The sequence below is a fragment of the Crenobacter cavernae genome, assembly GCF_003355495.1.
Classification (GTDB): Bacteria; Pseudomonadota; Gammaproteobacteria; order Burkholderiales; family Chromobacteriaceae; genus Crenobacter; species Crenobacter cavernae.
Map to the genome: position 1 here is coordinate 397,982 of NZ_CP031337.1, position 54,149 is coordinate 452,130.

At 66.8% G+C, this 54,149-nt stretch carries 57 protein-coding genes (1 of these 57 cut by a window edge); 16 read left to right on the plus strand and 41 right to left on the minus strand.

Going from position 1 to position 54,149, the window contains the following annotated elements:
- From priB to DWG20_RS01865, 8 genes are all read right to left on the minus strand, one after another.
- Positions 1-61, minus strand: the 5' portion of a protein-coding gene (priB, locus tag DWG20_RS01830; protein WP_115432152.1) for a primosomal replication protein N. The gene continues 239 nt to the left of window position 1, outside the view; only the first 61 of its 300 coding nucleotides appear in the window; it begins with the start codon at positions 59-61; its stop codon lies off the left edge, out of view.
- Between the two features lie 8 nt (positions 62-69).
- Entirely contained in the window at positions 70-453 is a 384-nt protein-coding gene (gene rpsF, locus DWG20_RS01835; RefSeq protein ID WP_115432153.1) for a 30S ribosomal protein S6, read from the minus strand.
- A 175-nt stretch (positions 454-628) separates the two neighbouring features.
- Positions 629-838, minus strand: a complete 210-nt coding sequence (locus DWG20_RS01840) for a heavy-metal-associated domain-containing protein (protein ID WP_115432154.1) — start codon at positions 836-838, stop codon at positions 629-631.
- Positions 839-926: 88 nt separating this feature from the next.
- On the minus strand, positions 927-1,232 hold the full coding sequence (locus DWG20_RS01845; RefSeq protein WP_115432155.1) for a hypothetical protein: 306 nt from the start codon (positions 1,230-1,232) through the stop codon (positions 927-929).
- Positions 1,233-1,243: 11 nt separating this feature from the next.
- A complete protein-coding gene (locus DWG20_RS01850) occupies positions 1,244-1,549 on the minus strand; it encodes a metal-sensitive transcriptional regulator (RefSeq protein WP_115432156.1) in 306 nt (101 codons plus the stop codon).
- Positions 1,550-1,594: 45 nt separating this feature from the next.
- On the minus strand, positions 1,595-3,100 hold the full coding sequence (locus DWG20_RS01855; protein ID WP_115432157.1) for a multicopper oxidase family protein: 1,506 nt from the start codon (positions 3,098-3,100) through the stop codon (positions 1,595-1,597).
- A gap of 153 nt (positions 3,101-3,253) precedes the next feature.
- A complete protein-coding gene (gene rlmB / locus DWG20_RS01860; RefSeq protein WP_181880950.1) occupies positions 3,254-4,006 on the minus strand; it encodes a 23S rRNA (guanosine(2251)-2'-O)-methyltransferase RlmB in 753 nt (250 codons plus the stop codon).
- A gap of 72 nt (positions 4,007-4,078) precedes the next feature.
- Positions 4,079-7,354 carry an EAL domain-containing protein gene (locus DWG20_RS01865; protein ID WP_245944752.1) on the minus strand — a complete coding sequence of 1,092 codons (3,276 nt, stop codon included), beginning with the start codon at positions 7,352-7,354 and terminating at the stop codon, positions 4,079-4,081.
- Between the two features lie 196 nt (positions 7,355-7,550).
- On the opposite strand from DWG20_RS01865, the gene mfd reads away from it, so the two are divergent.
- Positions 7,551-10,952 (plus strand): transcription-repair coupling factor, encoded by a 3,402-nt coding sequence (gene mfd, locus DWG20_RS01870; RefSeq protein ID WP_115432159.1) that lies wholly within the window; start codon positions 7,551-7,553, stop codon positions 10,950-10,952.
- A gap of 73 nt (positions 10,953-11,025) precedes the next feature.
- Positions 11,026-11,193, plus strand: coding sequence for a hypothetical protein (locus tag DWG20_RS16055; protein WP_181880951.1), 168 nt, complete (start codon positions 11,026-11,028; stop codon positions 11,191-11,193).
- A 65-nt stretch (positions 11,194-11,258) separates the two neighbouring features.
- On the opposite strand, the gene osmY is transcribed toward DWG20_RS16055, so the two are convergent.
- Together osmY and ppsA are read right to left on the minus strand one after the other, a co-directional pair.
- Complete coding sequence (osmY, locus tag DWG20_RS01875; protein ID WP_115432160.1) at positions 11,259-11,849, minus strand: molecular chaperone OsmY; 591 nt, start codon at positions 11,847-11,849, stop codon at positions 11,259-11,261.
- Positions 11,850-12,135: 286 nt separating this feature from the next.
- Positions 12,136-14,523 carry a phosphoenolpyruvate synthase gene (gene ppsA, locus DWG20_RS01880; protein WP_115432161.1) on the minus strand — a complete coding sequence of 796 codons (2,388 nt, stop codon included), beginning with the start codon at positions 14,521-14,523 and terminating at the stop codon, positions 12,136-12,138.
- A gap of 263 nt (positions 14,524-14,786) precedes the next feature.
- On the opposite strand from ppsA, the gene ppsR reads away from it, so the two are divergent.
- Together ppsR and trpS are read left to right on the plus strand one after the other, a co-directional pair.
- A complete protein-coding gene (ppsR, locus tag DWG20_RS01885) occupies positions 14,787-15,608 on the plus strand; it encodes a posphoenolpyruvate synthetase regulatory kinase/phosphorylase PpsR (RefSeq protein WP_115434704.1) in 822 nt (273 codons plus the stop codon).
- Positions 15,609-15,794: 186 nt separating this feature from the next.
- Positions 15,795-16,820, plus strand: a complete 1,026-nt coding sequence (gene trpS / locus DWG20_RS01890) for a tryptophan--tRNA ligase (protein ID WP_115432162.1) — start codon at positions 15,795-15,797, stop codon at positions 16,818-16,820.
- A gap of 81 nt (positions 16,821-16,901) precedes the next feature.
- Here trpS and DWG20_RS01895 read toward each other — a convergent pair whose 3' ends face one another.
- The 14 genes from DWG20_RS01895 to DWG20_RS01960 all read right to left on the minus strand — a co-directional run bounded on the left by DWG20_RS01895 (position 16,902) and on the right by DWG20_RS01960 (position 30,157).
- On the minus strand, positions 16,902-17,675 hold the full coding sequence (locus tag DWG20_RS01895) for an MBL fold metallo-hydrolase (protein ID WP_115432163.1): 774 nt from the start codon (positions 17,673-17,675) through the stop codon (positions 16,902-16,904).
- A 6-nt stretch (positions 17,676-17,681) separates the two neighbouring features.
- Positions 17,682-18,458, minus strand: a complete 777-nt coding sequence (locus DWG20_RS01900; RefSeq protein ID WP_115432164.1) for a TatD family hydrolase — start codon at positions 18,456-18,458, stop codon at positions 17,682-17,684.
- 29 nt (positions 18,459-18,487) lie between these two features.
- Positions 18,488-18,877 carry a PilZ domain-containing protein gene (locus DWG20_RS01905; RefSeq protein ID WP_115432165.1) on the minus strand — a complete coding sequence of 130 codons (390 nt, stop codon included), beginning with the start codon at positions 18,875-18,877 and terminating at the stop codon, positions 18,488-18,490.
- A gap of 10 nt (positions 18,878-18,887) precedes the next feature.
- Positions 18,888-19,889, minus strand: a complete 1,002-nt coding sequence (gene holB, locus DWG20_RS01910; RefSeq protein WP_115432166.1) for a DNA polymerase III subunit delta' — start codon at positions 19,887-19,889, stop codon at positions 18,888-18,890.
- Positions 19,889-20,518: a dTMP kinase gene (tmk, locus tag DWG20_RS01915; RefSeq protein ID WP_115432167.1), complete on the minus strand. Its 630-nt coding sequence runs from the start codon at positions 20,516-20,518 to the stop codon at positions 19,889-19,891. Before tmk ends, holB begins: the two co-directional genes overlap by 1 nt.
- The gene (gene mltG, locus DWG20_RS01920; protein ID WP_115432168.1) at positions 20,518-21,510 is read right to left on the minus strand and encodes an endolytic transglycosylase MltG; all 993 of its coding nucleotides are present in this window, start codon (positions 21,508-21,510) and stop codon (positions 20,518-20,520) included. Before mltG ends, tmk begins: the two co-directional genes overlap by 1 nt.
- A gap of 84 nt (positions 21,511-21,594) precedes the next feature.
- Positions 21,595-22,206 carry a DUF2946 family protein gene (locus DWG20_RS01925; protein WP_115432169.1) on the minus strand — a complete coding sequence of 204 codons (612 nt, stop codon included), beginning with the start codon at positions 22,204-22,206 and terminating at the stop codon, positions 21,595-21,597.
- Between the two features lie 133 nt (positions 22,207-22,339).
- Positions 22,340-22,843, minus strand: a complete 504-nt coding sequence (locus tag DWG20_RS01930; RefSeq protein ID WP_115432170.1) for a curlin-associated protein — start codon at positions 22,841-22,843, stop codon at positions 22,340-22,342.
- Positions 22,830-23,756, minus strand: a complete 927-nt coding sequence (locus DWG20_RS01935) for a CsgG/HfaB family protein (RefSeq protein WP_115432171.1) — start codon at positions 23,754-23,756, stop codon at positions 22,830-22,832. Before DWG20_RS01935 ends, DWG20_RS01930 begins: the two co-directional genes overlap by 14 nt.
- A 58-nt stretch (positions 23,757-23,814) precedes the next feature.
- Entirely contained in the window at positions 23,815-25,698 is a 1,884-nt protein-coding gene (locus DWG20_RS01940) for a beta strand repeat-containing protein (protein ID WP_115432172.1), read from the minus strand.
- 115 nt (positions 25,699-25,813) lie between these two features.
- The gene (locus tag DWG20_RS01945) at positions 25,814-26,230 is read right to left on the minus strand and encodes a curli assembly protein CsgF (RefSeq protein WP_220271996.1); all 417 of its coding nucleotides are present in this window, start codon (positions 26,228-26,230) and stop codon (positions 25,814-25,816) included.
- Between the two features lie 15 nt (positions 26,231-26,245).
- The gene (locus DWG20_RS01950; protein ID WP_115432173.1) at positions 26,246-26,680 is read right to left on the minus strand and encodes a CsgE family curli-type amyloid fiber assembly protein; all 435 of its coding nucleotides are present in this window, start codon (positions 26,678-26,680) and stop codon (positions 26,246-26,248) included.
- Between the two features lie 289 nt (positions 26,681-26,969).
- Positions 26,970-29,465, minus strand: a complete 2,496-nt coding sequence (locus DWG20_RS01955) for an ABC transporter permease (RefSeq protein ID WP_115432174.1) — start codon at positions 29,463-29,465, stop codon at positions 26,970-26,972.
- Positions 29,462-30,157 (minus strand): ABC transporter ATP-binding protein, encoded by a 696-nt coding sequence (locus DWG20_RS01960; protein ID WP_115432175.1) that lies wholly within the window; start codon positions 30,155-30,157, stop codon positions 29,462-29,464. The genes DWG20_RS01955 and DWG20_RS01960 overlap by 4 nt, the downstream gene beginning before the upstream one ends.
- On the opposite strand from DWG20_RS01960, the gene DWG20_RS01965 reads away from it, so the two are divergent.
- The gene (locus DWG20_RS01965) at positions 30,156-30,758 is read left to right on the plus strand and encodes an arylesterase (protein ID WP_181880952.1); all 603 of its coding nucleotides are present in this window, start codon (positions 30,156-30,158) and stop codon (positions 30,756-30,758) included. The two genes, DWG20_RS01960 and DWG20_RS01965, sit on opposite strands and share 2 nt — an antisense overlap.
- Positions 30,759-30,849: 91 nt before the next feature.
- Here the strand turns inward: DWG20_RS01965 and DWG20_RS01970 are convergent, their stop codons facing one another.
- The 6 genes from DWG20_RS01970 to rpsT all read right to left on the minus strand — a co-directional run bounded on the left by DWG20_RS01970 (position 30,850) and on the right by rpsT (position 36,343).
- The gene (locus tag DWG20_RS01970; protein WP_115432176.1) at positions 30,850-31,467 is read right to left on the minus strand and encodes a peroxiredoxin; all 618 of its coding nucleotides are present in this window, start codon (positions 31,465-31,467) and stop codon (positions 30,850-30,852) included.
- A gap of 267 nt (positions 31,468-31,734) precedes the next feature.
- Positions 31,735-33,549 (minus strand): aspartate--tRNA ligase, encoded by a 1,815-nt coding sequence (aspS, locus tag DWG20_RS01975; RefSeq protein WP_115432177.1) that lies wholly within the window; start codon positions 33,547-33,549, stop codon positions 31,735-31,737.
- Positions 33,550-33,559: 10 nt separating this feature from the next.
- Entirely contained in the window at positions 33,560-34,210 is a 651-nt protein-coding gene (locus tag DWG20_RS01980) for a DUF502 domain-containing protein (RefSeq protein WP_115432178.1), read from the minus strand.
- Between the two features lies 1 nt (position 34,211).
- Entirely contained in the window at positions 34,212-34,472 is a 261-nt protein-coding gene (locus DWG20_RS01985; RefSeq protein WP_115432179.1) for an FmdB family zinc ribbon protein, read from the minus strand.
- A 359-nt stretch (positions 34,473-34,831) separates the two neighbouring features.
- Positions 34,832-35,932, minus strand: a complete 1,101-nt coding sequence (locus DWG20_RS01990) for a phospholipase A (RefSeq protein WP_115432180.1) — start codon at positions 35,930-35,932, stop codon at positions 34,832-34,834.
- A 144-nt stretch (positions 35,933-36,076) separates the two neighbouring features.
- Positions 36,077-36,343, minus strand: a complete 267-nt coding sequence (gene rpsT, locus DWG20_RS01995; RefSeq protein ID WP_115432181.1) for a 30S ribosomal protein S20 — start codon at positions 36,341-36,343, stop codon at positions 36,077-36,079.
- 123 nt (positions 36,344-36,466) lie between these two features.
- On the opposite strand from rpsT, the gene murJ reads away from it, so the two are divergent.
- Together murJ and queF are read left to right on the plus strand one after the other, a co-directional pair.
- Complete coding sequence (gene murJ, locus DWG20_RS02000) at positions 36,467-38,002, plus strand: murein biosynthesis integral membrane protein MurJ (protein ID WP_115432182.1); 1,536 nt, start codon at positions 36,467-36,469, stop codon at positions 38,000-38,002.
- A gap of 65 nt (positions 38,003-38,067) precedes the next feature.
- Positions 38,068-38,904, plus strand: a complete 837-nt coding sequence (queF, locus tag DWG20_RS02005; RefSeq protein WP_115432183.1) for an NADPH-dependent 7-cyano-7-deazaguanine reductase QueF — start codon at positions 38,068-38,070, stop codon at positions 38,902-38,904.
- Between the two features lie 230 nt (positions 38,905-39,134).
- Here the strand turns inward: queF and DWG20_RS02010 are convergent, their stop codons facing one another.
- The 3 genes from DWG20_RS02010 to DWG20_RS02020 all read right to left on the minus strand — a co-directional run bounded on the left by DWG20_RS02010 (position 39,135) and on the right by DWG20_RS02020 (position 40,728).
- Positions 39,135-39,602, minus strand: coding sequence for a SixA phosphatase family protein (locus DWG20_RS02010; RefSeq protein ID WP_245944753.1), 468 nt, complete (start codon positions 39,600-39,602; stop codon positions 39,135-39,137).
- A gap of 62 nt (positions 39,603-39,664) precedes the next feature.
- Positions 39,665-40,381, minus strand: coding sequence for an LrgB family protein (locus DWG20_RS02015; protein WP_115432185.1), 717 nt, complete (start codon positions 40,379-40,381; stop codon positions 39,665-39,667).
- On the minus strand, positions 40,378-40,728 hold the full coding sequence (locus tag DWG20_RS02020) for a CidA/LrgA family protein (protein ID WP_115432186.1): 351 nt from the start codon (positions 40,726-40,728) through the stop codon (positions 40,378-40,380). The genes DWG20_RS02015 and DWG20_RS02020 overlap by 4 nt, the downstream gene beginning before the upstream one ends.
- Before the next feature lie 73 nt (positions 40,729-40,801).
- On the opposite strand from DWG20_RS02020, the gene DWG20_RS02025 reads away from it, so the two are divergent.
- Together DWG20_RS02025 and ubiA are read left to right on the plus strand one after the other, a co-directional pair.
- Positions 40,802-41,344, plus strand: a complete 543-nt coding sequence (locus DWG20_RS02025; RefSeq protein WP_245944754.1) for a chorismate--pyruvate lyase family protein — start codon at positions 40,802-40,804, stop codon at positions 41,342-41,344.
- A complete protein-coding gene (gene ubiA, locus DWG20_RS02030) occupies positions 41,341-42,219 on the plus strand; it encodes a 4-hydroxybenzoate octaprenyltransferase (protein ID WP_115432188.1) in 879 nt (292 codons plus the stop codon). Before DWG20_RS02025 ends, ubiA begins: the two co-directional genes overlap by 4 nt.
- Before the next feature lie 81 nt (positions 42,220-42,300).
- Here ubiA and DWG20_RS02035 read toward each other — a convergent pair whose 3' ends face one another.
- Genes DWG20_RS02035 through hda form a run of 5 tightly spaced genes read right to left on the minus strand, consistent with a single transcriptional unit; the run spans position 42,301 to position 45,179 of the window.
- Positions 42,301-42,726 carry a hypothetical protein gene (locus tag DWG20_RS02035; RefSeq protein WP_115432189.1) on the minus strand — a complete coding sequence of 142 codons (426 nt, stop codon included), beginning with the start codon at positions 42,724-42,726 and terminating at the stop codon, positions 42,301-42,303.
- Positions 42,723-43,652: a Nudix family hydrolase gene (locus DWG20_RS02040; protein ID WP_181880953.1), complete on the minus strand. Its 930-nt coding sequence runs from the start codon at positions 43,650-43,652 to the stop codon at positions 42,723-42,725. The genes DWG20_RS02035 and DWG20_RS02040 overlap by 4 nt, the downstream gene beginning before the upstream one ends.
- Positions 43,649-43,831, minus strand: a complete 183-nt coding sequence (locus tag DWG20_RS02045) for a hypothetical protein (protein ID WP_245944755.1) — start codon at positions 43,829-43,831, stop codon at positions 43,649-43,651. Before DWG20_RS02045 ends, DWG20_RS02040 begins: the two co-directional genes overlap by 4 nt.
- An 8-nt stretch (positions 43,832-43,839) precedes the next feature.
- The gene (locus DWG20_RS02050) at positions 43,840-44,508 is read right to left on the minus strand and encodes a histidinol-phosphatase (RefSeq protein WP_115432191.1); all 669 of its coding nucleotides are present in this window, start codon (positions 44,506-44,508) and stop codon (positions 43,840-43,842) included.
- Positions 44,505-45,179, minus strand: a complete 675-nt coding sequence (gene hda, locus DWG20_RS02055) for a DnaA regulatory inactivator Hda (protein ID WP_115432192.1) — start codon at positions 45,177-45,179, stop codon at positions 44,505-44,507. Before hda ends, DWG20_RS02050 begins: the two co-directional genes overlap by 4 nt.
- A 247-nt stretch (positions 45,180-45,426) precedes the next feature.
- Here hda and purM point away from each other — a divergent pair, with 247 nt between their 5' ends.
- The 6 genes from purM to DWG20_RS02085 all read left to right on the plus strand — a co-directional run bounded on the left by purM (position 45,427) and on the right by DWG20_RS02085 (position 50,666).
- Positions 45,427-46,464, plus strand: coding sequence for a phosphoribosylformylglycinamidine cyclo-ligase (gene purM / locus DWG20_RS02060; protein ID WP_115432193.1), 1,038 nt, complete (start codon positions 45,427-45,429; stop codon positions 46,462-46,464).
- 114 nt (positions 46,465-46,578) lie between these two features.
- A complete protein-coding gene (gene purN, locus DWG20_RS02065; RefSeq protein ID WP_115432194.1) occupies positions 46,579-47,214 on the plus strand; it encodes a phosphoribosylglycinamide formyltransferase in 636 nt (211 codons plus the stop codon).
- A gap of 8 nt (positions 47,215-47,222) precedes the next feature.
- Positions 47,223-48,296 (plus strand): DUF3108 domain-containing protein, encoded by a 1,074-nt coding sequence (locus DWG20_RS02070; protein ID WP_115432195.1) that lies wholly within the window; start codon positions 47,223-47,225, stop codon positions 48,294-48,296.
- On the plus strand, positions 48,293-49,549 hold the full coding sequence (locus DWG20_RS02075; RefSeq protein WP_115432196.1) for an RsmB/NOP family class I SAM-dependent RNA methyltransferase: 1,257 nt from the start codon (positions 48,293-48,295) through the stop codon (positions 49,547-49,549). Before DWG20_RS02070 ends, DWG20_RS02075 begins: the two co-directional genes overlap by 4 nt.
- Positions 49,550-49,655: 106 nt before the next feature.
- Positions 49,656-49,967 carry a Grx4 family monothiol glutaredoxin gene (gene grxD, locus DWG20_RS02080; RefSeq protein WP_115432197.1) on the plus strand — a complete coding sequence of 104 codons (312 nt, stop codon included), beginning with the start codon at positions 49,656-49,658 and terminating at the stop codon, positions 49,965-49,967.
- 147 nt (positions 49,968-50,114) lie between these two features.
- Entirely contained in the window at positions 50,115-50,666 is a 552-nt protein-coding gene (locus DWG20_RS02085) for a hydrolase (RefSeq protein ID WP_115432198.1), read from the plus strand.
- Positions 50,667-50,723: 57 nt separating this feature from the next.
- Here the strand turns inward: DWG20_RS02085 and DWG20_RS02090 are convergent, their stop codons facing one another.
- Genes DWG20_RS02090 through DWG20_RS02100 form a run of 3 tightly spaced genes read right to left on the minus strand, consistent with a single transcriptional unit; the run spans position 50,724 to position 53,669 of the window.
- Positions 50,724-51,413 carry an ABC transporter ATP-binding protein gene (locus DWG20_RS02090; protein ID WP_115432199.1) on the minus strand — a complete coding sequence of 230 codons (690 nt, stop codon included), beginning with the start codon at positions 51,411-51,413 and terminating at the stop codon, positions 50,724-50,726.
- Positions 51,406-52,626 carry an ABC transporter permease gene (locus tag DWG20_RS02095; RefSeq protein WP_115432200.1) on the minus strand — a complete coding sequence of 407 codons (1,221 nt, stop codon included), beginning with the start codon at positions 52,624-52,626 and terminating at the stop codon, positions 51,406-51,408. The genes DWG20_RS02090 and DWG20_RS02095 overlap by 8 nt, the downstream gene beginning before the upstream one ends.
- Positions 52,623-53,669 (minus strand): efflux RND transporter periplasmic adaptor subunit, encoded by a 1,047-nt coding sequence (locus DWG20_RS02100; protein WP_181880954.1) that lies wholly within the window; start codon positions 53,667-53,669, stop codon positions 52,623-52,625. Before DWG20_RS02100 ends, DWG20_RS02095 begins: the two co-directional genes overlap by 4 nt.
- Before the next feature lie 107 nt (positions 53,670-53,776).
- On the opposite strand from DWG20_RS02100, the gene DWG20_RS02105 reads away from it, so the two are divergent.
- Positions 53,777-54,097: a DUF2322 family protein gene (locus DWG20_RS02105; RefSeq protein ID WP_115432202.1), complete on the plus strand. Its 321-nt coding sequence runs from the start codon at positions 53,777-53,779 to the stop codon at positions 54,095-54,097.
- Positions 54,098-54,149: the final 52 nt, after the last annotated feature.

Below are 54,149 nucleotides of genomic sequence, written 5' to 3' on the forward strand. Positions count from 1 at the left end.
GGGTGTAGCGCAGTTCGGCTTCGCGCTCGACCGTGGCGGTCAGTTGCAGACGATTGAGCAAAACCTGCCTTAGGCGGCGGCTTCGGCCTCGTTACCTGCGGCGGCCGGCTGCGGGTCGAGCAGGTTCTTGGCCTTCTCGTCCTTCATCATCGGCGACGCTTCGGCCACGGCGCGGTCCAGCTTGATGGTCAGGTGGCGCAGCACGGCGTCGTTGAACTTGAAGGCGTGCTCGATTTCTTCCACGGTGTCCGGGGTGCACTCGACGTTCATCAGAACGTAGTGAGCCTTGTGCAGCTTCTGGATCGGGTAAGCCAGTTGACGGCGGCCCCAGTCTTCCAGACGGTGGATTTTGCCTTCCTGGCCGAGCACCATACCCTTGTAGCGCTCGATCATGGCCGACACTTGCTCGCTCTGGTCCGGATGGACGATGAATACGATCTCGTAATGCCGCATGGGGACTCCTTTTGGCTGTAAAGCCTTTCGCCATGCGCTGCGAAAGGCAAGGGTTGAAACCGCAGCATTCTACGCAAAAACGGCGGCGCGGGCAAACGGCGGCGCCGTTTTCCGGACGGCGCGCCGCGCGGGCTGTGGCATTCGCACCGCTGCCCGGCCGCGCCGGACGCCTTCTTCAGCCGATCACGTCGAAACCGGCGTCGCTGACCGCCTCGGCCAACGCCTCGATCGCAGGCTGCCCGGCGTCGCGCTCGACGATGACGCGGCCTTCTGCCAGGCCCACTTCGACCGAGCGCACCCCGGGCAGCGCCAGAAGCGCGGCCTTCACACTGTCGGCGCAGCCGCCACAGCTCATGCCGGCGACGTTGAGCACTACTTTTTCCATGTCGTCTCCTCAAACCCCTATCGAAAGCACGGGGCCGGACCGCGCGCGGCCGCCCCCTCGGACGAACTCGGCCAAGCTTGGCCCGAGGTCAGAATTTCTTGTCGCGGCGGATATCGTCGACGACGCCGTCGCGGATCACGATATAGGTCGTGTACGGCGTCGAGCCGCCGGCGCGCCAGGTCAGCGTGTAGCGCCGGCTGTAGATCTTGCTGCCGTCGGGGCGGCGCGTCATCGTTTCCGGGCCTTCGCTTCGGTAGTCGGGCGGGCCGGCGATGTCGACCACCTCGGCTTCCTGCATGCCGGTGAAGAGCTTGATGTACTTCTCGAACGGAATCGGCGCAGCGCCGGCCTGGGCGCTTCCCAGAGCCAACGCGACCGCGGCCAGCGCTTTCATGGCGGTCTCCTTTAACGAATCTTGCGCACCACGGCGATCAGCTCGTCGATGCGCGCCGCGGCGTCGCCGTCGACGATCGCCTGCGTGACGCAGCCCTTGACGTGGTTTTCCAGAAGCTGTAGCGCGACCGCGTCGAGCGCCGACTTGGCGGCGGCGATCTGCGTCAGCACGTCGACGCAGTAGCGATCGGACTCGATCATGCCGCCGATACCGCGCACCTGCCCCTCGATGCGCGACAGGCGCTTGAGGAGCGCGTCCTTATCGGGCTGGACGACACTCTTGTCGCTCCCTTCCGGCTCGTGGCAACACTCGCCCATGGTGCTTCCTTTCACAATGTTAGCCTGTGCCCGATTGCCGGCCCGTCAGGCGCGCACATCGATCTGACCCATCATGCCCTGGTCCTCGTGCTCGAGGATGTGGCAATGGAACATGCGCATGCCGGGCTGATCCTGCCGGAAACGCAGCTTCACCGCGTGGCTGGCCGGCAAGCTCACGACGTCGCGCCACGCGCGGTAGGGTTCGGTCTTCCAGCCGCGGCCGTCGTGGCGCGCGACGACCTGGAACTGCGTGCCGTGCAGGTGGAACGGATGGTCCATGTCGGCGCGGTTGACGACCTCCCATTCCTCGACCTCGCCGACGCGGCCGACGAAGTCGGCGCGGTTCATGTCGAAGGTCTTGCCGTTGATCGTGAACATCGCCTCAGGGTCGGCCATGTTTTCCTCGAGCACGACGCGGCGCTTCACCTTGGGCGACGGCAGCGCGGCTATGCGGCGCAGGCGTTTGGGCAAGGGCACACTGGCGACGCGCGGCCCCGGTGCGACCGTCGCGAGCGTCAACGCCTCGTTCGTCTCGGCGCTCATCATCTTGCCGCGCTGGTACGGCAGCGCGACCAGCCGTCCCGCTTTCGCAGCGCCGGTGATGACGAGCTCGGCACGTTCGCCCGGCGACAGCAGCACTTCGGCCTCGCGGCGCGGCGCCTCGATCAACCCGCCGTCGCTGCCGACGCGCCACACCTCGAACCCTGGCAAGGCGAGCCGCAGCACGCGTGCGCTGGTCGCGTTGTAGACGCGCAAGCGCACGCGCTCGTTCTCGCCCAGCGCAAGCACCGGCTTCAGCGCGCCGTTGACCAGCACATAGTCGCCCTCGCGGCCGTCCATCCAGTCGGCCTTTGTGTTGGCGGGAATCGCGGCGTTAGCGTCGAGGCGCAGGTCGGACAGCACGAGCGGAATATCGCGCAGATGCGCGAGCGGATCGTGGCGACTTTTGACCAGGAACACGCCGGCCAGGCCGCGGAACACCTGTTCGGCGGTGTGACCGTGCGGGTGCGGGTGGTACCAGTAGCTGCCGCCCGAGCCTTCGGGCAGGACGAAGCGATAGTGGCGTGTCTCGCCGGGCTGCACCGGATGCATCGGGTTGCCGTCCTGGTCGGCCGGCACCGGCATCCCGTGCCAGTGTACGGTGGTCGGCTGCGGCAGCCGGTTGGTGAACGCGATCTCTACCGTGTCGCCCTCGTACGCCTCGATCAGCGGGCCGGGCAGGCTGCCGTTGTACGCCCAGACCTCGGTCGGCTTGCCGTCCTCGGCCAACCCTTTCAAGACCGGCGCGGCGACGAGTTCGCCTGCGAAACGGCCGGATACCGCTGCACGATTCGGTAGCGGGGTCAGACTCGGCAGAGGCAAGCCCTCGGGCAGCGCGACGGCGGGCGCGGCCTGCCCCATCGCGGCGTGGTCCATGCCGGCGTGCGGGTCGGCGGCCGGACCGTGGCCCATGGACGCATGATCGATGTGCGCGAGGTCGGTGGCGGCGCGGGCAAACCACGGCATGGCGGACATCAGGAAGGCGGCGTGAAGAAAGCGGCGGCGTTGCATACGTGATCCGGTCTGGAGATTGGTTTCACTATATACCCTACAAGGGTATAAGAGAAGACCGGCGCCATTGCCGCCGGTTCCACCAAAAAAAAAACCGCCCGGTCGCGATCGACCGGGCGGTTTGCGGAACGACAAGGTTGGCCGAGGTGGCCGTCAGCCCGCCTCGCCGGCGCGCACGCGCTGACGGCGGCTCTCGGCGAGCACCATGCCGGACGACACCGACACGTTGAGGCTCTCTACCGTGCCGAACATCGGGATAGCCACCAACACGTCGCAGTGCTCGCGGGTCAGGCGGCGCATGCCCTCGCCTTCCGAGCCCATCACCCACGCCAGCGGGCCGGCCGCGTCGACGTGGAACAGGTCGGTGTCGGCTTCCATCTCGGTGCCGGCGATCCACACCCCCTGGTCCTTCAGGTCGCGCAAGGTGCGCGCGAGGTTGGTGACGGTGATGTAGGGGACGACTTCGGCGGCACCGCAGGCGACCTTCGACACGGTCGCGTTGAGGCCCGCCGAGCGGTCCTTGGGCGCGATCACCGCGTGTGCGCCCATCGCGTCGGCGACGCGCAGGCAGGCGCCGAGGTTGTGCGGGTCGGTCACGCCGTCGAGGATCAGCAAGAGCGGCGGCTCGGACAGATGCTCGAGCACGTCGTCGAGCGACACGTAGCTCTTGGACGCGTCGATCACCGCGGCGACGCCCTGGTGGCGCGCCTTGCCGGTCATCGCGTCTAGCCGCTCGGGCTCGACCATCACCAGCTTCACCGACTCGGCGTCGACCTTCTCGAGCACCGCGCGCACGCGCGCGTCTTCCCTGCCGCGCGCCAGATAGACCTCGACCAGGCTCTTGGGGTTTTGCCACAGACGCGCGTTGACCGCGTGAAAACCATGGATCAGCCGTTTGTTGCTCACGACGCGCACTCCGGGAAAAAGAAAGGCCGCCATTGTAGCGTAAGGCGAGGCCCGGCCGACGTTGGCCGAGCCTCAGGCCAGCATCAAGGGCTCGCGCCGGGCACTGCCCTGCCAGTCGCGCGCGAAGCGTTCGAAGTCTTTGGCCGGCATCGGCTTGCAGAACAGATAGCCCTGCAGCAGCGAGCAGCCCTTGCGGCTGAGGAAGCCGCTCTGCGCCTCGGTCTCGACGCCCTCGGCGACGACCTCGAAGCCGCGTTTTCTCGCCATCGCGAGGATGGCCTCGATGATGGTCAGGCTGTCGTCGTCCTCGGGCAGGCCGTCGACGAAGGAGCGGTCGATCTTCAGCGTGTCGAGCGGGAAGCGCATCAGGTAGGACAGCGACGAGTAACCGGTGCCGAAGTCGTCGATCGCGAGCTTCACGCCGAGCCCCTTCAGTTCGTAGAGGAAGGCGACCGCCTCGACCGGGTTCTTCATCAGCGTGCTCTCGGTGATCTCGAGCTCCAGCCGGTCGGCCGACAGCTCGGCCGACATCAGCGCCTCGCGCACCTGCTGCACCAGCGCCGCGTGCTCGAACTGGCGCGTCGACAGGTTGACCGCGACGCGCGGCACCCTGAGCCCGGCGCGGTCCCACGCGGTCAGCTGGCGGCACGCCGAAGCGAGCACCCAGTGGCCGATGTTGCGGATCAGCCCGGTCTCCTCGGCCAGCGGAATGAAGCGGTTCGGCGGCACCAGGCCGAGCTGCGGGTGACGCCAGCGGATCAGCACCTCGACCGCGGCGATCGCGTGCGTCTGCGCGTCGAGCAGCGGCTGGTAGTGCAGCTCGAACTCGTCGCGCTCGAGCGCCATCCTCAGGCCGTTCTCCATCAGCAGCCGCTCGAAGGTCTGGCTGTTCATGTCGGCGGCGAAGAACTGGTAGGTGTTCTTGCCGGCCTCTTTCGCGCGGTACATCGCGACGTCGGCGTTCTTCAACAGCGTCTGCGCGTCGGTGCCGTCGTTCGGGAACACGCTGATGCCGATGCTGCCGGTGACGAACACCTCGTGCGTCTGGATCATCAGCGGCTGGGACAGCGTCGCGATGATTTCCTCGGCCAACGAAGCGAGCATCGCCTGCTTGTGCTCGCCCTCGACCAAGAGCGTGAATTCGTCGCCGCCGAGCCGCGCGAGAAAGCCGCGCTTCTCGGTGACGCGGATCAGGCGCGCGGTCGTCTCGCGCAGCGTCTCGTCGCCGGCCTGGTGGCCGAACGAATCGTTGATCAGCTTAAAGCGGTCGAGGTCGATGAACATCAGCGCCGGCCCTTCGGCGCCGGCGGCGGCGCGGAAGATCGCCTCGTCGACGCGCGCGATCAGGCCGGCGCGGTTGGGCAGGCCGGTCAGCGGGTCGTGCGTCGCGAGGAACTGCAGCCGGTCTTCGGACTGCTTGCGCGCGGTGATATCGGAGAACACGCCGACGAAGTGGGTCAACAGGCCCTGCGGGTCGCGCACCGTCGAGATCGACAGCTCGGTCGGGTAGCGTTCGCCGTTTTTCTTGCGGTCGAGCATCTCGCCGTGCCAGTGGCCGATGGTCTGCAGGTCGTGCAGCATCGCGATGTCCTGCTCGCTGCCCCAGTCGCGGAACATGCGCGACACGCGGCCGAGCGCCTCGTCCTGCGTAAAGCCGGTGATGCGCGTGAAAGCCGAATTCACCGCGATGATGTTGGCGTCGGCGTCGGTGATCAGGATGCCCTCGGCCGAGTTCTCGAACACCTTGGCCGCCAGCTGCAGCTCGGCGTCGGCGGAGACGCGGTCGGACACGTCGACGACCACGCCGATCGTCGCGCGCCTTCCGCAGAACTCGAAGCGGCGGCTGTGCATCTCGACGTCGACCAGGCTGCCGTCGCGGCGGATCGCGCGGCAGCTGGCCAAGAGCTTGCCACCATAATTGCGCACGCGGCGCGGGTCGCGCCTTTTCAGCTGTTCCAGTTCGAACGGGCCGATCAGCCGCGCGATCGGCAGGTTCTCGAGTTCGCTCACCGGGTAGCCGAGCATCTCGGCCAACTTGGGGTTGGCGTACACGAGGCGCTCGTCCTGCAGGATGAAGATGCCGACCAGCGACTGCTCGACGAGCGCGCGGTACTTCTCCTCGGCCTCGCGGCGCGCCTGCTCTTCGGCCTTGGTGTCGGACACGTCGGTCGCGATGGTGCCCAGGCCGGCCAGATGCCCGTCGGCGTCGAACAGCGGAAAGCGCGTGGTCAGCATCACGCACGGCACACCGCCGACGGTGAACATTTCTTCGAATTGGCGCGGCTCGAGGCAGTTGATCACCTGCGCGTCGTGCTCGCGCACGCGGCCTGCCTCGTGCGACAGCAAGAGCTCGTCTACCGTCTTGCCGACGACCTGGTTGGGGCTGAAGCCGAAAAGCTGCGCGAACGCGCGGTTGACCATCAGGAAGCGCCCGTCGAGCGACTGCATCGTCATGATGTTCGGGCTGTGGTCGAGCAGCGACTCGAAGCGCGCGCGGAACTCCTGCAGCACCGCCTCGCTGCGCTGGAAACCCTCTACCAGCACCGCGACGATCAGCGCGGCTGCGGTGAACGCGAGGTTGAGCGCGAGCGACGTCACGTGGTGTTCGAACGCCGGCGTGGCGCTATCGACCACCAGCCTGACGTCGGGCAGCATGATCGCCAACAGGCTCAAGGCGGCGGCGCCCATCACGCCGGCGCGGAACGCGCCCCACAACACCACCGGGAACAGCAGCACCGGCATCGGCAGCGAGAAACTGTGCCCGCCGGCCTTCAGCGCCGCCCACAATGCCGCCATCAACAGTCCGAGCAGCACGAGTTCGGCGCGCAGCCGCCTCGACGGCAGCCGCGCGAGGCCGAGCGCGACGAAGACCGTCACCGCCAGGCCGGCCGAGCCCCACACCAGCACCGAACGCAGCAGCACCTCGCCCGCGTCGGCGTACGGCAGCGCGAACAGGCCGAGCAAGAGCGCGACCAGCGTCGCCGGGTACATCGCCAGCCGCGCGATCAGCCTGACCAGCGCGCGCGGCGACTCGAACCATGGCCGGCCGCGCCGGATGCGCGCCACGTGCAGTCCGGCGACGGTCGCCAAGCCGGTCAGCACGATCAGCTGGGCGTCCTCGGCCGGCCAGAACGGCAACGCCGCGAGACCCGCCGCCAGCGGCCAGAACGTCACCTGCTTGGACGGCAGGCGCAGCGCCGCCCAGGCAAGCATGCCCAGCGCCAGGAAATCGGTATGCAGGACGTTGGCCGAGGCGTAGGCCGTCCCGAGCGTGGCCGGCCAGAACACCAGCGCCGCCAGATACGCGGCCAGATAGGCGCCGGCTCCCCATGGTTTGTTTGTGTTCACCGCTTGATCGCTCCCGCTCAGTCCTTTGTACGCACCCGCGCTCAGCCGCGGGCGTCTCGCCGCCCCGCCTGTCCCGGCGGGTGCCACGTATTATTCTAAGGGCATAAATTTCTTGCGCACCGTCGTCCATGTCTTACGGTTCGCAGCCGGTATAATGCAGTGCAATTCCCGCCAAATCACCTAAAAACGAGTTCCGATGCTGGATTTGTCCCCCCGCCTGCCCGTCGCCGGCCAGCGCACCCGCTTACGGCTAGTGCCCGACGGACTCGACGCCGCCGCTCTCGCCACGCTGATCGACGGCAAGACGCCGCTCCTCGTGCTGACCGCCGACGCGCAAAGCGCGCAGCGGCTTAAGGCCGAGCTGCCCTTCTTCGCGCCCGATGCACGCGTCGCGCTCTTGCCCGACTGGGAAACGCTGCCGTACGACCACTTCTCGCCGCACGCCGACCTCGTGTCCGAGCGGCTCGCGACCTTGTGGCAAATCCGCCAAAGCGAGGTCGACGTCGTGCTGGTGCCGGTGACGACGGCGATGACGCGCATGGCGCCGGTCGAATACCTGACCGGCCGCACCTTCTTCCTGAAGCTCAAGGGAAGGCTTAACGCCGACAAGCTGCGCGAAGACCTGGTCGGCGCCGGCTACCAGCACGTGACGCAGGTGATGGTACCGGGCGAGTTCTCGATCCGCGGCGGCCTGATCGACCTGTTCCCGATGGGCTCGGCGCTGCCGTACCGGATCGACCTGTTCGACGACGAGATCGACACGCTGCGCACCTTCGACCCGGACACGCAGCGCACGCTGTACCCGGTGCCCGAGGTGAGGCTGCTGCCGGCGCGCGAGTACCCTAGCGACGAGGCCGGCGTGACGACGTTCCGCCAGCATTACCGGGAACGCATGGAGGGCGACCCGTCGAAGAGCCGCGTCTACAAGGAGGTCTCGGCCAACCTGTTCCCGGCCGGCATCGAGTACTACCTGCCGCTGTTCTTCGATTCGACCGCGACGCTGTTCGACTACGCCGGCGATAACGTGAGGCTGGTGCTGCACCGCGACGTGCTGGCCGCCGCCGAAACCTTCTGGCAGGACGTCGCCGCACGCCACAAGCAGGCGCACGCCGACTACGAGCGCCCGCCTCTGCCGCCGGCGACGCTGTTCCTGCGTCCGGACGAACTGATGGGGCTCCTGAAGCCCTACGCGCGGCTGGAGATGCCGGCCGACGACGCGCTCGAGGCCGGCGTGCTGCCGCTGCCCGAGCTCGCGGTCGAGCGGCGCGCCGACAAGCCGCTGCACAAGCTGGCGAACTTCACCGAACGCTACGCCGGGCGCGTGCTGATCTGCGCCGAGAGCCTCGGCCGACGCGAGACGCTGGCGGGCTTCCTGCGCGAAAACGGCCTCAGGCCCGCGCTCGTAGAGGGCTGGCATGACTTCCTCCAAGGCGACGCGCGCTTCGCGCTGACCGTCGCGCCGCTGTTCGCGGGCTTCGCGCTCGAAGCCCCCGCCATCGCGGTGGTCACCGAGGCCGAGCTCTACCAGCACGTCGCGCGCAGCCACACCCGCCGTGCGCGCGCGAAGGCGAGCTCCGACACCATGCTGAGGGATCTGGCCGAAGTGAAGGTCGGCGACCCGGTGGTGCACGAGGAACACGGCATCGGCCGCTACCAGGGCCTCGTCACGCTCGATCTGGGCGAAGGCGAGACCGAGCTGATGCTGCTTGAATACGCGGACGGCGCGCGCCTCTACGTGCCGGTCAGCCAGCTGCACGTGATCTCCCGCTACGCCGGCGGCAGCCCCGAACAGGCGCCCTTGCACAAGCTCGGCAACCCGGCGTGGGAGAAGGCGAAGAAACGCGCCGCCGAGAAGGCGCGCGACACCGCGGCCGAACTCTTGAACCTCTACGCTCAGCGCGCCGCGCGCGAAGGCCATGCGTTCTCCTTAAGCGAACACGACTATGAGGCGTTCGCCGAAGGCTTCGGCTTCGAGGAGACCCCCGACCAGGCGGGCGCGATCGAGGCGGTGATCGGCGACATGACCTCGGGCAAGCCGATGGACCGCCTGGTATGCGGCGACGTCGGCTTCGGCAAGACCGAGGTCGCCTTGCGCGCAGCCTTCGTCGCGGTCATGGGCGGCAAGCAGGTCGCGGTGCTGGTGCCGACCACGCTGCTCGCCGAGCAGCACTACCAGAATTTCGCTGATCGTTTCGCCGACTGGCCAGTGAAGATCGCCGAGCTGTCGCGTTTCAAGAGCGGCAAGGAGACCAAGGCGGCGCTGGAAGGATTAAGAGCAGGAACGGTCGACATCGTGATCGGCACGCACAAGCTGGTGCAGCCGGACGTCGCGTTCAAGAACCTCGGCCTCGTCATCATCGACGAGGAGCACCGCTTCGGCGTGCGCCAGAAGGAACAACTGAAGCGCCTGCGCGCGAACGTCGACGTGCTGACGCTGACTGCGACGCCGATCCCGCGCACCTTGTCGATGGCGCTCGAGGGCTTGCGCGACTTCTCGGCGATCACCACCGCGCCCTCCCGGCGCCTGGCGGTCAAGACCTTCGTCAGCCCCTTGCGCGACGGCACGACCCGCGAGGCGGTGCTCAGGGAACTGAAGCGCGGCGGCCAGGTGTTCTTCCTGCACAACGAGGTCGACACCATCGAGAACATGCGCGAAAGGCTGGCCGAACTCGTCCCCGAGGCGCGCATTGGCGTCGCGCACGGCCAGCTGCGCGAGCGGGAACTCGAACAGGTGATGCGCGACTTCGTCCAGCAGCGCTTCAACCTCTTGCTCTGCTCGACCATCATCGAGACCGGCATCGACGTGCCGAACGCCAACACGATATTGATCAACCGCGCCGACAAGTTCGGCCTCGCCCAGTTGCATCAGCTGCGCGGCCGCGTCGGCCGTTCGCACCACCAGGCCTACGCCTACCTGCTGACCAGCGACGGTGTCACGAAGGATGCGCAGAAGCGGCTCGAGGCGATCCAGCTGTCCGAGGAACTGGGCTCGGGCTTTTACCTCGCGATGCACGACCTGGAGATCCGCGGCGCCGGCGAGGTGCTCGGCGAGGGCCAGTCGGGCGAGATGCACGAGGTCGGCTTCACGCTGTTCACCGAGATGCTGAAGCAGGCGGTACGCGACCTGAAGAAGGGCAAGACGCCGGACCTCGACGCGCCGCTCGGCGTGACCACCGAGATCAACCTGCACAGCCCGGCCTTGCTGCCAGAAGCGTACTGCCCGGACGTGCACGAACGGCTGACGCTGTACAAGCGGCTCGCCACTTGCGAGAGCCCCGGCGAGATCGACTCGCTGCACGAGGAGCTGATCGACCGCTTCGGCCTGCCGCCGCAGCCGGTGAAGACGTTGATCGACAGCCACCACCTCAGGCTCGCGGCCAAGCCGCTCGGCATCCAGAAGGTCGACGCGAGCGAGGCGGCGCTGCAGTTCCTGTTCGTGAAGAACCCGCCGATCGACCCGATGAAGATCATCGGGCTGATCCAGAGCAAGAAGCAGTACAAGCTCGCCGGACAAGACAAGCTGAGGATCGAGGTCGAGATCGACGACGTCGGAGAGCGCATCGCGCGCGTGAAGGCAGTGCTGCGCGAGCTGGGCTGATCGCGCTGCATTCCTCGCTTCGCTGTGCCACCCTTTGATTACGCGCACGTAAACGCGCCGATGGAAGGGCCGCATGAAATCCGTCACCCTGTTCGTCCTCGCGCTCTTGGCCGGCGCCGTCGGCACGGGGCTCTACTCCTGCATGCAGCCGGCGGCCGACCTCGGCCCCGCGATCACGCCGGCGCCGCCCGAGGTCGCGAAGGGCGGATCGACTCTTAAGGCATCGGGCGAGGCGCGCTGACGCGCGCCCAAAAAGCTCGGCCAACCTTCCGAAGGTTGGCCGAGCTTTTTGGGAAAGCACCGCGCTTACTGCACGTGCAGGTCGTTCTTGACCGCCTTCACGTTCTTCACATTCTTGACAATCGCCTCGGCGCGCTTGGCCTGGTCCTGGTTCGCGACGAAGCCCGACAGCTGCACGCGGCCATTGTCGGTCTTGACGCTGATGGCGGTGGACTTCAGCCCCTGGTCGGCCAGGAGGCCGGCCTTCACCTTGCTGGTGATCGCCGCGTCGGACAGGTATTCGCCGGCGCTCTGCCCTTTCTTCGCCTTCAGGTGCAGGTCGTTCATCACCGCGTGCACGCCTTCTACGCGGGCGGCGACTTCGGCGGCACGCCACGCCTGTTTCTGGCTGTCGACGAAACCGGACAGCTGCACGACGTTGTCTTTGGTCTCGACCGAGATGCCGGTGCCTTTCACCGCCTTGTCGGCCACGAGCGCCGCCTTCACCTTGGCGGTGATCGCCGCGTCGTCGGCGTAGGCGCCTGCGCCTTGCACCGCCATCTCGACCTTGCTCTCCACCTGCAGCAAGGTGGGGTTCTGCGCCAGTGCCGTCCCGCTCAGCAGCAGAGTGAAAGCGACGATGCAGGGTTTGGCCTTGCGGGTGATCGGATAGCTCATGAGACGTCCTTTCTCTGTGTTTCGGGCATTGCCGCGTTGGCACGGCCAGTATCGTGCGACGCCCCCGTAAGGTTCAATTTGCGAACCTTGTCGATCTGTTAACGACTCTCTCGTCATGGACGCCGGTTCCCCGCCGCCTCTGGCGTGAACGGCGACACATTTAGCAATACTTTTCGGTCGATTTGGTCGATTTCGGCCGATCACACTGGGGAGCGGGCGAAAAAAAACCGCCCGGTTTTGCGGGCGGTTTCGTCTAGTGACAGCCAGGCTCGGCCGACCTTGTGAGTCAGCGATTGAGTTCCTTGGCCAGATAGATCCAGGTCTCGACGACGGTGTCCGGGTTCAGCGAGATCGTCTCGATGCCCTCTTCGACCAGCCACTTGGCGAAGTCCGGATGGTCGGACGGGCCCTGGCCGCAGATGCCGACGTACTTGCCCTGCGCGCGGCAGGCCTTGATCGCCATCGACAGCAGCGCCTTCACCGCCTCGTTGCGCTCGTCGAAGGTTGACGCGATCGGGCCGCCCGAATCGCGGTCGACGCCGAGCGTCAGCTGCGTCATGTCGTTCGAGCCGATCGAGAAGCCGTCGAAGTGCTGCAGGAACTTGTCGGCCAGCACCGCGTTGGTCGGCAGTTCGCACATCATGATCAGGCGCAGGCCGTTCTCGCCGCGCTTCAGGCCGTTCTCGGCGAGGATCTCGACCACTTTCTCGGCTTCGGCCAAGGTGCGTACGAACGGGATCATCACCTCGACGTTGGTCAGGCCCATCACGTCGCGCACCTTCTTCATCGCGCGGCATTCGAGGTCGAAGCAGTCGCGGAAGGCCGGTGCCACGTAGCGCGCGGCGCCGCGGAAGCCGATCATCGGGTTCTCTTCGTGCGGCTCGTACAGCTGGCCGCCGATCAGGTTCGCGTACTCGTTCGACTTGAAGTCGGACATGCGCACGATGACCTTTTTCGGGTAGAACGCCGCGGCCAGCGTCGCAATGCCTTCGGCCAGCTTGTCGACGTAGAAGTCGACCGGGCTCGCGTAACCGGCGATGCGGTCGTTGATGGTCGCCTTCAGGTCGGCCGGCAGCTTGTCGAATTCGAGCAGCGCCTTCGGGTGGATGCCGATCTGGCGGTTGATCACGAACTCCATGCGCGCGAGGCCGACGCCTTCGTTCGGCAGCTGGCAGAAGTCGAACGCCAGTTCCGGGTTGCCGACGTTCATCATGATCTTGACCGGCGAGGCGGGCATCTGGTCGAGCGCGAGGTCGATCACTTCGACGTCAAGCAGGCCTTCGTAGATGTTGCCGGTGTCGCCCTCGGCGCACGACACGGTCACTTCCATGCCCTCGGCCAACAGTTCGGTCGCGTCGCCGCAGCCGACGACGGCCGGGATGCCCAGTTCACGCGCGATGATCGCCGCGTGACAGGTGCGGCCGCCCCTATTGGTGACGATAGCGGCGGCGCGCTTCATCACCGGCTCCCAGTCCGGGTCGGTCATGTCGGTGACGAGCACGTCGCCGGCCTTGACGCTGTCCATCTCGGACGCGTCCTTGATCAGGCGCACGACACCCTGGCCGACCTTCTGGCCGATCGCGCGGCCGGTGGCGAGGATGGCGCCCTTGTGGTTGATACGGTAGCGGCGCAGCGTCTCGACGCGGCCTTCCTGCGACTTCACCGTCTCCGGGCGCGCCTGCAGGATGTAGAGCTTGCCGTCGACGCCGTCGCGGCCCCACTCGATGTCCATAGCCCGGCCGTAGTGCTTCTCGATGATCAGCGCGTACTGCGCGAGTTCCTCGACTTCGGCGTCGGTGATCGAGAACTGCTTGCGCTCAAGCTCCGACACGTCGACGGTCTTCACCGAACGGCCGGCCTGGGCGGCGTCGGTGAATTCCATCTTGATCTGCTTGGAACCGATGGTCTTGCGCAGGATCGCCGGGCGGCCGACCTTCAGCGTCGGCTTGTGCACGTAGAATTCGTCGGGATTCACCGCGCCTTGCACCACGGTCTCGCCCAGGCCGTACGACGAGGTCACGAACACGACGTCGTCGAAGCCCGATTCGGTATCGATGGTGAACATCACGCCGGCGGCGCCCGAGTCGGAACGCACCATGCGCTGGATGCCGGCCGACAGCGCGACTTCGGCGTGCTCGAAGCCCTTGTGCACTCGGTAGGCGATCGCGCGGTCGTTGTACAGCGACGCGAACACGTGCTTCATCGCGTCCTTGACGTTGGCTAGGCCCTTGATGTTCAGGAAGGTTTCCTGCTGGCCGGCGAACGACGCGTCCGGCAGGTCTTCGGCGGTGGCGGACGAGCGCACGGCGACCGAGATGTCGGCACTGCCGGCATCACCGGTCATCTTGTCCCAGGCGGCGGCGATGTCGGCTTCCAACTTGGCCGGGAACGGCGTGTCGACGATCCACTGGCGGACTTCCTTGCCCACGCGCGCCAGTTCGGTCACATTCTCGATATCGAGCCCGGACACGGCCGCCTCGATGCGATCGGCGAGGCCTTCGTGGGCGAGAAAGTCGCGATAGGCGTCGGCCGTGGTGGCGAAACCACCCGGCACGCGCACGCCGGAGCCGGCCAGCTGGCTGATCATCTCGCCGAGCGAGGCGTTCTTGCCGCCGACCTTTTCCACGTCGCTCATTCTCAGCTCTTCGAACCAGATTACGTAGTTCTCTGCCATCGCATCATTTCCTGTTGAGGGTAAGGATTTCGGGGTGCGGCCGGGCAGTCCGGCGCTTGCTATCACAACGACATGTAAAGAATATTTATCGCCGCGATTACGCCCAGTTGGCGCGATTGTAACGGATGCCCTACCCGCCGGGCAGCCCATTCTCGCGACGCACAATTAAGGGATTTCCCTTACAAACGGAACCATTCGAAGCAATACGACTATAATCCACAGCCTATCGCATGCCGAAATGCTGCACCGCACAGGACAACGCCATGCCCTACCGCCGTTCTGCCTTCTTTATATCCGATCGCACCGGGATTACCGCCGAATCGCTGGGCCACACACTGTTAACCCAGTTCGACGCGCTCGAGTTCAAGCGCGAGACGATCCCCTTCGTCGACACGGTGGAAAAGGCGCGCGGCATCGCCAGCCACATCCGCGAACGCGCCGCGACCGACCACCACCGCCCGCTGGTGTTTTCAAGCATCGTGAACCCCGACGTGCGCGAGGCGGTGAAGGTCGACGAGGCGCTGTGCATCGACTTCTTCGAGACCTTCATCGGCCAGATCGAGCACGAGCTGCACCACAAGGCCGAGCTGTCGGTCGGCAAGGCGCACGGCGTCGTCAACGAGGAGAGGTACGACCACCGGATCGAGGCGGTGAACTACTCGCTCAGCCACGACGACGGCATCAAGATGAAGGGGCTCGACGAGGCCGACGTGATCCTGGTCGGCGTGTCGCGCTCGGGCAAGACGCCGACCTGCCTGTACCTTGCGCTGCAATACGGGATCAGGGCGGCGAACTACCCGCTGACGCCGGACGACCTCGGCCACGACGGCCTGCCGGCGCAATTGCTCGCGCACCGGCAGAAGCTGTTCGGCCTGACGATCGAGCCGCTGCGCCTGCACAGCATCCGCTCCGAGCGCCGCCGCGATTCGAAGTACGCGAGCGTCGACAACTGCCGCTACGAGGTGAACGAGGCCGAGTCGCTGTTCCGCCAGCACGGCGTGCCCTTCCTTAACGCGACGCACAAGTCGATCGAGGAAATCGCGACCACCATCGTCCACCAGGCTCACCTGACGCGCCGCTTCTGACGGGACTTGACCGCCGCGCGATGCGCGGCGACACTTGACGATATGAATACCCGACGCATCGCCCTTGCTAACTGGTGGCGCCTCTCCTGAGGCGGCACCCGGCGTGCGTAATGAACCCGGAGAGCCGCAAGGCGGCGCCGGGTTTTTTCTTCGTCCCTTGCGGTCCTCCCCAGACAAGGAGAGCCCATGACCCCCATTCTTCCCAACGTCAAACCCGACGACATCATCCTCACCGGCGACCGTACCACCGGCGCGCTGCACCTCGGCCACTACGTCGGCTCGCTCGTGAACCGCGTCGTCCTGCAGGAGCGCTGCACGCAGTTCCTGCTGCTCGCCGACGCGCAGGCGCTGACCGACAATATGGGCGACTACCTGAAGGTGCGCTCCAACGTGCTCGAGGTCGCGCTCGACTATCTCGCCGTCGGCATCGACCCGGCCAAGAGCACGGTGTTCATCCAGAGCCTGGTGCCCGAGCTGTCCGAGCTCGCGTCCTACTATCTGAACCTCGTCACCGTCGCGCGGCTCGAGCGCAACCCGACGATCAAGGAAGAGATCAAGCAGCGCGGCTTCGAGCGCAACATCCCGGTCGGCTTTCTGACCTACCCGGCGGCGCAGGCGGCCGACATCACCGCTTTCAAGGCGACGGTGGTGCCGGTCGGCGAGGATCAGATCCCGATGATCGAGCAGACCAACGAGATCGTGCGCCGCTTCAACGCGAGCGTCGACGCGCCGATCCTCGTCGAATGCCGCGCCGAAGTGCCGAAGGTCGGCCGGCTGCCGGGCGTCGACGGCAAGGCCAAGATGAGCAAGTCGCTCGGCAACGCGATCGCGCTGTCGGCGTCGCCCGACGACATCCGCGGCGCGGTCAAGAAGATGTATACCGACCCGAAGCACCTGCGCGTCGAGGACCCGGGCCGGGTCGAGGGCAACGTGGTGTTCACCTATCTTGACGCCTTCGAGCCGGACGCAGCAACGTTGGCCGAGCTGAAAGACCGCTACTGCCGCGGGGGACTGGCCGACAGCGTGCTGAAGAAGCATCTGGAAGAGAGACTGCAGGAGGTGATCGCGCCGATCCGCGCGCGCCGTGCCGAATTCGCGCAGGACCCGCAGGCGGTGTGGGACATGCTGAAGACCGGCACGCGCCGCGCGCGTGACACCGCCGCGCAAACCTTGGCCGAGGTGAAGAGCGCGATGGGGCTGACCTACTTCTGAAACTAGCGTCGCAATAGAAAAGGGGCGTCCACTGGACGCCCCTTTTCACGCTCGGCCGGGCCGAGGATCAAGCCAGACACGCTACAGCCTGCCCGTCACCGTCAGCCCGTCATAACCGACCTCGATGCCTTCCGGGCAGCGCGCACTCAGCGCGTGGTACTCGAGCCCGTGCGTCATGTGGATCAGCACCGTGCGGCGCGCGCCGACGCGCTTCGCCCACGCGAAGCTCTCGTCGGCCGACAGGTGTGACTTGTACGGGCGGTCGCGCAGGCAGTCGAGGAACAGCGTGTCGACGCCGTCGAGCAATTCAAGACTGTCCGGCGGGATATCTGACAGATCGGTCAGCCACGCGATATCGCCGATGCGCCAGCCCAGGCAAGGCCAGCCGCCGTGCGCCAGCGGGATCGGTACCAGTGGCACGCCCATGAACGAGAACGGCCCGTCGATGCGGTGCGTGAGCAGCACCGGCTTGTCCCAGGTCGGCGACGGCGGCGCGAGCGCGTAGTCGAAGCGGCTCTCGATATTGTCGATCGTGAAGTCGTTGCCGAACAGCGCGATCGGCCCCTGCTTGACGTAGCAGAAGGCCCTGAGGTCGTCGATGCCGTTCAGGTGATCGGCGTGCGGATGCGTGTAGAGCACCGCGTCGACGCGGGTGAAGCCCTCGCGCAGCGCCTGAGGCCTCAGGTCCGGCCCGGTGTCGATCAGGAAACACGCGTCGCCGGCGCGCACGTAGGCGCTGCAGCGCGTGCGGCGGTTACGCGGGTCGGACGAGCTGCAGGTCGGGCAGTCGCAGCCGATCGCCGGGCTGCCTGCGCTCGAGCCGCAGCCGAGGATGGTGAATTCGACGGTGCTCATGGCTGTTTAAATACCCGCCGGGCGCGGGATCTTGGCGAACAGGTCGAAGAAGTTGCGCGTGGTCGCCTCGGCGACCGCTTCCACCGGCAGACCGCGCAGCTCGGCCACATGTTCCGCGACGTGCTTGACGAAGCCCGGCTCGTTGGTCTTGCCGCGAAACGGCACCGGCGCCAGATACGGCGAATCGGTCTCGATCAGCATCCGGTCGAGCGGCACCATCTTGGCGACCTCCTTGAGTTCGACCGCGTTCTTGAAGGTGACGATGCCCGAGAACGAGATGTAGAAGCCGAGGTCGAGCGCGGCGCGCGCGACGTCGCGGTTCTCGGTGAAGCAGTGCATCACGCCGGCCTCGGCGCCGGCCTCGCGCATGATGCGCAAGGTGTCTTCGGCCGATTCGCGCGTGTGGATGATCAGCGGCAGACCGGTCGCGCGGCTGGCGCGGATGTGGGTGCGGAACCGCTCGTGCTGCCACGCGAGGTCGCCCTTGCACCAGTGGTAGTCGAGCCCGGTCTCGCCGATGCCGACCACCTTGGGGTGACCAGCGTGCGCGACGAGCTCGGCCTCGGAGAATTCCTCGGCGTCCTGGTCGTCCGGGTGCACGCCTACGGTCGCGTATAAACGGTCGTGAGCCTCGGCCAACCCTAGCACCTGCGGGAAGGCCGGCACGCTGACGCCGATCACCAGCGCGTGGCTGACGGCGTTCTCGTCCATCCTCGCGAACACCTCGGGCAGGCGCGCGACGAGGTCGGGGAAGTTCAGGTGGCAGTGCGAATCGACGAACATGGTTTTCTACAGACCGCGCGCGGTCTTCCTTACATCGTGTGGGTGGGACGGCTCGACTTGAGCACGCCCGACAACAACTCTTCGATCGTCTTGCGCGCCTGCTGCCCGGCATCGCCTTCGCCGAACTCGACGCCGACGCCCTGCGTGCGGTTGTTGTTGGCCCCCGCGGGGGTGATCCACGCGACCTTGCCCTGCACCGCGATCTTGTCGGGGCGGTCCATCAGCGTCAGCAACAGGAAGACCTCGTCGCCGAGCTGGTAGTCGCGGCCGGTCGGGATGAACACGCCGCCGTTCTTCAGGAAGGGCATGTAGGCGGCGTACAGCGCGCTGCGTTCCTTGATGTGCAGCGACATCACGCCGGGACGCGGCGTGGAAACGACGGCTTCGCCGTCTTCTGGGCGGAGGTTGGAGTTCTCCATCGGCGTATTCCTATCGTGCCGCGCGCGGCGCGGCGAAGCAATTCAGATAATCGGTGAGCACGGCCTCGAGCTGCAGGCGCACGTTCAGCGTGTGTTCGGCGAAAGGCGCGAGCGCGATAAGCGCATCGTAGCAGCGCATCAGCGCCGCGGGTTCGGCGCGCGCGGCGAGCTTTTCGAGTTCCGCGCGCCAATCCGGATGATACCGGATGACATTGGCAAGCCTCAAACCGGCCAGGTCGCCGACCCACTGCATCAGCCAGCCAAGCGCGGTGCCGAGCGGCAGCTTGTCCTTGTCGACGCTCTCGGCCAGCGACAGCATGCCGGCGAGCGTCGGCTTGGACAGCGCGGCGAGAAACTTGCGCCGCGCGTCGACGTGCGCCGCGTCGTGGTCGAACAGCGGCACGCCGCCGTGGTGGGCGAGTTCGGCTTCCGGCTCGGCGACGCCCTCCTGCGCGAGATGCGCGAGCGCTTCGTCGTGGCTCGGGCGCGTCAAAACGTACGGCCGGCAGCGGCTCTTGATCGTCGGCAGCAGCCTCTCGCGGTGGTGGCTGACCAAGAGGAACAGCACGCCGTGAGGCGGCTCCTCGAGGATCTTCAACAGCGCGTTGGCGGCGGCCGGGTTCATCGCCTCGGCCGGCTCGACCAGCACCACGCGGCGGCCCGAACGGTGCGCGGTCAGCTGCGCGAATTCGATCACGTCGCGCACCGCCTCGATCTTGATCTGCGCGAGGCGGCGCACGCTCTTGCCTTCCTTCACGGCGTCTTCGCCGTCGTCGGGGCTCAGCGTGCGGTAGTCGGGATGGTGGCCGGCGGCGAACCAGCGGCACGCCTCGCAGACGCCGCAGGCGCTCTCGTCTTCCAGCGGCGACTCGCACAGCATCGCGCGCGCCAGTTCCTCGGCGAAGGCGCGCTTGCCGATGCCGGCCGGGCCGGCGAACAGCCACGCGTTAGGCAGCCGGGAGAATTCGCCGCGGATGCGCTGCCAGTCGGCCGCTTGCCAGGCGTAACGCATCAGCGCACCGCTTCCGGCAAGAGCTCGGCCAACCTCGCCTGCACCGCGGCGCGCACCACGTCGGGCGGCTGGCTGGCGTCGAACACGGCGAAGCGCACAGGTTCTCCCGCGGCGCGCGCGAGATAGGCCTGGCGCACGCGTTCGTGGAAGTCGCGCGCCTCGCGCTCGAAGCGGTCGAATTCGCGGCTTAAGGCCATGCGCGCCGCGGCGATCTCGGTCGACAGGTCGAACAGCAGCGTCAGGTCGGGCGACAGCCCCTGCTGTACCCAGGATTCCAATATCGCGATGCGCTCGAGGCGCACGCCGCGCCCGCCGCCCTGGTAGGCGAAGGTCGCGTCGGTGAAGCGGTCGCACACCACCCAGCGGCCGGCGTCCAGCGCCGGGCGGATCACGCAGTTTATGTGTTCCTGGCGCGCGGCGAACATCAGCAGCGTCTCGGTGTCGAGGCCGACCTCGGTGTCGGGCGACAACAAGAGTTCGCGCAGTTTCTCCCCCAAGGGGGTGCCGCCCGGCTCGCGCGTGAACAGTGCGTCGATCTCGTGCTCGGCCAGCCAGTCGCGCACCGCGGCCAGCTGGGTGCTCTTGCCGGCGCCGTCCAGGCCCTCGAGCGTGATGAAACGTCCGGCCATTACTGCCCTTTCTTCAGGATGAACTGCCGAACCGCCGCGTTGTGCTCGGCCAGCGACTCGGAGAAGTGCGTGCTGCCGTCGCCGCGCGCGACGAAGTAGAGCGCGCGCGTTTCGGCCGGGCTCGCGGCGGCCTCAAGCGCGGCGCGGCCCGGCAGCGCGATCGGCGTCGGCGGCAGGCCGGCGCGCGTGTAGGTGTTATACGGCGTGTCGCGCCTCAGGTCGCCCTTGCGGATGTTGCCGTTAAAGCGCCCGCCCATGCCGTAGATCACCGACGGGTCGGTCTGCAGCCGCATGCCGATCTTCAGCCGGTTGGCGAACACCGCCGACACCATGGTGCGATCCTCCTCGCGCGAGGTTTCCTTCTCGATCAGGCTGGCCATGATCAACAGCTCGTACGGGTTCGCGTACGGCAGGTCGACCGAGCGGTTCTCCCACACGCCGGCCAGATGCTGCTGCATCGTGCGGTAGGCGCGGCGGTAGACGTCGAGCTCGCTCGAACCGGGCACGAAGAAATAGGTGCTCGGGAAGAACAGGCCTTCGGCGTAGTCCTCGGGCGCGCCTAGCGTCGCCAGCAATTGCCTGTCGCTCCAGCCGGCGGTGTCGTGCGCGAGGTCCGAATCGCGCGCCACCGCCTGGCGGAACTGCGCGAAGCTCCAGCCCTCGATCACGGTCAGGCTTGCCTGGTCGGGACTGCCCTCGGCCAACCTCTTGAGCACCTCCCACATCGCGACCGGCGCGGAGAACTCATACAGCCCCGGCTTGACCTTACGGTCGACGCCGGTGATGCGCGACAGCGCGATCATCACCCAGCGGTTGCGGATCACGCCCTCGGCCTCGAGCGAGCGCGCGACCTGGCTGAGGGTGCGGTTGCCGCCGACGGCGACGCTGTACGGCGTGGAGGGCAGGCTGACCGGTACCGCGACCACCCACGCGAGCCACAGGGCGGCCACGGCGATCACGATGGCGAGGGAGCGAACGATGAATTTCTGCATGGAATCGGCGTCTGGAGGTATCGCCGCGATGATAGCATTTGGCGGCCTTCAAGGGAGGGGCGGCGCCCTCCCCCGCGCCGGCTTTCAGGCGGCGCCCGCCGGTTCGCGCACGACGCCGAAACGCTCGGCCAACGTGGTCGCGTCCGCGTAGGCGAGCGGTATCGAGCCGGCCGCGAACCGCACGGCGGCGTCCGGGCGACTCGCCGGCCAGCCGTCCCACGCTGCATCGGCAAGCTTCGCACCGTCGGGCGCAACGAGAAGCTCGGCCAACGTGGCGGTGTCGTGGTCGTGCACGCGTGCGAGCCGGCCTTCGAGTTCGGCATAGAACACGCCGTCGTCGCTGAGCCACACGGCGGCCGCTTCGGCGGCGACCCCGTCGGGCAGACGGCGAAAAGTGCCGCTCGCCTCGACGCGCGCGACATAGGGCGTGTCCTCCAGCGTCACGTACGCGCGCTGCGGGCCGTTTTGCACGTAGGCTTCACCGGTCTCGCCGACCTCGTAGTTACGCGAAAAGAAAGCGGCGAGCCCGGCGTGCGTCACGCGTTCGCCAGCTATGCGCCACGCGCCGCGCGCGTCGAGCGCGAGCCAGCCATAGCAGGCCGGCACGTCAGGCCATTTGGCGATCGCCGCCAGCACCATCGCGTCCATCAGGTCTCGATTCCTCGCGTCAGTAAGGCAAGCGAGCGCTTGCGTCATTTATTTGTAGCCTTGCCGGACAGGCCGATCATCCCCACCCGGCGGCCTCAGCGTCGGAACGCTTCCGCTTGTGGCCTGGCTGTCCCGCGCGAGCGTCTTCCGGCTCGACCCCACGCGCCGGCCCCCCGCCGCGTCACCATTGCGTCACGCTGGCGCGCATATTGTTGCCGTTCTGCACCACGGAAACCTTGCCCTGCACGCCGGCCTGGCTGATGGTGACCTGGTTGCCGTGGCCAACTTGCTGGACGTAAGCCAGGTTGTACGCGCCGCTTTGCGTGATCGTGCCGATATTGCCGTTCCCGTACTGCGACACGGCGGCCTGGTTGGCGTAACCGGCCTGCTGGACGAGCAGCTGGTTTTCAAGCCCCTGCTGCCGGACATGCAGGCGCTGCAAGGCGCCGTGCTGGCTGATGGCCGCCGTATTGCCGTGGCCGTATTGCCCCACGGAAACGCCGCTGCCATCGCCGGCTTGATCCACGTGCAGCTGGTTGGCCGCACCGGCTTGCACGACGCGCACCGTCTGGACAGCGCCGATGCCGTCGTAGTCCGACGCAAGGTCTTCGTGAGCGAACGCCTGGGCGGCGCCGGCGCAGAGCGCCGCGCCGATCAGGCCGCGCAACAACTTAGCTATCGACATTGCTCGGATTTCCTTGGCGGCCCGGGGCCAGCTTCCGCAAGTTTTCGCCGGCGTACTCGTCCGGCGTCAACTGCAATTGGTTGTCGTAAGCCTTGAGGTAGTTCTGCACCAGCGGCGCGTTGAAATCTTCCGGGTTCTTCAGCGCCCACAGACGGTCGCGAATGCCCTGCGTGATCAAGTGCACCAGCGCCGTTTCGATCGCTTCGCGCACGCACAACTGCACCGGCTCGTTTTGCGAGAAACCGACTTCGTATTCGAGCAGGCTCTTGAGCGACACAAAGCGGAAGCCGCCGAAATCCAGTTGTATCGAGTAAATGGTTTTGGTGGTGCTGATGCTTTCCAGCACCTGGCCGGTGCGGATGTCCACCGCGCGCAGGTTGATGGTGACCTGGTCGACCCGGTAGGCGTCGGAGGCGCCCACCCCGAGGTAGCGCACGCCGGCGCCGCCGGTTTTGACATTGCTTTCGTAGCCGACGATGGCGCCTTCGATAATCAGGTGCGCCGGCATCAGCTGCGGCAGCGTTTGCGTCGGCTGCGCGCCGCCGGCCGGGCCTTCCAGCGCGCGGATGATCTTGCGTTCGGTCAGCAGGTTCTGCAGGTTTTCGCGCTCCACCGGGATGAACCAGCGCGAATCGCGCAGCGCCTTGATCAGCAGCGCCGCGGCGCCCTGGGTGACCGAGGTGGAAAACGAGCTGTCCGGGGCCGGCTTGTATTGGCCAGTCTGGTCGCGAAAACCGTAGATCGCCACCGGAATGCGTCCCAGCGTTTCCGGCAGCTGGGTCAAATCAGACGAAACTTGGGTGGGCGGGGCAAGCGTGGCCGGCGAGCGTGTGGTTGCCGGCCGCGAGCTGGCACAGCCGACCAGCAGCCCCAGCGCGACAAGCCAGACAACCCTGAAAAACCGCTCAAACATCAAAACTTCCCCTTGGAAACCCGCCCGGACACGCCGGGCGGGCCATGCTGCTTTGCGCTTAGCGCTGGACGATCGTGGCGGTGTTGGCCTGGCCGCTCTGGTAAACGGCGGCCACCAGGTTGTTGCCGGTCTGGGTCAGGTTGATCAGGTTCTTGTCAGCCTGAACGGAGCCGGTGCCGACCTGGGTCAGCGTGGCGCGGTTGCCGGAACCGGACTGCAACAAGATTTCTTCGTTCCAGCTGCCGGACTGGCTGCTCGCCAGGTACTGGTTGCTGCCTTGTTGTTTCAGGTCGGCGGTGAGGTTGTTGCCGCTGGACTGCGCGACGAGGGCGTAGCTGCCGTTGCTGCTGATGCCGTCGTAACCCTGCTGCAGTTTCACGCTGCTGTTGCGGGTATCGTTTTGGCTAAGGTTGGCCACGTTGCTGTTGCCCAGTTGGGCCACGTTGGCTTGTACCGTCACGTTGCGGTTCTGGTTGAGCGCAGCCTGGTTCTGGCTGCCGTTTTGGGTCATCTGAGCGGTTTGGTAGTAGTAAGCGCTGCCGGAGTTGTTGGCTTGATTGATGCTGCCAACGTTGGAGTCGCCGTTTTGCGAGACGCTGGCGCTGGTGCCCCAGTCGCTGCTGGTTTGGCTGATCGTGCCGCGGTTGCTGTTGCCAGCCTGGTTCAGGGCAGCCGTCACCGAGTTGTTGCCGGTTTGGCTGATGCTGGCCACGTTGCTATTGCCGGACTGATAGCCGTTGGCGCTGGAGGCGTTGTTGCCGGTTTGCGAGACGGTGCCGCTGTTGCTGCTGCCGAACTGGTTGAGCGAGGCGCTGGTGGAGCCGCCGTAGTAATAGCCGCCGTTGCCGCTCTGGGTGATCGACGCCAGGTTGCTGCCACCTTGCTGGGTAGCGTTGGCGTACACGCCGCTGCCGTTATTGTCCTGGGCGATTTTGCCGTCGTTGCTGTTGCCGTACTGGTTCAGCGAGGCGCCGGTGTTACTGCCGTAGTAGTAGTAGTAAGCACCACCGTTGCCGCTTTGGCGGATCGAACCGGTGTTGCTGTTGCCGGACTGGCCGGCATACGCGTTCACGCTGCTGCCGTTGCCGTTCTGCACGACGGAAATGCTGTTGCCGTCGCCGGACTGGCTGCTGGATGCGCTGCCGGATCCGCCGTAGTACCAGTAATAGCCGCCGTTGCTGTTGTTGCCGGCCTGCTCGATGGCGGCGGCGTTGCCGGTGCCGTATTGGCTGGCGTAGGCGTTGATGCCGCCGCTGTTGTTATTCTGGGCAAGGCTCAGCGCGTTGCCGGCGCCGCTCTGGCTGGCGTTGGCGCTGGAGTAGCCGCCGTAGTACCAGTAGTAGCCGTTGTTGCTGTTGCCGGCCTGCTGGACGGACGCGGTGTTGTTGCTGCCGAACTGGCTGGCACTGGCGTTGGCGCTGCCGCGATTGCCGGTCTGCGCGATGTTCAGCGCGTTGCCGGAACCGGACTGATAGCCGTTGGCGCTGCTGTTGCCGCCGTAATAGTAGTAGTAATAGCCGCCATAGTTGCTGTTGCCGGTCTGGGCGATGGTCGCGCGGTTGCTGTCGCCGGACTGGTTCAGGTTGGCGCTGGCGCCGGAGTTAGCGGTCTGATCGATCTGGCCGTTGTTGACGCTGCCGTTCTGGGTCAGCGACGCATAGTCGTAGCTGCCGCCGTTCTGGCTGATCGCGGCCTGGTTCTGCTCGCCGTTGCTGCTGACGCTGACGTTAGCGCCATAGGTATTGGCCTGGTCAAGCGTCAGCGTGCCGCCGTTGCCGGACTGGTTGGCGCTGATGTTGGAGCCGTTGGCGTTGGTCTGCGTCGCGCTCAGGGTATTGCCGGTGCCGTTCTGGCTGATCGTAACGGAGCTGTTGTCGGCCATCGCCTGGGCGGAGAGGGCCGCGCTAACGGCGAGATACAGCAAGGAGTAACGCGCTTTCATTATTTTTTTCCCTTTTTGATCAATCGTCTCGGTCAAACCGCAAGCCGGCGCAGGCCGGCACGTCCTGCCCTACTAGAATCGTTGCGTGGCCAACTCGCTGGAGCTGGCGCCTTTGTTAAGGCTGGTTCACCAGGAATTGGGTGGACTGGCCGGTCGCTTTATCGGTGGTCGTGATCTGCAGCACCCCGTTCCCTTGGGAGACGATGCTGATGCGAAAATCGGTGGTCTCGACGGTGCCCGGGATCAATTGCCCGGTGGAGCTCACCACGTTGGACGACAAGGCGCTGGCCACTCGGCTCAAGATCGCGCTCTGCAAAGACGTGTTGAACTGCTTCAGCGCATCCTGCTGCGACATCGCCGGCGTGGGCTCTTTGTAGTGGTTCTGCGCTTGCGCTGCATTCAGCAGCAGCGTGCCGTTGAGCGGGTTGCCGCCGAATGACGGATTGATCGGCGTATAAATCAGCTCGCTCGCCTGGAGAGGCCCGGCCAGCAACGCCATCAACACCGTGATTTGGAATCCGTAACGCAGCACAGCAACCTTCCCTTCCTAAAATTCGTCGCGCGCCAAATCGGCATCGCCAAATACTTGGTCCACTTGGGTCTGGATGACGGCGGAAAACGCTTCTTCGGCGGCTTGCTGCGCCAGCACGGCGGTCTGAGAGCGGTTCGGCGGCAGGAAGGCTTGAAACACCAGCTTGCTGCCGTAGTGGATGGACACCTGGCCGCCCCATCGGGCGCTTGGCCGCTCGGACACGAACAACATAAAGCGCCCGTTCTCGTCTTTTTCCGCCCAAACGCCGGCAAAGCTGTCGTAGAAGGCTTTGCCGAGCACCGTCACCATTTGCGCAGTCACAATTCCCGTCACTTCGCGGGGCGGTGACAGGCGGCGGTCGGACTCCAGTTCACTCGCCTTCACCGCTGTGCTGCCAAGCAGGCTGGCGCTGCCAATTAGCCCTAGTCCCAGGAACAGACGCAAAGACATGCCTATCCTCCTGACGCGTTAGGCGCTTTTATAAGGGAACTTTTAAACTGGCGGCGCATCTGATTTGAAATATACCAACAACATATCAATAAGTTGTTGTTTAAGAAGGGGACGATATTTTTATAGATTGTCATTTTTACAACAACTGACCTAGGGCTAACCCTAGGCGGCCCGCAAAAACGCCGCGAGGAGCTTTCGCGGCGTTTTGTTGTGTAACAGAAGGAAGGCTATGGCGAGCTACGCCCCAACTCAGGAACCGGGCGGCAAGCGATGCGCGACGGAGATCGTTTTATTCCCTCCTCAAGACCGTCATCGGCGCGGTGCGCGCCACTTTTCTCAACAGCGGCCAGCCGGCCAGCGCGACGACCAGTGTGCCGAGTGCCCACCCCAACAGCGGCAGCCACGGGTTGGCGAAGAACGGCAGGTTGAAGAGCCGCACCGCCGCGACGCTGCCAACCGCCGCCGCGCCGAGGCCCGCCAACAGGCCAGCCAGACCGCCGAGGCACGCGAGCTCGGCCAACAAGACGCTCCTCAACTGGCGGCGCGACGCGCCGAGCGCGCGTAAGAGCGCGACGTCGAATAGCCGCTCGTCGCGCGTCGCCGCCAGCGCCGCCCACAGCACCAGGATGCCGGCGGCGAGCGCCAGCATGAACATCGCCTCGACCGCCTGCGCGAGCCTGTCGACCACGCCGCGCACCTCGTCAAGGATGACGCCGACGTCGATCACCGTCAGGTTCGGCAGCCTCTCGACCATGCGGTTGGCGAAGGCCTCGTCCTCGGGCGGCAGCCTGAAACTGGTGATATAGCTCGCCGGCTGGCGCGAGAACCAGTCGGGCGGCGCGAGCACGAAGAAGTTCACGCGGAAGCTGTCCCACGGCACCTCGCGCAGACTGGTCACGCGCGCCTTGTACACGCTGCCGGCGATGTCGAAGGCGATCGCGTCGCCGAGCCGGATGCCGAGTGTCTCGGCGATGCCCTTCTCGACCGAGAACTGCGGCTTCGCGCCGTCAGCATCCCAGAAGCGGCCGGCGCTGACGCGGTTGCCGTCGGGCAGGCTGTCGCGCCACGACAGGTTGAATTCGCGCTCGGCCAACCTTCGCGCGCGCTCGTCGCCGTACGACGCCGGCCGCACCGCCTTGCCGTTGATCGTGACCAGCCGCGCGCGCACCATCGGCGACAGCTCGGGCGCCTTGCGACCATCGAGCGCGAACAGGTCCGCGACGGTCTCGCGCTGCTCGGGCTGGATGTTGATGACGAACTTGTTCGGCGCGTCGACGGGCACGCTCGCGCGCCATGCGCCGATCAGATCGGCGCGCACCACGGTCAGCGTCAACAGCGCCATCAGGCCGACCGACAGCGCGACGACCTGGATCACCGCCAGCCACGGCCGGCGCGCAAGGTTGGCGACCCCGTAGCGCCAGCCGAGCCGCCCCCCGCGCGGTGCGACGAGCGGCAGCCGCCTGAGCGCCAGCACCGACCCCAGGGCGACGACGCCGACCGCGGCGAGAAAGGCCGCGAGCGCCGCCAGCAACCACAGCGCCGCCAGCGCGTCGCCGACCAGGTAGGCCGTCAGCGCCAAAAGAACAAAGATCGCCGCGAGCGGCGCGAGCCACTCGGGCCGCCGCGCGGGCAGTTCGACGCGCAGCACCGCCACGGCCGGTACGCGGCGCACCGTCATCAACGGCGGCAGCGCGAGCCCGCCGAGCAGCAGCAGCGCGGCGGCCGGCCCCATCGCCCACGGCAGAGGGCCCGGCGCCGGCGGGGCCCCGCCGAGCCAACCCTCGGCCAACTTCACCAGCAGAGCCTGCGCGCCGAAGCCGGCGGCGGTGCCGAGCAAGCCCGCGACGAGCGCGAGCACGAAGAACAGCACGGTGAACAGGCCGCCGACCTCGCGCGAAGTCAGCCCGAGGCAGCGCAGCACCGCCACCGCCTGCCAGTGGCGCGCAAGATACCTTCGCACCGCGAGCGCGACCGCGGCGGCGCTCAAGGCCACCGTCAGCATCGCGGTCAGGCCCAGGAAACGCCTCGCGCGCTCGAGCGCCGCCTTGATCTCGGGGCGCGCTTCCTCGACGTTCTCGACGCGCGCGCCGGCGGGCAGTTGCGCCGCCACGGCCTTGCGGAAGTCGGCGACCGCGGCCGGGCTGCCTGCGACCATCAGCCGCCAGCGGATGCGGCTGCCCTCCTGGACGAGGCCGGTCGCGGCGAGGTCGGCGCGGTTCAGCATCAGCCGCGGCACGAAATTGTAGAGGTCGAGCGCGGCGTCGGGCTCGCGCAGCAGCTCGCCGGCGACGGTCAGCGTCTTGTTGCCGACGACGACGGCGTCGCCCGGTTTCAGATTGAGCTTGAGCAGTAGCCGCGCGTCGAGCCACGCGTTGCCGGACTTGGGCGCGGCGGCGCGCTTCACGGCGCCTCCTTGTCTCACCGCAAGCTCGCCGCGCAGCGGGTAGCCGTCGCTCACCGCCTTCAGCGTGGCGAGCGTCGCGCTGTCTCCCGCGAGCACCATCGACGGGAAGGTCGCCGACTCGGCGACGGCGAGGCCGCGCGCCTTGGCGCCGGCGCGGAAGCCGGCGGCCCACGGCGTGTCGGCGTTCAGCACCAGGTCGGCGGCCAATAGCTGCGTCGCCTGGCGCGTCAGCGCGCGCTCGATGCGGTCGGAAAAGAAGGCGACGCTCGCCATCGCCGTCACCGCGACGAACAGCGCGAGCGCGAGCACCGTCAGCTCGCCGGCGATCAGTTCGCGCCGCGCCATGCGCAGCGACAGCAGGAAGCGGCTGAACGCGCTCATGCGCGCGCCCCGACGAGGCGGCCGTCGACGAGCCGGTAGATCGCGTCGCAGCGGCTCGCGAGCTCGGTGTCATGCGTGACGAGCACCAGCGCGGTTCGCTCCTCGGCGTTGAGCTGGAACAGCAGGTCGATGATCTGGCGGCCGGTCGCCGCATCGAGGTTGCCGGTCGGCTCGTCGGCGAACAGCAGTTTCGGCGCGATCACGAAGGCGCGCGCCAGCGCGACGCGCTGCTGCTCGCCGCCGGACAGGTGTTTGGGATAATGGCGCAGACGTTGGCCGAGCCCGACGCGCTCCATCATCGCGAGCGCCGCGTCGGCTGCGTCCGGCCTGCCGGCGATCTCGAGCGGCAACAACACGTTCTCGAACGCGGTCAGCTGCGGCATCAGCTGGAAGTTCTGGAACACGAAGCCGACCCGGTCGCGGCGCAGCAGAGCGCGCGCGTCCTCGGAAAGACTCGACAAGGCTAGGCCGAACATCCACACCTCGCCGCCGGTCGGATGGTCGAGCCCGGCCAAGAGCGACAGCAGCGTCGACTTGCCGCTACCGGACGCGCCGACGATGGCGACACTCTCGCCGTCGGCCAGCGTCAGGCTGGCGCTCTTAAGGATGGTTAGCGCCTCGCCGTTCAGATGCACTTGCTTGGCGAGCCCGCGCGCCGACAGAATGGACGTTTCTTCGAGGGGATGGGACATGCGTTTCCTGTATCGCTGGCTGAATCTGGTCGTGCTGGCCTTGACCGCCCTGCCCGCCGCCGCCGCCACTGTGATGGTGTTCGGCGACAGCCTGTCGGCCGGCTACGGCCTGTCGCCGGGACAAGGCTGGGTCGCGCTCATGCAGACAGAATTGGGGACGAAGCACCGTATCGTCAACGCCAGCCTGTCCGGCGAGACCACCGCGGGCGGCCTGACAAGACTGCCCGACGCGCTCAAGAAGCACAAACCCGACGTGGTGGTGATCGAACTGGGCGCCAACGACGGCCTGCGCGGCCTGCCTATCGATGCGATGCAGGATAACCTGGCCAAGATGGTCGGGCTGGCCCGCCACGCCGGTGCGAAACCGGTGCTGGTCGGCATGGCGCTGCCCCCCAACTATGGCCCGCAATACACCGCCAAGTTCCGGGGCAGCTACGCGGCGCTGGCGCGCCGCGAGAAACTGCCGTTCGTGCCCTTGCTGTTCGCCGGCTTCGCCACCGACCGCGCGCGCTTCCAGGGCGACGGCATCCACCCGAACGCCGGCGCGCAGCCTGTCATGCGCGACACGGTACTCAAGACGTTGCGACCGCTGCTGCGCTGAGGCGCGGCACCTTGGCTGCAAGCTTGGCCGTCGACGGCCATGAAAAAACCCCGCGAGGCTTCGCGGGGTTTTTCTTGCGGCAGGACGCTGATTACAGCTGACCGGCGTTCTCGGCCAGATAGGCGGCCACGCCTTCCGGCGACGCGCTCATGCCTTTTTTGCCCTTGTTCCAGCCGGCCGGGCACACTTCGCCGTTTTCTTCGAAGAACTGCAGCGCGTCGACGATGCGCAGCGTTTCGTCGATGTCGCGGCCCAGCGGCAGGTCGTTCACCACCTGGTTGCGCACGACGCCGGCCTTGTCGATCAGGAAGGTGCCGCGGAAGGCGACGCCGTCTGCGGACTCGACGTCGAAGGCCTTGACCAGTTCGTGCTGCAGGTCGGCGACCAGCGTGTAGCCGACCTGGCCGATACCGCCCTTGTCGACCGGCGTGTTACGCCACGCGTTGTGGGTGAAGTGGCTGTCGATCGACACGCCGATCACTTCGACGTTGCGCTTCTTGAACTCTTCGACGCGATGGTCGAAGGCGATCAGCTCGGACGGGCACACGAAGGTGAAGTCCAGCGGGTAGAAGAACACGACGGCGTACTTGCCTTCGGTCTCTTGCTTGAAGTTGAAGTTCTCGACGATTTCGCCGTTGCCCTTCACGGCGGCGAAGGTTTTTTCGGCGCAGCCGAAGAACGGAGCTTGCTTGCCAACGAGTACGGCCATGGAGATCTCCTTGAAGAACCGGGTAAAGAAGTGGCCGGAAAATCGGCCAACAGAAAACGGGGTGGTTATAAATCAGCACGCGGCCGGGCGACCAATTGGAAATCCATATCGTCGCGATTGAAACCGGCTATGCGCAACCACGCTAGCCTTGAACTATGGGGGTGGCAGCGGGCATTTCAAGCGCGGCGCGCCCCTTTAACAGCAAAACGGGCGGAAGATTCCGCCCGTTTTCTGTGAGCCTAAAGCTCGGCCAAGCTTTTCAAAAAATCACACGCCTGAACTCTTAGCCTGCGCCATTTTCTGGTGCAGGCGCAGGTTCAGTTCGCGCAGCTGCTTCTCGTCGACCGCGTTCGGCGCGTTGGTCAACAGACACTGCGCGCGCTGGGTCTTCGGGAAGGCGATCACGTCGCGGATCGACTCGGCGCCGGCCATCAGCGTCACCAGGCGGTCGAGACCGAACGCCAGACCGCCGTGCGGCGGCGCGCCGAACTTCAGGTTTTCGAGCAGGAAGCCGAACTTGTTCTGCTGTTCTTCCGGCGAGATCTTCAGCGCGGCGAACACCTTTTCCTGTACGTCGGCGCGGTGGATACGCACCGAACCGCCGCCGATTTCCCAGCCGTTGAGCACCATGTCGTAGGCGCGCGCCATGCAGCTGGCCGGATCGGTTTCCATCAGGTCCTCGTGACCCGGCTTCGGCGACGTGAACGGGTGGTGGCACGCGGTCCAGCGGTCGGCTTCCTCGTCGTGCTCGAACATCGGGAAGTCGACCACCCACAGCGGGCGCCATTCGCGCTTGAAGTAGCCACCGGCTTCGCCCTTCTCGTGGCCGATCTTGATGCGCAGCGCGCCGAGCGCCTCGTTGACGACCTTGGCCTTGTCGGCGCCGAAGAAGATGATGTCGCCGTCCTGGGCCTCGGTGCGCGCGATGATTTCGTTCAGCGCGGCAACCGACAGGAACTTCACGATCGGCGACTGCAGGCCGCTGTTCTCATCGTTGCTGAGTTTCGTCTTGTCGTTGACCTTGATGTAGGCGAGGCCCTTCGCGCCGTAGATGCCGACGAACTGGGTGTACTCGTCGATCTCCTTGCGGCTGAACGCGGCGCCGCCCGGCACCCTGAGGGCGACGACGCGACCGTTCGCCATGTCGGCGGCGCCGCGGAAGACCTTGAATTCCTCGGTCTTCATCAGATCGGTCAGTTCGGTGAACTTGAGGCTGACGCGCAGGTCCGGCTTGTCCGAGCCGTAGTAGAACATCGCGTCGTTGTACGCCATGCGCGGGAAGTCGCCGAGTTCGACGTCCATCACGTCGCGGAAGATCTCGCGCGCCATGCCCTCGGTGATGTCCATGATCTGGTCCTCGTTCAGGAACGAGGTTTCCAGGTCGATCTGCGTGAATTCCGGCTGGCGGTCGGCGCGCAGGTCTTCGTCACGGAAGCACTTGGTGATCTGGTAGTAGCGGTCGAAGCCGGCCACCATCAACAGCTGCTTGAACAGCTGAGGGCTTTGCGGCAGCGCGAAGAATTCGCCCGGGTGCACGCGGCTCGGCACCAGGTAGTCGCGCGCGCCTTCCGGGGTCGATCGGGTCAGCATCGGCGTTTCGATGTCGATGAAGCCCTGCTTGTCGAGGTACTGGCGCACGCCCATCGCGACGCGGTAGCGCATGCGCAGGTTCTTCTGCATCGCCGGGCGACGCAGGTCGATCACGCGGTGGGTCAGGCGGACGTTTTCCGACAGGTTCTCGTCGTCGATCTGGAACGGCGGGGTGATCGCGGCGTTGAGGATCTCGATCTCCTTGCCGAGGATCTCGACCTCGCCCGACACCAGGTGGGCGTTGACGGTGCCCTGCGGGCGCTCACGCACGAGGCCGGTGATCGACACGACGAACTCGCCGCGGCAGGCGTCGGCGGTGGCGAAGGCGGCCGGCACGTCCGGGTCGAACACCACCTGCACCAGGCCTTCGCGGTCCCTGAGGTCGATGAAGATCACGCCGCCGTGGTCGCGGCGACGGTGCACCCAGCCCTTCACGGTCACGGTCTGGCCGAGGTATTTCTTGTCGATGAGTCCGCTGTAATCGGTTCGCATAATCTTTGCTTCAATCTCGGGAAAGGGTTGGGGTGATGATGCCAGACTTGGGCGACGGCGCCACCACGCCCATGGAGATGACGTATTTGAGCGCTTCGTCGACGCTCATGTCGAGTTCGCGCGTGTCGGCCTTCTTCACCATGACGAAGTAGCCCGACGTCGGGTTCGGCGTGGTCGGCACGTAGACGCTGACGAATTCGTCGCCGTCCAGGTGTTCGCTCACCTGCGACGCCGGCGCGCCGGTCTGGAAAGCGACGGTCCACGCGTCCTGGTGCGGGAAGCGCACCAGCAGCGCCTTGCGGAAGGCCTGGCCCGAATCGGACAACAGGGTGTCGCTCACCTGCTTGACGCTGCTGTAGATCGACTTGACCACCGGGATGCGCGACAAGAGCGCGTCCCAGAAGTCGATCAGACGTTGGCCGAGCACGTTGGCGGCCAGCATGCCGGTGCCCAGCAGGATCAGCACCGCGAGCAAGACGCCCAGGCCCGGGATCGCGAAGCCGAACAGCCGTTCGGGACGCCAGGCGTCGGGCAGCAGGTTCAGCGTCTGGTCGAGCGAGCCGACGATCAGGTTGAGGACCCACAGCGTCACCGCCACCGGCAGCCAGATCAACAGGCCGGTGACCAGATAACCCTTGAGGGTCATCTTGATATGCTTCATTTCAGGAGTGGCCACAAGGTCCCGATCCGCAGCTATGACCGCCGCCCGCGTTGCTGGTGGAAGACGACGACGCGCTCGAGCCGCCCTTGAAGTCGGTCGCGTACCAGCCCGAGCCTTTCAGCTGGAAGCCGGCGGCCGACACCAGCTTCTGGTAGTCGGCGCTGCCGCACTCGGGGCAGGCGGCGAGCGCTGCGTCGCTCATCTTCTGCAGGTGCTCTTTGCGCACGCCGCAGGCGGGGCATTGGTATTCGTAGATCGGCATGGTTCGAGTCCTCGTGCGCTTAGAGTCGGCCGCAGGCAAAAGCCCCCGGCCAGGCAAACATCGTGGCGGAGCGCGTAAAAAGCAAGACCGCCCAAACGCGCGATTATATCCGACTGACCGCCCGGCGAAAAAGGGCGGCGCGATTCGTCGACGGCGGCATGCGGCGCGGGCGTTTTGCCGGCCCCTGCAGCTCGGGCTTTTGCTCGGCCCCCGTGCATCGCCCCGGCCGACAGCAGCGCCGATATCCACGTGATCCCCACCGACGAGAGAGAGGCCCGCCGAGACACGGTCCCTCTTGGGCTGAAGCCGGACATCGGCACAGCTCGGCCAAGCCCCAAAGCTTGGCCGAGCTTTACTGACTAATGCTCCATCCAGTCGTTCAGCATCAGCCCGACGCCGATCCCGCGGTTGTGGTGGTTGTAGTCGAGCAGGCTCTCGCCGTAGCCGTCGAACGCCTGCAGATAGCCCTTCAGCCGGCCGGCGACCGGGAAGGTCCAGTCCAGCTGCAGCGCGCCCTTGCCGCTCCCCGGGTTGTAACGCGCCGTGGCGCCGAGCGTGTGGCGCGCCCTCTGATAGTAAACGGACAAGTCGCCGTGGCCCATGTAGTCGACGATGTCCGGGTTGTTGTCGCGGACGGCCGACTCGGGCAGCCGGTACCACACGCGGCCGACGACGTTCACCGGGCCGTTTTCGAGCCCCGCCATCGCGTACACGCGGTTCCAGCTGCGCGACTCGGGGTCGGTCTGGCCGTTCGACTGGTGGACGAGGCCGAGGCCGGCGAGCCGCCAGCGCCAGCCCAGCGGCAACTTTGCGTCGACCGGCAAGGTCGCGATCGCCTCGGGTTCGTAGTCGGTCTCTCGAAAAGGCGCCGACCATTGCTTGTTGTAGACCTGCCAGTGCGACTGCTGCGTGTAGCCGAACCACAGGTCGACCGGCGTGCCGAGCACGTTCTGCCAGACCTTGGTCTTCAGCGAGATCTGCAGCTTGGCCTCGGTGTTCTTCAATTCGTCGCCGAAGATGGTCGCGGTGTCCTGCGTCGGCGTCTCCGGCGTGCCGTTCGGCCGGGCGTTGTACCAGACCGGCAGCACGTAGGTCGGCCGGTAGGCGCGCAGCACGAAGGTGCCTCGCGCGTCGTCGTCGTCGAGGTCCCACTGGTGCGATAGCGCCGACGGCGGCGGCTTCACGGTGTCGGCGATCACTTCGGAAGGCCGCGGCGTGACTTCTTGCGGTTCAACAGGCGCCGGCACAAGCTCGGCCAACGCGGCAAGGGATGACACGGTCACCGCGCCGTCGCTGACCGCCGATGCAACGCCCGGCACGCCAAGGCCGTCGTAGCACTTGAGCCGCGCGTTGCCGTCGTAGAGCGCGCGACAGCCGGCGAGCGCGTCGGTCAGCGACACGGCTCGTGCGGGCAAGGCGATGGCGAAGGGAAGAAGGACGAGGAAGAGACTGCTGCGCATGGCGTGGCGGAAAAATGGCGATCCCGCCATTGTCGACCATCATCTCTCGCGTAACAAAACGACTGTTTTAACGAATGTTGCGCCGCAAATACAAAGGGCCCCGCGCGATGCGGAGCCCTCGGTATTCTTTGGCGCGTGCCTAAATCAGGCAGCCATGGCCTTGACCTGGGCCGACAGGCGGCTCTTGTGACGAGCGGCCTTGTTCTTGTGGAACACGCCCTTGTCGGCGATGCTGTCCAGCACTTTGGTCGACGCCTGGAAAACGGCCTGGGCGGCGGCTTTGTCGCCGGCTTCGACGGCTTTAATCACTTTCTTCACTGCGGTACGGAACGCAGTACGCAGACTGGCGTTTTGCGCGCGCTGCTTGAGAGCCTGGCGTGCACGCTTGCGAGCTTGTGCGCTGTTTGCCATGGAAAATCTCCTGATGAGCGGATTCTGAAACCGGCGATTCTAAGGCTTAAGGAGAGGTTTTGCAACAACTATCCCGGGCGCGTACACTCCCGCCTTTGCCTTTTTCCATCAAGCTCTTGCCTCATGAATCTGCTCAAGGCCCTGGCCGCCGTCAGTAGCATGACCCTGGTGTCGCGCGTGCTCGGTTTCGTGCGCGACGCCCTCATCGCCCGGGTGTTCGGCGCGGGCTTCGCGACCGACGCCTTCTTCGTCGCCTTCAAACTGCCCAACCTGTTGCGCCGCATCTTCGCCGAAGGCGCGTTCTCGCAGGCCTTCGTGCCGGTGCTGGCCGAATACAAGCAGAAGAAGACCGACGACGAGACGCGCGACTTTCTCGCCCACGTCGCCGGCACGCTGACGCTGGCGCTCGCCGCGGTCACCGTGCTCGGCATGATCGCCGCCGCGTGGGTGATCTGGATCTCGGCGCCGGGCTTTGCCAAAGAGGCGGACAAGTTCGCGCTGACGGTAGACCTGTTGCGCATCACCTTCCCTTATATCCTGTTCATCTCGCTGTCGTCGCTGGCCGGCAGCGTGCTGAACACTTGGCGCCAGTTCTCGATTCCCGCGTTCACGCCGACCCTCCTCAACCTCTCCTTCATCGTCTGCGCGCTGTTCTTCGCGCCCTACTTCGACCCGCCGGTGCTGGTGCTCGGCTGGGCGGTCTTCATCGGCGGCGTCGCGCAGCTCCTGTTCCAGCTGCCCTACCTGAAGAAGATCGGCATGCTGAGCTGGCCGCGGATCAACCTCCGCGACGCGGCGGTGTGGCGCGTGATCAAACAGATGGGCCCGGCGATCTTCGGCGTGTCGATCGCGCAGATCTCGCTGGTGATCAACACCATCTTCGCGTCCTTCCTCGCGTCGGGCAGCGTGTCGTGGATGTACTACGCGGATAGGTTGATGGAATTCCCGACCGGCGTGCTCGGCGTCGCGCTCGGCACCATCCTCTTGCCATCGCTGTCCAAGCACGCGGCGACCGCCGACGTCGGCGAGTTCTCCAAGCTGCTCGACTGGGGCCTCAGGCTGTCGCTGATGCTGGCGCTGCCGGCGGCGCTCGGCCTCGCGCTGCTGGCCGAGCCGCTGATCGCGACGCTGTTCATGTACGGCAAGTTTTCGCCGCTCGACGCGGTGATGACCGAGCGCGCGCTGATCGCCTACGCCGTCGGCCTGACCGGCCTGATCGTCGTCAAGGTGCTGGCGCCGGGCTTCTACGCGCGCCAGAACATCAAGACGCCGGTCAAGGTCGCCATCGTCACGCTGATCGCGACGCAGCTGATGAACCTCGCCTTCGTCTGGCACCTGAAGCACGCCGGCCTCGCGCTGGCGATCGGCCTGGGCGCCTGCCTGAACGCGCTCTTGTTGTGGCGGCTCTTGCTGCGCCACCGCATCTACCAGCCGCAGTCGGGCTGGAAAGCATTCTTCGCCAAGCTGGTGGCGGCGCTCGCCGTGATGGGCGCGGTGCTCGTCGCGCTGTCGGCGACGCTGCCGCTCGACTGGCACGCGCACGCGTGGATGCGCGTCGCGCAGCTGTCGGCGCTGATCGGCGCCGGCGTGATCGCCTACTTCGGCACGCTCGTCGCGCTCGGCTTTAGGCCGCGCGACTTCGTGCGCCGCGAGCATTGATAGCGAGCTCGGCCAACGTTAACTGCTAAAATGGCCGCATTCTCGCTTTATCCGAAGGAAACCGCATGACCCGCCCGACCACGCCGGAATTGTCGCCGCTCGGCAAGACCGTCTCCTACCAAGACACCTACGACGCCAGCCTGCTGTTCCCGATCGCGCGTCACGGCAAGCGCGAGGAGATCGGCGTCGACGAGGCCGCGCTGCCGTTCTCCGGCGTCGACGTGTGGACCGGCTACGAGCTGTCGTGGCTGAATCCCAAGGGCAAGCCGCAGGTGGCGATCGTCACCTTCCTGATCCCGGCGACCTCGGCCAACCTGGTCGAATCGAAGTCGTTCAAGCTGTACCTGAACAGCTTCAACCAGACCAAGCTCGACTCCGCAGAAGCGCTGGAAGAACTGCTGGAAAAAGACCTGTCCGCCGCGACCGGCGCGCCGGTCACCGCGCGCATCGCGCTGCCGAGCGAATTTTCCGCGCAGCGCATGCAGGAACTGGAAGGCGAGAGCATCGACGAGCTCGACATCGAGGTCGACGCCTACACGCCCGACCCTTCGCGGCTGAAGGCGGACCCGGCCAACGTGGTGACCGAGACGCTGCGCTCCGAATTGCTCAAATCCAACTGCCTCGTCACCGGCCAGCCCGACTGGGGCGGCGTGCAGATCGCCTACACCGGCCCGAAGATCGACCGCGAGAGCCTGCTGCGCTACCTGATCGGCTTCCGCCGGCACAACGAGTTCCACGAGCAGTGCGTCGAGCGCATCTTCATGGACATCTCGCGCGAATGCGGCGCGACCGAACTCACCGTGTTCGCGCGCTACACGCGCCGCGGCGGCCTCGACATCAACCCGTTCCGCACCAACAGCGGCGCGGCGGTGCCCGACAACGTGCGCACCGCGCGGCAGTGAGCCCGCCCGGCGAATAGCAAAAAGTCCCCTGGCTGGCGTCTCTGGGTGGTTTTCTCGCGACGGCGAGGGAGATGTGCTTCGCGAGCTTGCCGGGGCTGTCGGCGTTAGGGTGGTTTTTATTGGCATGAAAAAAACTCGGCCAACCTGAAGAAGGTTGGCCGAGCTTTTTTTAATGCGACAAGGTCACCGAGCCATGGCGGGACCGTCCGGCGGCAGGCTCGGCCAACCCTTTACTCCGCGTCCCCCACCATCCCCGGCGTCATCATCACCTTCAGCACGCTCTCTTCGCCGCCGTTACGCTCGCGATTCTGTATCCACCACACCGCGCCCTTCTTCACGCTCCAGTCCTGCTCTGCGTCGGCCAGCAGCAGCGACGCGACCTGCCCGATATACGGCTGGTGGCCGACCAGCACCAGCGTGCCGGTCGCATCCGGCCAGCCTATCGCCGACAGCACCTCGGCCGCGCTCGCGCCGGGGTTGATCGCCGGGACCACCTCGGCGTGCTTGCCGAGTACCGCGCCGGTCTGGCGCGAGCGGCGCGCCTCGGACACCAGCAGCCGGTAGTTGTTCGGCAGGTGCGGACGCAGCCAGGCGGCCATCGCGCTCGCCTGTTGCTGGCCCTTGCGGGTCAGCGCGCGCGCGAGGTCGTCGCTGCCGTCTTCGGCCTCGGCATGGCGCCACAGGATCAGGTCCATCATCAACTCCTTTTGGGGTAAGCCGCCAATCTAGCGCGACGGCGTGTCGTTAGCATGTCAGACCGTCACACGCCCATCCAGTGCAGCAGCACCGGCAGGATCACCGCGGTCATCACGCCATTCAGCCCCATCGCGAGGCCGGCGAAGGCGCCGGCGCGCTCGGACAGCTGGAACGCGCGCGCGGTGCCGACGCCGTGCGCGGCGAGGCCGGTCGGAAAGCCGAGCAGCCAGTCGTGCGAATAACCCAATCGGTCGAACAGCGGCTTGACAATCACCGCGCCGAACACGCCCGAGATCAGCACGAAGGCGGTCGAGAACTCGGGCACGCCGCCGATCTGTTCCGACAGGCTGATCGCGAACGGCGTCGTCACCGAGCGCGGCGCGAGCGACAGGATCAGCTCACGCGGCAGGCCGAACAGCTGGCCGAGCCCGGCCGCGCTGATCACGCCGAGAGCCGAGCCTGCGAGCAGCGTCAAGGTCAGCGGCAAGAGCGCGCGCTTGAGCCGCGGCAGGTTGAAGTAGAGCGGCACCGCCATCGCGACGGTGGCCGGCCCCAACAGCCAGTAGATGAACTGCGCGCCGCGCATGTAGTCGGCGTAGTCGACCTCGGAGAACACCAGCACCGCGACGATCAGCGCCACGCCGACGAACACGCTGTGCAGCAGCGGGTTGCCATTCGCGCGGCGGTTGATCGCGAGCGACAGCCGGTAGGCGCCGAGCGTCAGCAACAGGCCGAACAAGGGCGACGATTTGAGGTAAACCCAACCGGCGGCGAGGTTCATTTCGCCTCCTCAGACAGTCCCAACAGCCTCTTCAGCAGCCAAGCGCACGCGATCAGCGGGATCAGCGTCGACAAGGCCAGCACCGCCGCAAGCGAAAACGCATGCTCGGCCAGCCTGGCCGACAACAGCACCGCGCCGACGCCGGACGGGATGAACAGCAAGGACAGGTGCTGCATCAACGGCGGCACGTGGTCGCGGAAGGTGTCGGGGATGTTGCGCCGTATGCACAGCGTGACGAACAAGAGCAGCATGCCGAGCACCGAACCGGGCAGCGGAATCGCGAAAGTGCGCGCCAGGAATTCGCCTGCCAGGTAGTAGCCGATCAGCCAGATGAGCGTTTCCAACATGATGTTTTCTTAATCGTTAATGTTAGGGCAAAGCCGGGGGACAGCCTTGCGCGGCTTTGGCATAATGCGCGCCATGAATGCGCCAAACCTATGGGGCGACGCGCCCCCTGCCGTCCCCGCCGCCGTGCTGCCGTGCCTGACCGAGTCCGGCTCGCTGACCGAGCGGCTGATCGCCACCGGCCACCGCTTCGACGTCGTCGTCCGTTTCCAGGGCAAGGCGGTGCTGTTCGACGAGGAAAGCGGCGCGCTGAGCTTGCCGCGCGGCAGCATCGGCACCGTACGCGAGGTCGTGCTGACGCTCGACGACGTGCCGGTGGTGGTCGCGCGCAGCGTCGCCCGCCTCGGCTGTCCGGTGTGGAAGAGCGTGCTGACGCGCGGCAACCGCTCGCTCGGCTTCACGCTGTTCGGCGAGCTGCCCGAACTGACGCGCGCGCCGCTGTCTTACGCCGAGATCGACGAGCGCCACCCGCTCTACCCGGGCATCGCGCGCATCGGCGATAAGGCACGCCACGTTGCACCGCAGTACGCCGCGCGCCGCTCGCGCTTTACGATGCGCGGCGAGACGCTGCTCTTGTGCGAAGCCTTCCTGCCGACGCTGGCCGACTTCCTGCGATGAACGCCACCGCCTTCGACCCGAAAGAGCGCTTCGCCGTCTACGCGCAGCTGATGCGCATCGACAAGCCGATCGGCACGCTGCTCCTCTTGTGGCCGACCTGGTGGGGGCTGTGGATGGCCGCCGACGGCTGGCCGGGCTGGCCGCTGTTCTTCATCTTCACCGCCGGCACCTTCCTGATGCGCTCGGCCGGCTGCGTCATCAACGACTACGCCGACCGGAACTTCGACGGCGCGGTCGAGCGCACGAAGCACCGCCCGTTCGCGCGCGGCGTGGTGACGAAGAAGGAAGCGCTGACCCTCGCCGCTTCGCTGACCCTGGCCTCGCTGCTCCTGATCCTGCCGCTAAACGCGCTCACCTTGTGGTTGAGCCTGCCGGCGGCCTTCCTCGCCGGCAGCTACCCGTTCACCAAGCGCTTCTTCCCGATCCCGCAGGCCTACCTCGGCATCGCGTTCGCGTTCGGCATCCCGATGGCGTTCGCGGCGGTCCAGAATACGGTCCCCGGCGTCGCGTGGCTGATGCTCGCCGCCAGCGCCTTCTGGACCGTCGCCTACGACACCTGCTACGCGATGGTCGACAAGCCGGACGACCTGAAGATCGGCATCAAGACGTCGGCGATCACCTTCGGCGATTACGACGTCGCCGCGGTGATGGCCTGCCAGGCGGCGTTTCTCGCGCTGATGGGCGTCGTCGGCCAGCTCGCGGCTCTTTCCTGGCCGTACTATGCCGGCCTCGCCGTCGCGGCCGGCCTGGTGCTGTCGCAATACCCGGGAATCGCCAGCCGCGACCGCGCGCGCTGCTTCAAGGTCTTCCTCGACAACAACCGCGCAGGCTTCGCGATCTTCGCCGGCCTCGCCTTGAGCTATCTCTTGGCCTGATCGGCCGGATCGGCGTGGCCTTAAAAGGCTCGGCCAACCTTTAGGGGTTGGCCGAGCCTTTTTCACGCCCTCGTGCCGGACTCACTGCATCTTGAACGGCACCGTGTAGCGCTTGCCTTCGACCTCGAGCGCCATCAACCAGTCGCGTTCGCCGGTCGCGCACACCGGCAGCATCACCGTCGCGCGCCAGCCGTCGCCTTCGGGCACGAAGCGGTAACGGTTGAAGCCCATGTCCATCACCGGCATGGTGAACTCGGCGTTCGGCGCGTCGCCCGACACGCCGTCGACGCGGATCTCGAACGGCGCGTCCTGGCGCGGCGGGCGCGTGAACAGCAGCCGCCCGCCTCCCGGCAGCTCGCAGCCCTGCTGCGGCACGCAGTTTAGCGGCTCGGCTTCTACAGGCTTGCCGTTCTGGTTCCAGTACCAACTGATCAGCGTGAACTTGATCGCCGCGACGGCGATCAGCGCGAGACCGACCGCGCCCCATTTCAGTTGCGAGCGCGTCATCGCCACGCCCCCCGCATCAGCGCGACGCCCTGCGCGCCGTGCGCGTAGGCGTCGGCGAGGTCGGCCGAGCTCAGGCCACCGAGCGCGTACACCGGCAGCGGGCAGCCTTCGGCGAGCCGGCATTCGAAGCCATCCCAGCCTAGCGGCGCGCTATCCGGGTGCGTCGGCGTCGGCTTCACGTGACCGAGCAGCAGGTAATCGGCGCCGAGCGCTTCGGCCTTTTCCTTCGCTTCCCTTCCGTGCACCGACGCGCCGACCCATTCGAAATCGGGGCGGGCATCCATCGCCATCAGCCGCGCCTCGCTCAGGTGCACGCCGTCTATAGGCAGACCTTCGAGCCACGCCGGATCGGCGTTTGCGAACACCTTGCCGCCGGCCGGGCGCACGCGCGCCGACACCTCACGCACGAAGCGCGCGAGTTCCTCCATCTGATAGCCCGGTTCGCGCACCAGCACCGCCGCGGGAGGTGCCTCGGCCAACCTTGCGAGAATGACTTCTTCACCGATTTCGTGCGCGCAGGTGATCGCCAGCACCGCCGGCAATTCGAGCGCCTTCAGGATAGCCCCGTTCGCCGGCAGCATCGGGCCGACGGTCAATTCGCCCGGCACCTGCCACGCGATTGTCTGCCCCTCACGCATCTCGAACTCGCCCGTCCAGTTCCACACGCGGTAAAAGCGCAGCCGCACGGTCGCGTGCTCGTAGACGTGGACCTTGGTCAGCCACGGCGTCGCCGCCTTCACGTCGATGCCGAGCTCCTCGTGGAACTCGCGACGCAATGCCTCGAACGGCGTCTCGCCCGGCTCGATCTTGCCGCCGGGGAATTCCCAGTAGCCGGCGTAGGGCTTGCCTTCCGGACGGCTGCCCAAGAGGAACCGCCCGTCGGCTGCTATCAGTGTGCCGGCGACCACGTCGACGATCTTGCTCATGCTTCGCACCCGGGGATCAGCGGGCGGCGCACCGCCCCGAGCCAGCCGGCCAGCCCCTGGCGGCGCCAGCGGAAGGCGTGCGCCTGCCAGTCGGGATCGGGCAGTGCCGGCGGCAGCAAAGGCTCTAGCCTCGCGAGCAAGCTTTCGGCGCGCGCGAGGAACGATTCGAGTCTATCCATCGTCGTCCTCAATCGCGCAGCGTGATCACCGGCCAGCCGCGCTCGATGGCGGTCGCGCGCAGCACGTCGTCCGGGTCGACCGCGACCGGGTCGGTCGCCTTTTCCAGCAGCGGCAGGTCGTTGCGCGAGTCGCTGTAGAAGAACACCTTGTCGTAGCTGTCGAGGCTCTCGCCGCGCTCGGCCAACCATTGCTCGAGGCGCGTGATCTTGCCGCTCTGAAAGCTCGGCACGCCGCGCGGCTTGCCGGTGTAGTTGCCGTTCCCGTCTTCTTCGAGCTCTACCGCGATCAGGTGCTCGACGCCGAGTTCGCGCGCGATCGGGCCGGTGACGAAGCGGTTGGTCGCGGTGATGATCATCACGAGGTCGCCCTGCGCCTCGTGCGCGGCCAACAGGTCGCGCGCCTTTTGCGGGATGATCGGCCTGATGTGCTCTTCCATGTACTGCGCATGCAGCGAATCGAGACGCGGGCGGTCGAAGCGCGCCAAGGGCGTCAGCGCGAATTCGAGGAATTCGTGGATGTCGAGCGTGCCGGCCTTGTACTGCTCGTAGAACGCGTCGTTGCGCGCGTGGTAGACGTCGGCGTCCAAGAGGCCTTGCTTGATCAGGAAACGCGGCCATTCCACGTCGGAATCGCCGGCGATCAGGGTGTTGTCGAGGTCGAAAAGCGCGAGGTTCATGAGGGACTCGAGGTAGTTTGCAGGATGTTCTTCACCAGCGGCACGGTGATCGGGCGCCTGAGCGCGAGCGAGTAGCGGTCCAAGAGGTCGATCATGTCGACCAGGCTCGCCAGGTCGCGCCGCCAGTGGGTAAGCAGGTAGCGGAACACGTCTTCGGGGATCGCCAGCTGGCGGGTCTCGGCGTGGCGCGCGAGCGCGGCGAGCTTGTCGTCGTCGGACAGCGGCTTCACCTCGAACACCAGCCCCCAGCCGACGCGGGTGCGCAGGTCGTCGCGCAGCGCGAGCATCATCGGCGGCTGGCGGCCGGCCATCAACAGGCGCCCCTCGCCGGCTTCCTTCAGCGAGTTGTAGATCGAGAACAAGGTGATCTGGTCGTCCGGGTGCAGGTCGTCGACGTGGTCGACGGCGATGTAGCTGGCTTCGCGCGCGAACTCGGGCAGGCGCTCCTGGCGCGCGTCGAGATAGATCGACGCGCGTCCCAGCGCTTCGGCGTGCGCGATCCACGCGTGCAACAGGTGGGTCTTGCCGCTGCCCGGCTCGCCCCACAGGTAGAGGAAGCGCTCGGCTTCCGGATCGATGAGGGCGGTCACCACCTCGCGGTTGCGCTCGGCGACGAAGCTGTCGAAAGCGGGCAAGGGTTCGGGGCTGAGGTTGAGAACGAGTTGATCCATCCGTGCGGCGGGCGATGCAGGCTTCTGTCAAGCCCGCTATTCTACGCGCAAGGGGCAATCGGCGAAACCGCAAGGGGACGCCGCACGCGGGGTTTCCCGGCTACGCGGGAAAACCAGGGTTTATTAAAATACAGGCACTTGGCGACGGCACCCGCGCCTTTCCCCCGCCCCCTGGGGTGACGGTCTGGAACACGATCATGCCGTCGCCGCGCGTTTCAACCCCCGATCGCTCTTTGCGGAGTCCACCTTGAGCACGCAAACCCTCAGTTACCGCGATGCCGGCGTCGATATCGACGCGGGCGACGCGCTCGTTGAAAACATCAAACCGTTCGCCAAACGCACGATGCGCCCGGAAGTCCTCGGCGGCCTCGGCGGCTTCGGCGCGCTGGTGGAAATCAGCAAGAAGTACCAGGAGCCGGTGCTCGTCTCCGGCACCGACGGCGTCGGCACCAAGCTGAAACTCGCCTTCGACTGGAACCGCCACGACACCGTCGGCATCGACCTCGTCGCGATGAGCGTCAACGACATCCTGGTGCAGGGCGCCGAACCGCTGTTCTTCCTCGACTACTTCGCGTGCGGCAAGCTTAACGTCCCGCAGGCGACCGAGGTGATCAAGGGCATCGCCCAAGGCTGCGAGCAGGCCGGCTGCGCGCTGATCGGCGGCGAGACCGCCGAGATGCCGGGCATGTACCCGGTCGGCGAATACGACCTGGCCGGCTTCGCGGTCGGCGTGGTCGAGAAGTCGCAGGTCATCACCGGCCGCGACATCGCCCCGGGCGACGTGGTGCTCGGTCTGGCGTCCAACGGCGCGCACTCTAACGGCTACTCGCTGGTGCGCAAGGTCATCGACCTCGCAAAACCCGACCTCGACGCGCCGTTCGACGGCGACAAGACGCTGCGCGAAGCGGTGATCGCGCCGACGCGCATCTACGTCAAGCCGCTGTTGGCGCTGATGGCTGCGCTGCCGGTCAAGGGCATGGCGCACATCACCGGCGGCGGCATCACCGAGAACGTGCCGCGCGTGCTGCCAGACAACGTCGTCGCGCAGATCGACAAGTCGGCGTGGACCTTCCCGAAGCTGTTCCAGTGGCTGCAGGACGCCGGCAACGTCGAGTTCGCCGAGATGGTGCGCACCTTCAACTGCGGCGTCGGCATGGTGGTGATCGTCGCCGCCGAGCACGCAGAAGCCGCGACCCAACAGCTTGCCGCCGCCGGCGAAACCGTCTACCGGCTTGGCGCGATCCGCGCCCGCGACGGCGAAGAGCACCAGACGCAAGTCGCTTAAAGCGCGTCTTCGCCCCCTCATTGCGCTGTCAGCCCTCGCGGCGGCAGCGCTTTTCGTTTATAAGGCGTGGGAAGACCCCGTGTCGACCCGCACCACGCACCGCCAGCATCGATCATGAAAAACATCGTCATCCTGATTTCCGGCCGCGGCTCCAATATGCAGGCCATCGTCGACGCCCGGATCCCGGGCGCGCGCATCGCCGCGGTCGTCAGCAACCGGCCCGACGCGGCCGGCCTCGCGTGGGCGAAGGAGCGCGGCGTCGAAACCGCCGTGCTCGACCACAAGGGTTTCGACACGCGCGAAGCGTTCGACGCCGCGCTCGCCCAAACCATCGACCGCTACGAACCCCATCTCGTGGTGCTCGCCGGCTTCATGCGCATCCTGACCCCCGGCTTCACCGCGCACTATTCGGGAAGGCTGATCAACATCCACCCGTCGCTCTTGCCGGCCTTCCCCGGGCTGCACACGCACCAGCGCGCGATCAACGAAGGCTGCCTGATCGCCGGCTGCACCGTGCACCTGGTGACCGCCGAACTCGACCATGGCCCGACGCTCGCGCAGGGCGTGGTGCGCGTGCTGCCCGGCGATACCGAGAACACCTTGGCCGCTCGCGTGCTGACGCTCGAACACGTTCTCTACCCGCGCGTCGTGTCGTGGTTCGCCGACGGCCGCATCCGCATCGCCGCCGACGGCTCGGCCAACCTTGAAGCCGTAGCCGTCGCCGAGCGCCTCTTGATCAAGGAGGACTGATCCGCGCCATGCGCCGTCTTCGCCTGTTCGCTCCCGCGCTGATCGCCTCCTTCGTCGTGCATGCGCTGCTGCTCGGCGGCGCAGACTGGCTGCCTGCCATCGTGATGCCGACGCCGCCCGAAAAGCTCGAGCCGATCACGGCGAAGCTCGCAGCGCAACGGATCGACACGCCCGAAGCCGCGCCGGCAGAAGTCCAGAGCGACACAGCCGCGCCCGCCCGGCTCAAGCCGGCGAAGCCTAAAAAACCTAGACACGACGCGTCCGCCCCGGCCGACGACGTCGCCCGCAAAGCGTCGGCACCGGCCAGCCAGACCGTCGACGCCCCGGCGAGCAGCGGCGAAGTCCTCACGTCGGCCCCCGCCTCCTCTCCAACCGCCGAAACCGCCCAAACGGCGCCCGATTTCGGCGCGCCGAGCGCGGCGGCCGGGCGCTTCCCGCAGCAAATCACCGTGCGTTATCGGCTGTATTGGGGCAGACTGTCGGCCGGCAGCGGCGAAGTCCGTTGGCAGCGCGAAGCCGGCCGTTACCAGCTCGACGCGTACGCGAGCGCGATGATCGGCCCCAAACTGCACTACCGCTCCGAAGGCCTGATCGGCCAGCACGGCCTGGTGCCCGAGCGCTACCAGGCCTGGCGCGACGACGCCGAGCGGGAAAGCGCGGCCTTTGACTGGCAGAACGGCAAGCTCGACTTCGGCGACCGCGACAAAGACAGAGAAAACACCGAGCTGCAGCCCGGCGCGCAGGACTTCGTCAGCCTATCCTGGCAGCTGGCGATCACCGGCGGCGCCGACTTGGGCGACACCTTGCAGATCACCAACGGCCGCAAGGTGTACCGCTACCCGCTCAGGCTCGCCGGCCAGGCGCACTACCCGGACGAGAACGGCATCCCGGTGCTGGTGGTCAGAAGCCAAAATGAAGGCGAGCTGACCGAATTCTGGCTGGCGCCCGACTTCAACAACCTGCCGGTGAAGATCGTGCGCATCGACAAGAAGAAAACCATCGAGCAGCACGCCACGCGAATCGACATCAACGGCAAGTCCGTCTGGGACCTGCCGTCTAGGAACGACAGACAAGACCCATGAGCCTCAAAGCCCCGCAATTGAAACATCTGGTCGAAGTGATCACGCGGATGACCGCGTTCGATCGCCCGGCCGACGCCGTCCTCTCCGCCTATTTTCGCGAGAACACCAAGCTCGGCGCGCAGGACCGCCACCTGATCGCCGAGACCGCCTTCGCCTGCCTGCGCCGCCACGCGATGATGAGCGCGCTGTGCGCGCCTCACCCGACGTCGCGCAAGCTCGCGCTCGCCACGCTGGTGCGCGTGCGCGGCATGAACCTGCGCGAGCTCGAAGACGCCGACCTGAGCAAGGCCGAACTCGCCTGGATCGCCGAACTGAAGGGCAAGGCGCCCGAACTCGACCTCGCCGGCCAGACCGAACTGCCGGCGTGGGTGATCGAGCGCCTCGGCACCGACAATGAAGACGACATCCGCGCGCTCGCGAAGGGCCTGATGGAATCGGCGCCGCTCGACCTGCGCGTGAACACGCTGAAGATGAAGCGCGACGCGGTGCTCGAGAGCCTGCGCGCCGGCGGCTTCGAAGCCGAGCCGACGCCGTTCTCGCCGATCGGCATCCGCATGAAGGGCAAACCGGCGCTGAACCGCCACCCGCTGTTCCTCGAGGGCGCGTTCGAGATTCAGGACGAAGGCAGCCAGCTGCTGGGCCTGATCATCGGCGCGCGCCGCGGCGAGATGGTGGTCGACTTCTGCGCCGGCGCCGGCGGCAAGACGCTGCTGCTCGGCGCGCAAATGGCGAGCACCGGCCGCCTGTACGCGTTCGACGTGTCGGAAAAACGCCTCGCCAACCTCAAGCCGCGCCTCGCGCGCTCGGGGCTGTCCAACGTGCATCCGCAGCTGATCGCGCACGAGAACGACGCGCGCATCAAGCGCTTGGCCGGCAAGGTCGACCGCGTGCTGGTCGACGCGCCGTGTTCGGGCCTGGGCACCCTGCGCCGCAACCCCGACCTCAAATTCCGCCAGAGCCCGGCCAGCGTCGACCGCCTGAGCGCGATGCAGGCGAGCATCCTCGAGAGCGCCGCGCGGCTGGTGAAGGTCGGCGGCCGCCTCGTCTACGCGACGTGCAGCGTGTTGCCGCAGGAGAACCGCGCCGTGGTGAACGCCTTCCTCGACGCGCACCCGGAGTTCGAACTCGTGCCGATGAACACGCTGTTGGCCGAGCACAAGATCGCGCTCGACACCGGCAACTTCCTCGAGATGGCGCCGCACAAGCACAACACCGACGGCTTCTTCGCCGCGGCGCTGACGCGCAAGGCCTGAGACACGGCCGGGGCTCGCGCCGGCATTTGACCGGAGCTCGCACCGGCCCCTAAAATAACCCATTGAAACAGTCAAGTATTCAACCGCATTCAGCAAAGGGTTTCAGATGAGCGCGCAGGACACCATCCGCCAAACCGTCACCGGCAATCCGGTGGTCTTGTTCATGAAGGGCTCGGCCCAGTTCCCGCAGTGCGGCTTCTCCGCGCGCGCGGTGCAGATCCTGGTCGCCTGTGGCCGCGAGGACTTCGTCACCGTCGACGTGCTGGCCGACCCGGAAATCCGCCAGGGCATCAAGGACTACTCGAGCTGGCCGACCATCCCGCAGCTGTACGTGAACGGCGAGTTCCTCGGCGGCTCGGACATCATGTTCGAGATGTTCCAGTCGGGCGAACTGCAAAAGCTGCTCGGGCAGGAATAAGGCGGACGGCAAGGCGCCGTCCTGGCGCCTACGCATCGCGACGGCGGCGGTTCGGGAATACAATCTTGTATTCGCCGGCCGCCGCCGGTTCTTTTGCCGAGCGCCGCGCCCTTGCCGGCCCGCGGCGACCTTGATGGAGTCTTGCCGATGTTGATGGAACTGGAACGCGCCACCCTCCTCGTGATCGATGTACAGGAAAAACTGGTGCCGGCGGTGCACGACGCCGATCGGCTAGTCGCGCGCACGCGCTGGCTGCTTGAAGTCGCGGCCGACCTCGGCCTGCCGACGGTGATCTCCGAACAGTACCCGAAGGGCCTCGGCCACACGCTACCGACCTTGCTCGACGCCGCGCCAGGTGCGCAGGTGGTCGACAAGGTGCACTTCTCCTGCGTCGCCGGCGCCTGTCTGCCCGACAGCCTGATGGCGCGCGACCAGGTGATCGTGTGCGGCATGGAGACGCATGTGTGCGTGCTGCAGACGGTGCTGGAGCTGCGCGCGGCCGGCAAGGACGTGTTCGTCGTCGCCGACGCGGTCGCCAGCCGCAGCGTCACCGACCACGAACTGGGCCTCGCGCGCATGCAGGGCACCGGCGCACAGATCGTGTCGCGCGAGATGGTGTTGTTCGAACTGCTGAAGTCGGCGAGCCACGAGCGCTTCCGCCACATGAGCAAGACCTATCTGATGGGCGAGCAACCGTAAGGCTGCCCGTTCAGGACAAAAAGCTCGGCCAACCTCTCAGAGGTTGGCCGAGCTTTTTCATGCGTCCGATGCGGCGAACCTTCCATCGACCAGGTTCAGCACGCGCGTACAGGTCGACGCCAGCCGTGCGTCGTGCGTGACGATCAGGAAGGTGACGCCGTCGTCGCGGTTGATCTCGCGCATCAGCGCGAACACGTCGGCGGCGGTCTGCGTGTCGAGGTTGCCGGTCGGTTCGTCGGCGAGCACCAGCCGCGGCCGGTTGGCGAGCGCGCGCACGATCGCGACGCGCTGCTGCTGGCCGCCCGACAGCTGCACCGGGCGCTTGCCGGCGTGCGCCGAGAGCCCGACGCGTTCGAGCAGCGCTTGGGCGCTTTCACGCGCGCCCGGAGGCAGTCTTCCCTCGCCGGCGAACACCGGCATCAGCACGTTTTCCAACGCGGTGAACGCCGGCAACAGGTGGTGGAACTGGAACACGAAGCCGAGGTAGCGGTTGCGTAGCTTCGTGCGCGCGGCGTCGTCGAGCGCCTCGGCGCGCTCGCCGGCGATGGTCAGCTCGCCGCCGCTCGGCGGCTCGAGGAGGCCCATGATGTTGAGCAGCGTCGACTTGCCCGAGCCCGACGGCCCGATCAGCCCGACGAACTCGGATTCTGTTAGAGAAAGGTCGATGCCGTGCAGCACCTCGACCCACGGCGCCTCGCCGCCGCCGTAGCCCTTGCGGATGCCGGCCAGATTCAGCACCTCAGCCATGACGGATCGCCTCGACCGGGTCGAGCCGCGACGCGCGCCACGCCGGCGCGAACGCCGACAGCACGCCGACCGCGGTCGCGACGCCTGCGGTGACGTAAAACAGGTCGGCGGTGATCACGACCGGGAACAGGGGGCTGCCGTCCGGCGTGATCGCGATGCGCGAGAAAAACACCGCCAGCGCCACGCCGAGCGCCGTGCCGAGCAGGGAGCCGACGCAGCCGACGATCGCGCCCTGCAGCAGGAAGATGCCGCGGATGCGCGAGGCCGGCGTGCCCATCGCGCGCAGGATGCCGATCTCGCGCTGCTTCTGCACCACCGACACCACCAAGACGCTGGCGATGCCGAGCGCGACGGCGAAGGTGACGAACACGCGGATCATCGTGCTCGACGCGCTCTGGCTGCGTAGAGCGACCACCAGCTGCGCGTTGTTGTCCTGCCAGCTGTCGGCGTCGAGTCCGGTGAGGCGCTCGGCACCCGCCTTGAGCGCGTCGGCATCGAACAGGTCGTCGGCCTTGAAATAGAGCTCGGTCACGTCGAGCCGATAGCCCGACAGACTCTGCGCGGCGCGCAAGGGCAAGAGCACCCAGCGCCGGTTCAGGTCCTTGAGGCCGAAGTCGAGCACCGCGCTGACGGTGAAGCTCTGCGCGGCGCCGGTGGCCGACACGAGGCGCAGTCGCGCGCCGGGCGCGAGGCCGAGTTCGCGCGCGAGCTCGCGGCCGACCATCGCCGAACCGGTCGGCAGCGCGATCGTCCCCGCCATCCGCTTGGATTCGAGCGGCACGACGCGCGCGTAGTCGTTAAGCTCGACGCCGATCAGCGACACCGACTTGCTGACGCCGCCCTTCTTCGCGAAGCCCGGTCCGCTCGCGACCGCGGCGCCGGCGGCGACGCCCGGCAAGGCGCGCACCGCGGCGAGCTTCTTCTGCCAGTCGTCTATGGTGTTCTCGCGCTGCGTGCGCTTTTCGACGTCGGCGAGCACCGCGCCGCCCGGCTGCGGCGACACCTGCCGCCGGTTCTCGTCCTCGCGCGGCTTGAGCACCAGGTGCGCCTGCGTCGACAGCGTCTTGTCGATGATGTTGGCCTGCAGACCGCCGACGACGGCGGTGATGTAGACGACAACAGCCACGCCAATGGTCACGCCGCCGAGGATCAGCAGCGTCTGGAAGCGCCCCTCGCGCATCAGCCTCAACGCGACCGTGATGACGAAGTTCATCGCATGTCCTTAGCGTGCGCGCGCTGCCCGGCGGCCAGGTCCTCAGGTTCGACGACGACGCGCGTCCCCTCGGCCAACCCATGCTTCACCTCGACGCGACCGTCGCTCTCATCACCCGTCTCTACCGCGCGGTAGACGAGCCGGCCGCCGTCGACCACCAGCACCCCGCTCTTCGACCCGTCGCGCACGAGCGCGCTCGACGGCAGCAGCATCGCGCGCGGCCGGCGCGACACGATCACCTCGGCCGACACCGTCATCCCCGACTTCAGCCAGACGGGCGGCGCCGGCAAGGCGAGGTCGACCTCGAGCGTGCCGCGGTCGCGGTCGACCTGCGCGCCGACGCGCGACACCGTCGCCGCGAACGGCTCGCGCGGGTAGGCGTCGGCCGCGACGCGCGCGTCCTGGCCGACGCGTAGCCGCGCGAGGAAGCGCTCGTCGACGTCGAGCTTGACCTCGGGATCGCCGGCGCTGACGAAGGCGAGCACACCGCGCCCGGCGTTCACCACGTCGCCGGCCTCGACGTCGCGGCGCGCGAGGACGCCGTCGTCGGGCGCGACGAGCGTCAATTGCTCGCGCCGGCTGCGGCTCGCGGCCAGCGCGGCGACGGCCGCGTCGACTTGGCGTCGCGCCTGCTCGGCGCGCAGCCGTTCGGCGTCGAGTGCCGCACGACTGACGAAGCCCTCGCCGTACAGCGCCTCCTGGCGCGCGAGCTGCCGCTCGGCCTCGGCCGACGCCGCGCGAACGGCGGCAAGGTTGGCCGAGGCCTGCGCCTCGGCGGCGGCGGCCTCTTGCGACTCGAGCCGCAACAGCACCGTGCCGCGCCGCACTCTCTGCCCCTCCGCGATGGGCGCCTCGATCACGCGCGCGGTCAGCGTCGGCCCGAGCAGCGTCTCGGCCGGCGCGCTGACGCGGCCTGTCGATACCACCGTCTCGATCACCGGCTGGTAACGCGCGGTCACCACGGCCACTTCCGGCCCGCGCCACAGCCGCCAGCCCAGCGCGGCCAGGCCCGCGACGACGGCCGCGAGCAGCAGATAAGGCATGACAGGACGGGAAAAAATGCGTCGCATCGGGGCGGTTCGCGTTAGCATTCGGGGTTCGTCATCGGCGCGCCGTGCCGCGCGCCCGCAAAACCACAAGGAGAAGACTCATGGCCCGTTTTCAGGACGTGCTGGCCGCGCTACCGGCCTGCGACCATCTCGATGCGCTGGAACTGAGCGACGCGACCGGCAACGCCGTCGCGCGCCTCGCCAACCAGCCCGGCACCGCCGGTTCGGTGAAGGTCTACCACGCGCTGTTCCAGGAGTTCGGCGCGATCGACGCCGCCGCCGCAACCAAGGGACTGGAACTGTACGCCGAGCATACCGACGACGCGCGCGCCTTCCCCGGCAAACACCCTAATATCGACCGTCTGTTCGCGATCGCCGACGGCGCGCCGGCGCTCGCCGTCACCCTGATTCAGCGTAGCTGAGGCCCCGGGGCTCGGCCAACGTCGCCCCCCGACGCGCCAAACAAAACGGGCA

What these genes read in the sequence shown, in the direction of transcription:
- DWG20_RS01900 (WP_115432164.1), bottom strand. Translation starts at nt 18,458, where the DNA reads ATGTTCGTCGATTCGCACTGCCACCTGAACTTCCCCGACCTCGTCGCG.
- DWG20_RS02020 (WP_115432186.1), bottom strand. Translation starts at nt 40,728, where the DNA reads ATGTTGGAAACGCTCATCTGGCTGATCGGCTACTACCTGGCAGGCGAA.
- DWG20_RS02105 (WP_115432202.1), top strand. Translation starts at nt 53,777, where the DNA reads ATGGCCCGTTTTCAGGACGTGCTGGCCGCGCTACCGGCCTGCGACCAT.
- DWG20_RS02085 (WP_115432198.1), top strand. Translation starts at nt 50,115, where the DNA reads ATGTTGATGGAACTGGAACGCGCCACCCTCCTCGTGATCGATGTACAG.
- DWG20_RS02095 (WP_115432200.1), bottom strand. Translation starts at nt 52,626, where the DNA reads ATGAACTTCGTCATCACGGTCGCGTTGAGGCTGATGCGCGAGGGGCGC.
- DWG20_RS01950 (WP_115432173.1), bottom strand. Translation starts at nt 26,680, where the DNA reads ATGTCTTTGCGTCTGTTCCTGGGACTAGGGCTAATTGGCAGCGCCAGC.
- DWG20_RS01970 (WP_115432176.1), bottom strand. Translation starts at nt 31,467, where the DNA reads ATGGCCGTACTCGTTGGCAAGCAAGCTCCGTTCTTCGGCTGCGCCGAA.
- DWG20_RS02050 (WP_115432191.1), bottom strand. Translation starts at nt 44,508, where the DNA reads ATGAACCTCGCGCTTTTCGACCTCGACAACACCCTGATCGCCGGCGAT.
- DWG20_RS01960 (WP_115432175.1), bottom strand. Translation starts at nt 30,157, where the DNA reads ATGTCCCATCCCCTCGAAGAAACGTCCATTCTGTCGGCGCGCGGGCTC.
- DWG20_RS02090 (WP_115432199.1), bottom strand. Translation starts at nt 51,413, where the DNA reads ATGGCTGAGGTGCTGAATCTGGCCGGCATCCGCAAGGGCTACGGCGGC.
- DWG20_RS16055 (WP_181880951.1), top strand. Translation starts at nt 11,026, where the DNA reads ATGAAATCCGTCACCCTGTTCGTCCTCGCGCTCTTGGCCGGCGCCGTC.
- DWG20_RS01855 (WP_115432157.1), bottom strand. Translation starts at nt 3,100, where the DNA reads ATGCAACGCCGCCGCTTTCTTCACGCCGCCTTCCTGATGTCCGCCATG.
- DWG20_RS01930 (WP_115432170.1), bottom strand. Translation starts at nt 22,843, where the DNA reads ATGTCGATAGCTAAGTTGTTGCGCGGCCTGATCGGCGCGGCGCTCTGC.
- ubiA (WP_115432188.1), top strand. Translation starts at nt 41,341, where the DNA reads ATGAACGCCACCGCCTTCGACCCGAAAGAGCGCTTCGCCGTCTACGCG.
- DWG20_RS01965 (WP_181880952.1), top strand. Translation starts at nt 30,156, where the DNA reads ATGCGTTTCCTGTATCGCTGGCTGAATCTGGTCGTGCTGGCCTTGACC.
- rpsT (WP_115432181.1), bottom strand. Translation starts at nt 36,343, where the DNA reads ATGGCAAACAGCGCACAAGCTCGCAAGCGTGCACGCCAGGCTCTCAAG.
- DWG20_RS02040 (WP_181880953.1), bottom strand. Translation starts at nt 43,652, where the DNA reads ATGAGCAAGATCGTCGACGTGGTCGCCGGCACACTGATAGCAGCCGAC.
- DWG20_RS02045 (WP_245944755.1), bottom strand. Translation starts at nt 43,831, where the DNA reads ATGGATAGACTCGAATCGTTCCTCGCGCGCGCCGAAAGCTTGCTCGCG.
- DWG20_RS01840 (WP_115432154.1), bottom strand. Translation starts at nt 838, where the DNA reads ATGGAAAAAGTAGTGCTCAACGTCGCCGGCATGAGCTGTGGCGGCTGC.
- DWG20_RS01905 (WP_115432165.1), bottom strand. Translation starts at nt 18,877, where the DNA reads ATGGAGAACTCCAACCTCCGCCCAGAAGACGGCGAAGCCGTCGTTTCC.
- grxD (WP_115432197.1), top strand. Translation starts at nt 49,656, where the DNA reads ATGAGCGCGCAGGACACCATCCGCCAAACCGTCACCGGCAATCCGGTG.
- purN (WP_115432194.1), top strand. Translation starts at nt 46,579, where the DNA reads ATGAAAAACATCGTCATCCTGATTTCCGGCCGCGGCTCCAATATGCAG.
- DWG20_RS01925 (WP_115432169.1), bottom strand. Translation starts at nt 22,206, where the DNA reads ATGACGCAAGCGCTCGCTTGCCTTACTGACGCGAGGAATCGAGACCTG.
- hda (WP_115432192.1), bottom strand. Translation starts at nt 45,179, where the DNA reads ATGGATCAACTCGTTCTCAACCTCAGCCCCGAACCCTTGCCCGCTTTC.
- ppsA (WP_115432161.1), bottom strand. Translation starts at nt 14,523, where the DNA reads ATGGCAGAGAACTACGTAATCTGGTTCGAAGAGCTGAGAATGAGCGAC.
- mltG (WP_115432168.1), bottom strand. Translation starts at nt 21,510, where the DNA reads ATGCAGAAATTCATCGTTCGCTCCCTCGCCATCGTGATCGCCGTGGCC.
- DWG20_RS02035 (WP_115432189.1), bottom strand. Translation starts at nt 42,726, where the DNA reads ATGACGCGCTCGCAACTGAAATGGGGCGCGGTCGGTCTCGCGCTGATC.
- mfd (WP_115432159.1), top strand. Translation starts at nt 7,551, where the DNA reads ATGCTGGATTTGTCCCCCCGCCTGCCCGTCGCCGGCCAGCGCACCCGC.
- DWG20_RS01955 (WP_115432174.1), bottom strand. Translation starts at nt 29,465, where the DNA reads ATGAGCGCGTTCAGCCGCTTCCTGCTGTCGCTGCGCATGGCGCGGCGC.
- DWG20_RS01985 (WP_115432179.1), bottom strand. Translation starts at nt 34,472, where the DNA reads ATGCCGATCTACGAATACCAATGCCCCGCCTGCGGCGTGCGCAAAGAG.
- DWG20_RS02015 (WP_115432185.1), bottom strand. Translation starts at nt 40,381, where the DNA reads ATGAACCTCGCCGCCGGTTGGGTTTACCTCAAATCGTCGCCCTTGTTC.
- tmk (WP_115432167.1), bottom strand. Translation starts at nt 20,518, where the DNA reads ATGGCCGGACGTTTCATCACGCTCGAGGGCCTGGACGGCGCCGGCAAG.
- DWG20_RS01935 (WP_115432171.1), bottom strand. Translation starts at nt 23,756, where the DNA reads ATGTTTGAGCGGTTTTTCAGGGTTGTCTGGCTTGTCGCGCTGGGGCTG.
- rpsF (WP_115432153.1), bottom strand. Translation starts at nt 453, where the DNA reads ATGCGGCATTACGAGATCGTATTCATCGTCCATCCGGACCAGAGCGAG.
- DWG20_RS01850 (WP_115432156.1), bottom strand. Translation starts at nt 1,549, where the DNA reads ATGGGCGAGTGTTGCCACGAGCCGGAAGGGAGCGACAAGAGTGTCGTC.
- holB (WP_115432166.1), bottom strand. Translation starts at nt 19,889, where the DNA reads ATGCGTTACGCCTGGCAAGCGGCCGACTGGCAGCGCATCCGCGGCGAA.
- ppsR (WP_115434704.1), top strand. Translation starts at nt 14,787, where the DNA reads ATGCCCTACCGCCGTTCTGCCTTCTTTATATCCGATCGCACCGGGATT.
- osmY (WP_115432160.1), bottom strand. Translation starts at nt 11,849, where the DNA reads ATGAGCTATCCGATCACCCGCAAGGCCAAACCCTGCATCGTCGCTTTC.
- DWG20_RS01940 (WP_115432172.1), bottom strand. Translation starts at nt 25,698, where the DNA reads ATGAAAGCGCGTTACTCCTTGCTGTATCTCGCCGTTAGCGCGGCCCTC.
- DWG20_RS02070 (WP_115432195.1), top strand. Translation starts at nt 47,223, where the DNA reads ATGCGCCGTCTTCGCCTGTTCGCTCCCGCGCTGATCGCCTCCTTCGTC.
- DWG20_RS01895 (WP_115432163.1), bottom strand. Translation starts at nt 17,675, where the DNA reads ATGAGCACCGTCGAATTCACCATCCTCGGCTGCGGCTCGAGCGCAGGC.
- DWG20_RS01990 (WP_115432180.1), bottom strand. Translation starts at nt 35,932, where the DNA reads ATGCGCAGCAGTCTCTTCCTCGTCCTTCTTCCCTTCGCCATCGCCTTG.
- DWG20_RS02010 (WP_245944753.1), bottom strand. Translation starts at nt 39,602, where the DNA reads ATGATGGACCTGATCCTGTGGCGCCATGCCGAGGCCGAAGACGGCAGC.
- DWG20_RS02100 (WP_181880954.1), bottom strand. Translation starts at nt 53,669, where the DNA reads ATGCCTTATCTGCTGCTCGCGGCCGTCGTCGCGGGCCTGGCCGCGCTG.
- aspS (WP_115432177.1), bottom strand. Translation starts at nt 33,549, where the DNA reads ATGCGAACCGATTACAGCGGACTCATCGACAAGAAATACCTCGGCCAG.
- DWG20_RS01845 (WP_115432155.1), bottom strand. Translation starts at nt 1,232, where the DNA reads ATGAAAGCGCTGGCCGCGGTCGCGTTGGCTCTGGGAAGCGCCCAGGCC.
- DWG20_RS02075 (WP_115432196.1), top strand. Translation starts at nt 48,293, where the DNA reads ATGAGCCTCAAAGCCCCGCAATTGAAACATCTGGTCGAAGTGATCACG.
- DWG20_RS01980 (WP_115432178.1), bottom strand. Translation starts at nt 34,210, where the DNA reads ATGAAGCATATCAAGATGACCCTCAAGGGTTATCTGGTCACCGGCCTG.
- DWG20_RS02025 (WP_245944754.1), top strand. Translation starts at nt 40,802, where the DNA reads ATGAATGCGCCAAACCTATGGGGCGACGCGCCCCCTGCCGTCCCCGCC.
- trpS (WP_115432162.1), top strand. Translation starts at nt 15,795, where the DNA reads ATGACCCCCATTCTTCCCAACGTCAAACCCGACGACATCATCCTCACC.
- murJ (WP_115432182.1), top strand. Translation starts at nt 36,467, where the DNA reads ATGAATCTGCTCAAGGCCCTGGCCGCCGTCAGTAGCATGACCCTGGTG.
- queF (WP_115432183.1), top strand. Translation starts at nt 38,068, where the DNA reads ATGACCCGCCCGACCACGCCGGAATTGTCGCCGCTCGGCAAGACCGTC.